The 56,030-nt window shown below is 69.1% G+C and carries 52 protein-coding genes (2 of these 52 only partly in view); 18 read left to right on the forward strand and 34 right to left on the reverse strand.

The genetic code is table 11. The features are described from left to right. Positions 1-385, forward strand: partial view of a transcriptional regulator GcvA gene (gene gcvA / locus K343_RS0106085; RefSeq protein ID WP_028007289.1) — the final stretch only. 545 nt of this gene lie to the left of the window's left edge; 385 of the gene's 930 nt are visible here — the last part of the coding sequence; its start codon lies off the left edge, out of view; it ends in the stop codon at positions 383-385. Positions 386-389: 4 nt separating this feature from the next. Here the strand turns inward: gcvA and K343_RS0106090 are convergent, their stop codons facing one another. The 3 genes from K343_RS0106090 to K343_RS0106100 form a co-directional block, all read right to left on the reverse strand. Further along, positions 390-2,321 carry a M61 family metallopeptidase gene (locus tag K343_RS0106090; protein WP_028007290.1) on the reverse strand — a complete coding sequence of 644 codons (1,932 nt, stop codon included), beginning with the start codon at positions 2,319-2,321 and terminating at the stop codon, positions 390-392. Between the two features lie 139 nt (positions 2,322-2,460). Beyond that, positions 2,461-3,183: a TerC family protein gene (locus tag K343_RS0106095; protein ID WP_028007291.1), complete on the reverse strand. Its 723-nt coding sequence runs from the start codon at positions 3,181-3,183 to the stop codon at positions 2,461-2,463. Positions 3,184-3,285: 102 nt separating this feature from the next. Next, entirely contained in the window at positions 3,286-4,035 is a 750-nt protein-coding gene (locus K343_RS0106100) for a Bax inhibitor-1/YccA family protein (protein WP_028007292.1), read from the reverse strand. Between the two features lie 193 nt (positions 4,036-4,228). Here K343_RS0106100 and K343_RS21190 point away from each other — a divergent pair, with 193 nt between their 5' ends. After that, positions 4,229-5,461 (forward strand): glycosyltransferase family protein, encoded by a 1,233-nt coding sequence (locus tag K343_RS21190; protein WP_084615723.1) that lies wholly within the window; start codon positions 4,229-4,231, stop codon positions 5,459-5,461. Here K343_RS21190 and K343_RS23895 read toward each other — a convergent pair. Next, on the reverse strand, positions 5,362-6,060 hold the full coding sequence (locus K343_RS23895) for a type 1 glutamine amidotransferase (RefSeq protein WP_084615724.1): 699 nt from the start codon (positions 6,058-6,060) through the stop codon (positions 5,362-5,364). The two genes, K343_RS21190 and K343_RS23895, sit on opposite strands and share 100 nt — an antisense overlap. Beyond that, positions 6,057-6,452: a peptide-methionine (R)-S-oxide reductase MsrB gene (gene msrB / locus K343_RS0106120; protein WP_028007294.1), complete on the reverse strand. Its 396-nt coding sequence runs from the start codon at positions 6,450-6,452 to the stop codon at positions 6,057-6,059. Before msrB ends, K343_RS23895 begins: the two co-directional genes overlap by 4 nt. Positions 6,453-6,655: 203 nt before the next feature. Between msrB and K343_RS21195 the strand changes: the two genes are divergently transcribed. The 4 genes from K343_RS21195 (at position 6,656) to K343_RS21200 (ending at position 11,334) form a co-directional block, all read left to right on the forward strand. Beyond that, the gene (locus tag K343_RS21195; protein ID WP_051278000.1) at positions 6,656-7,297 is read left to right on the forward strand and encodes a lysoplasmalogenase; all 642 of its coding nucleotides are present in this window, start codon (positions 6,656-6,658) and stop codon (positions 7,295-7,297) included. Positions 7,298-7,412: 115 nt separating this feature from the next. Then, positions 7,413-9,476: a M13 family metallopeptidase gene (locus K343_RS0106130; RefSeq protein ID WP_028007295.1), complete on the forward strand. Its 2,064-nt coding sequence runs from the start codon at positions 7,413-7,415 to the stop codon at positions 9,474-9,476. 151 nt (positions 9,477-9,627) lie between these two features. Further along, on the forward strand, positions 9,628-10,953 hold the full coding sequence (locus K343_RS0106135) for a hemolysin family protein (RefSeq protein ID WP_028007296.1): 1,326 nt from the start codon (positions 9,628-9,630) through the stop codon (positions 10,951-10,953). Positions 10,954-11,067: 114 nt separating this feature from the next. Further along, positions 11,068-11,334, forward strand: coding sequence for a hypothetical protein (locus K343_RS21200; protein WP_043112203.1), 267 nt, complete (start codon positions 11,068-11,070; stop codon positions 11,332-11,334). 4 nt (positions 11,335-11,338) lie between these two features. On the opposite strand, the gene K343_RS0106145 is transcribed toward K343_RS21200, so the two are convergent. The 5 genes from K343_RS0106145 to K343_RS0106165 all read right to left on the reverse strand — a co-directional run bounded on the left by K343_RS0106145 (position 11,339) and on the right by K343_RS0106165 (position 15,807). Beyond that, entirely contained in the window at positions 11,339-12,976 is a 1,638-nt protein-coding gene (locus tag K343_RS0106145) for an ATP-binding cassette domain-containing protein (RefSeq protein WP_028007297.1), read from the reverse strand. A gap of 348 nt (positions 12,977-13,324) precedes the next feature. After that, complete coding sequence (locus tag K343_RS0106150; protein WP_084615725.1) at positions 13,325-13,756, reverse strand: MGMT family protein; 432 nt, start codon at positions 13,754-13,756, stop codon at positions 13,325-13,327. Between the two features lie 113 nt (positions 13,757-13,869). Next, positions 13,870-14,232 (reverse strand): hypothetical protein, encoded by a 363-nt coding sequence (locus tag K343_RS0106155; RefSeq protein ID WP_028007299.1) that lies wholly within the window; start codon positions 14,230-14,232, stop codon positions 13,870-13,872. A 113-nt stretch (positions 14,233-14,345) separates the two neighbouring features. Beyond that, positions 14,346-15,239, reverse strand: coding sequence for a PhzF family phenazine biosynthesis protein (locus K343_RS0106160; protein ID WP_028007300.1), 894 nt, complete (start codon positions 15,237-15,239; stop codon positions 14,346-14,348). Between the two features lie 40 nt (positions 15,240-15,279). Beyond that, positions 15,280-15,807 (reverse strand): DNA-deoxyinosine glycosylase, encoded by a 528-nt coding sequence (locus tag K343_RS0106165; protein ID WP_028007301.1) that lies wholly within the window; start codon positions 15,805-15,807, stop codon positions 15,280-15,282. Positions 15,808-15,944: 137 nt separating this feature from the next. Between K343_RS0106165 and K343_RS0106170 the strand changes: the two genes are divergently transcribed. The 3 genes from K343_RS0106170 to K343_RS0106180 are packed head-to-tail and all read left to right on the forward strand — an operon-like array spanning position 15,945 to position 17,693. Then, on the forward strand, positions 15,945-16,499 hold the full coding sequence (locus tag K343_RS0106170) for a cytochrome b (RefSeq protein WP_028007302.1): 555 nt from the start codon (positions 15,945-15,947) through the stop codon (positions 16,497-16,499). Positions 16,500-16,517: 18 nt separating this feature from the next. Then, the gene (locus tag K343_RS0106175) at positions 16,518-17,087 is read left to right on the forward strand and encodes a YceI family protein (RefSeq protein ID WP_028007303.1); all 570 of its coding nucleotides are present in this window, start codon (positions 16,518-16,520) and stop codon (positions 17,085-17,087) included. Positions 17,088-17,129: 42 nt separating this feature from the next. Next, positions 17,130-17,693 carry a YceI family protein gene (locus K343_RS0106180; RefSeq protein WP_028007304.1) on the forward strand — a complete coding sequence of 188 codons (564 nt, stop codon included), beginning with the start codon at positions 17,130-17,132 and terminating at the stop codon, positions 17,691-17,693. Positions 17,694-17,759: 66 nt separating this feature from the next. Here the strand turns inward: K343_RS0106180 and K343_RS0106185 are convergent, their stop codons facing one another. Next, positions 17,760-18,050 (reverse strand): hypothetical protein, encoded by a 291-nt coding sequence (locus K343_RS0106185; protein WP_043112204.1) that lies wholly within the window; start codon positions 18,048-18,050, stop codon positions 17,760-17,762. 183 nt (positions 18,051-18,233) lie between these two features. Between K343_RS0106185 and K343_RS0106190 the strand changes: the two genes are divergently transcribed. Next, positions 18,234-20,051, forward strand: a complete 1,818-nt coding sequence (locus K343_RS0106190; RefSeq protein WP_245585131.1) for a M1 family metallopeptidase — start codon at positions 18,234-18,236, stop codon at positions 20,049-20,051. 74 nt (positions 20,052-20,125) lie between these two features. Here K343_RS0106190 and K343_RS21205 read toward each other — a convergent pair whose 3' ends face one another. From K343_RS21205 to aceE, 5 genes are all read right to left on the reverse strand, one after another. Beyond that, on the reverse strand, positions 20,126-21,010 hold the full coding sequence (locus K343_RS21205) for a DMT family transporter (protein WP_043112206.1): 885 nt from the start codon (positions 21,008-21,010) through the stop codon (positions 20,126-20,128). A 212-nt stretch (positions 21,011-21,222) separates the two neighbouring features. Then, a complete protein-coding gene (locus K343_RS0106200) occupies positions 21,223-21,819 on the reverse strand; it encodes a TIGR04211 family SH3 domain-containing protein (protein WP_028007307.1) in 597 nt (198 codons plus the stop codon). Between the two features lie 95 nt (positions 21,820-21,914). Further along, positions 21,915-22,358 carry an acyl-CoA thioesterase gene (locus tag K343_RS21210; RefSeq protein ID WP_043112207.1) on the reverse strand — a complete coding sequence of 148 codons (444 nt, stop codon included), beginning with the start codon at positions 22,356-22,358 and terminating at the stop codon, positions 21,915-21,917. A 145-nt stretch (positions 22,359-22,503) separates the two neighbouring features. Beyond that, the gene (gene aceF / locus K343_RS0106210; RefSeq protein WP_028007308.1) at positions 22,504-24,210 is read right to left on the reverse strand and encodes a dihydrolipoyllysine-residue acetyltransferase; all 1,707 of its coding nucleotides are present in this window, start codon (positions 24,208-24,210) and stop codon (positions 22,504-22,506) included. A gap of 13 nt (positions 24,211-24,223) precedes the next feature. Further along, complete coding sequence (aceE, locus tag K343_RS0106215) at positions 24,224-26,893, reverse strand: pyruvate dehydrogenase (acetyl-transferring), homodimeric type (RefSeq protein WP_028007309.1); 2,670 nt, start codon at positions 26,891-26,893, stop codon at positions 24,224-24,226. 111 nt (positions 26,894-27,004) lie between these two features. Here aceE and K343_RS0106220 point away from each other — a divergent pair, with 111 nt between their 5' ends. Both K343_RS0106220 and K343_RS0106225 read left to right on the forward strand, forming a co-directional pair. Further along, entirely contained in the window at positions 27,005-27,925 is a 921-nt protein-coding gene (locus K343_RS0106220; protein WP_028007310.1) for a LysR family transcriptional regulator, read from the forward strand. Between the two features lie 28 nt (positions 27,926-27,953). Then, positions 27,954-30,119 carry an acetyl-CoA hydrolase/transferase C-terminal domain-containing protein gene (locus K343_RS0106225; RefSeq protein WP_028007311.1) on the forward strand — a complete coding sequence of 722 codons (2,166 nt, stop codon included), beginning with the start codon at positions 27,954-27,956 and terminating at the stop codon, positions 30,117-30,119. Positions 30,120-30,156: 37 nt separating this feature from the next. Here K343_RS0106225 and K343_RS0106230 read toward each other — a convergent pair whose 3' ends face one another. From K343_RS0106230 to kdpF, 9 genes are all read right to left on the reverse strand, one after another. After that, entirely contained in the window at positions 30,157-30,549 is a 393-nt protein-coding gene (locus K343_RS0106230) for a YkvA family protein (protein ID WP_028007312.1), read from the reverse strand. A 94-nt stretch (positions 30,550-30,643) separates the two neighbouring features. Further along, positions 30,644-31,180, reverse strand: a complete 537-nt coding sequence (locus K343_RS0106235; protein ID WP_028007313.1) for an NUDIX domain-containing protein — start codon at positions 31,178-31,180, stop codon at positions 30,644-30,646. Then, a complete protein-coding gene (locus K343_RS0106240) occupies positions 31,177-31,635 on the reverse strand; it encodes a YiiD C-terminal domain-containing protein (protein WP_028007314.1) in 459 nt (152 codons plus the stop codon). Before K343_RS0106240 ends, K343_RS0106235 begins: the two co-directional genes overlap by 4 nt. Before the next feature lie 2 nt (positions 31,636-31,637). After that, entirely contained in the window at positions 31,638-32,348 is a 711-nt protein-coding gene (locus tag K343_RS0106245) for a response regulator (protein WP_028007315.1), read from the reverse strand. Continuing rightward, positions 32,345-35,059: an ATP-binding protein gene (locus tag K343_RS0106250; protein WP_028007316.1), complete on the reverse strand. Its 2,715-nt coding sequence runs from the start codon at positions 35,057-35,059 to the stop codon at positions 32,345-32,347. The genes K343_RS0106245 and K343_RS0106250 overlap by 4 nt, the downstream gene beginning before the upstream one ends. A gap of 119 nt (positions 35,060-35,178) precedes the next feature. Next, positions 35,179-35,763, reverse strand: a complete 585-nt coding sequence (kdpC, locus tag K343_RS0106255) for a potassium-transporting ATPase subunit KdpC (RefSeq protein WP_028007317.1) — start codon at positions 35,761-35,763, stop codon at positions 35,179-35,181. A gap of 12 nt (positions 35,764-35,775) precedes the next feature. Next, positions 35,776-37,824: a potassium-transporting ATPase subunit KdpB gene (gene kdpB / locus K343_RS0106260; protein WP_028007318.1), complete on the reverse strand. Its 2,049-nt coding sequence runs from the start codon at positions 37,822-37,824 to the stop codon at positions 35,776-35,778. A 32-nt stretch (positions 37,825-37,856) separates the two neighbouring features. After that, complete coding sequence (gene kdpA, locus K343_RS0106265) at positions 37,857-39,566, reverse strand: potassium-transporting ATPase subunit KdpA (protein ID WP_028007319.1); 1,710 nt, start codon at positions 39,564-39,566, stop codon at positions 37,857-37,859. Between the two features lie 21 nt (positions 39,567-39,587). Next, the gene (kdpF, locus tag K343_RS25270) at positions 39,588-39,674 is read right to left on the reverse strand and encodes a K(+)-transporting ATPase subunit F (protein WP_154654604.1); all 87 of its coding nucleotides are present in this window, start codon (positions 39,672-39,674) and stop codon (positions 39,588-39,590) included. Positions 39,675-40,008: 334 nt separating this feature from the next. On the opposite strand from kdpF, the gene K343_RS0106280 reads away from it, so the two are divergent. Further along, positions 40,009-40,503 carry a GNAT family N-acetyltransferase gene (locus K343_RS0106280; RefSeq protein WP_028007320.1) on the forward strand — a complete coding sequence of 165 codons (495 nt, stop codon included), beginning with the start codon at positions 40,009-40,011 and terminating at the stop codon, positions 40,501-40,503. 67 nt (positions 40,504-40,570) lie between these two features. Here K343_RS0106280 and K343_RS0106285 read toward each other — a convergent pair whose 3' ends face one another. Further along, positions 40,571-41,278 (reverse strand): TorF family putative porin, encoded by a 708-nt coding sequence (locus K343_RS0106285; protein WP_051278001.1) that lies wholly within the window; start codon positions 41,276-41,278, stop codon positions 40,571-40,573. A 381-nt stretch (positions 41,279-41,659) separates the two neighbouring features. Next, positions 41,660-42,592 carry a LysR family transcriptional regulator gene (locus K343_RS0106295; RefSeq protein ID WP_028007322.1) on the reverse strand — a complete coding sequence of 311 codons (933 nt, stop codon included), beginning with the start codon at positions 42,590-42,592 and terminating at the stop codon, positions 41,660-41,662. Between the two features lie 96 nt (positions 42,593-42,688). Here K343_RS0106295 and K343_RS0106300 point away from each other — a divergent pair, with 96 nt between their 5' ends. Then, positions 42,689-43,906 carry an MFS transporter gene (locus K343_RS0106300; RefSeq protein WP_043112208.1) on the forward strand — a complete coding sequence of 406 codons (1,218 nt, stop codon included), beginning with the start codon at positions 42,689-42,691 and terminating at the stop codon, positions 43,904-43,906. Positions 43,907-44,034: 128 nt separating this feature from the next. Here K343_RS0106300 and mnmE read toward each other — a convergent pair whose 3' ends face one another. The 5 genes from mnmE to rpmH form a co-directional block, all read right to left on the reverse strand. After that, entirely contained in the window at positions 44,035-45,381 is a 1,347-nt protein-coding gene (gene mnmE, locus K343_RS0106305; RefSeq protein ID WP_028007324.1) for a tRNA uridine-5-carboxymethylaminomethyl(34) synthesis GTPase MnmE, read from the reverse strand. 75 nt (positions 45,382-45,456) lie between these two features. Then, positions 45,457-47,118: a membrane protein insertase YidC gene (gene yidC, locus K343_RS0106310; RefSeq protein WP_028007325.1), complete on the reverse strand. Its 1,662-nt coding sequence runs from the start codon at positions 47,116-47,118 to the stop codon at positions 45,457-45,459. Between the two features lie 4 nt (positions 47,119-47,122). Further along, a complete protein-coding gene (gene yidD, locus K343_RS0106315) occupies positions 47,123-47,419 on the reverse strand; it encodes a membrane protein insertion efficiency factor YidD (protein WP_084615728.1) in 297 nt (98 codons plus the stop codon). Continuing rightward, positions 47,362-47,736 (reverse strand): ribonuclease P protein component, encoded by a 375-nt coding sequence (rnpA, locus tag K343_RS23905; protein ID WP_084615729.1) that lies wholly within the window; start codon positions 47,734-47,736, stop codon positions 47,362-47,364. The genes yidD and rnpA overlap by 58 nt, the downstream gene beginning before the upstream one ends. An 18-nt stretch (positions 47,737-47,754) precedes the next feature. Further along, positions 47,755-47,892, reverse strand: a complete 138-nt coding sequence (gene rpmH / locus K343_RS0106320; protein ID WP_020647841.1) for a 50S ribosomal protein L34 — start codon at positions 47,890-47,892, stop codon at positions 47,755-47,757. Positions 47,893-48,085: 193 nt separating this feature from the next. Between rpmH and dnaA the strand changes: the two genes are divergently transcribed. The 4 genes from dnaA (at position 48,086) to gyrB (ending at position 54,420) form a co-directional block, all read left to right on the forward strand. Next, entirely contained in the window at positions 48,086-49,423 is a 1,338-nt protein-coding gene (dnaA, locus tag K343_RS0106325) for a chromosomal replication initiator protein DnaA (protein ID WP_028007327.1), read from the forward strand. Positions 49,424-49,664: 241 nt separating this feature from the next. Further along, positions 49,665-50,765, forward strand: a complete 1,101-nt coding sequence (gene dnaN / locus K343_RS0106330; RefSeq protein WP_028007328.1) for a DNA polymerase III subunit beta — start codon at positions 49,665-49,667, stop codon at positions 50,763-50,765. Between the two features lie 30 nt (positions 50,766-50,795). Continuing rightward, positions 50,796-51,860, forward strand: coding sequence for a DNA replication/repair protein RecF (recF, locus tag K343_RS23910; RefSeq protein ID WP_084615730.1), 1,065 nt, complete (start codon positions 50,796-50,798; stop codon positions 51,858-51,860). A gap of 91 nt (positions 51,861-51,951) precedes the next feature. Further along, positions 51,952-54,420: a DNA topoisomerase (ATP-hydrolyzing) subunit B gene (gene gyrB / locus K343_RS0106340; protein ID WP_028007330.1), complete on the forward strand. Its 2,469-nt coding sequence runs from the start codon at positions 51,952-51,954 to the stop codon at positions 54,418-54,420. Between the two features lie 26 nt (positions 54,421-54,446). On the opposite strand, the gene K343_RS0106345 is transcribed toward gyrB, so the two are convergent. Beyond that, on the reverse strand, positions 54,447-55,043 hold the full coding sequence (locus K343_RS0106345) for a hypothetical protein (RefSeq protein WP_028007331.1): 597 nt from the start codon (positions 55,041-55,043) through the stop codon (positions 54,447-54,449). A gap of 7 nt (positions 55,044-55,050) precedes the next feature. Further along, positions 55,051-56,030: the 3' end of a penicillin-binding protein 1A gene (locus K343_RS0106350; RefSeq protein ID WP_028007332.1), read on the reverse strand. It continues 1,390 nt past the right edge of the window; 980 of the gene's 2,370 nt are visible here — the last part of the coding sequence; the start codon falls outside the window, past its right edge — the gene reads right to left on this strand; its stop codon occupies positions 55,051-55,053.

Genomic DNA, 56,030 nt, shown 5'->3' on the forward strand with positions numbered 1-56,030 from the left:
CCGGCGGCCGCTGCGTGCGCCGGCCGATCTGCGCCGGCACGTGCTGCTGCACTGCGACGCGACCTCGCCGTATCCGTGGCTGGCCTGGGATCTGTGGCTGGAGACGATGGGGCTGGCTGGCCTGCAGCCGGCCGGCGCACTGCGTTTCAGCCACTACGACCAGGCGATCCTGGCGGCGATCGACGGCCAGGGCATTGCGCTCGGCCGGCGGCCGCTGATCGATGCCCAGCTGGCGCGCGGCCAGCTGGTCGTGCCGTTCGCCCGACAGCTGCGCGCGGCGGTGGCACCGCGCGCGTACTACCTGCTGGTCGAGCCGGCGGCGCGGCAGCGGCCGGAAGTGCAGCGCTTCGTCGCCTGGCTGCGCGAGCAGGCGACGACTGCCTAGACGGCTACTTGCCGCGCGGCGCGAGGATCGCGTCGAGGCGCGCCGGCGTGCCCTTGAGGCGCTGCAGGTGCGGATAGCGCAGGCCGCCGTGGTAATCGAGCTTCACCGTCCGGTAGCGGTCGCCGTCGCGCACCAGCAGCTCGATCGGCGCCGCGCCCGGCGCGGCGGCGCGGCGCACCGCGTCCTTGAGCTCGTCGGCCTCGTAGGCAAAGCCGTTGACGGCGACGATCTGCACGCCGACCGCGAGCCCGGCCGCGTACGCCGGACCGCCCCAGACGACGTCGCCGAGCCGGGCTTCCTTGCCGACCGTGAAGCCGAGCGAATCGCTGAGATCGGTGACCTTGCGGCGCTTCTCGGCGGTCTTGAAGTAATCGCTCGGCGTGTCGGTGTAGACCAGTTCGTAACCGCCGCGGCGAAGGCCGTCGAGCGGGGCGCCGGCGGCGTGCTCGTCGAGGCGCTGGCGCAGCAGCGTCGCCCAGTCGTACGGCTGCACGGCGTCGAGCGCGGCAACCACGTCGTCGAAACGATAGGTCGCCGGCACCCAGCGGCCGTCGTCGATGCCGAAGAAGGCGCGGGCGAAATCGTCGAGCGACCTGCGGCCGCCGCTCTTCTCGCGAATCAGGGTGTCGACTTCGAGCCAGACGAGCTGGCCCTCGGAGTAATAGTCCTCGCTGCGCTGCCAGCTGCGCCACGGGATCGGCCGGCGGCCGGCGATGATCGGATCGTTGGTGGTGTCCTGCAGCGCGCGCCACTGGCGGCCGGCGAGGCGGTCGTAGTACGCGGCCGTCATCGCGATCGCGTCGAGCGTCTGCTCGCGGCTCAGCAAGCCCGAGCGGGCGGCGAGCACATAGCCCCAGTACTGCGTCTGGCCCTCGTAGACCCACAGCAGGCTGTCCTGCATCGGCACGTTGAAGCTCGGCGTCCACAGATCGGCGGGGCGGCGGAACTTGCCGTTCCAGGAGTGCGTGTACTCGTGCGCGAGCAGGTCGCGGCCGACGTAGGCCTTGTCCCAGTCGCTGAAGTATTTCGGCGCGACGCGGTTCTCGCTCGAACGGTGGTGTTCGAGGCCGATGCCGGACAGCTCCTCGCTCAGTGCGACGAGGAAATCGTAGTGGTCGTAATGGCGCGCGCCAAACAGGCGGTCGGCCTGCTGCACGAGGCGTTCGTGCGTTTCGATCTGCGCCGGCGTCGCATCGAGCAGTTCCGGACGGTCGGCGACCAGATTGAGGCGCACCGGATGCGCGGCGCCCGGCGGATCGAGCTGGATCTGCCTGAACCAGCGGCCGGCAAACATCGGCGAATCGACCAGCGTGTCGAACGGCACCGGCTTGAACGTCGTCGTGCCGTCGGCGCTGGCGGCGGCCTCGAGCGCGGTGCCGTAGCCCCAGCCCTCGGGCAGGCGCACGCTGGCCTCGACCGGGATGCGGCTCGTGTACCAGCCGGCCGGATACAGCGCGACCGCGTTCCACTGCAGGTTGAGCATCGCCGGCGTCATCACCACGCGGCCCTGCTTGTCCTCGGTCGGCGAGACGAACTGGAATTCGAGATCGAGCGCGGCGACGCCGTCCGGCACCTCGACGTGGAAGGCGTAGACGTCGGCCGTGTCGCGTGTCCATTCGAGGCGGCGGCCGGCGGCGCTGACCGTCAGGCCGGCGAGGCTGTCGATGCGCCCGCTCGGGCTGTGGTTGCCGGGCAGCCACTTCGGATACAGCAGCGTCAGCCGGCCCGGCGCAGCGACCGGCACCGTCTCGCGCACGCGGAACACATGGCGTTCGAGATCGGTCGCGTCGACCTGCAGGCGGATCGTGCCGGGATACGGCCGGTCCTGCGGCGCGGCGATCGCCGGCGGCAGCGGCGCTGGCACCGGCAGCGGGGCTTCGGCATGAACGGCGGCAACGCTGCACAGCAGCGCGCTCGCGAGGAGCGTCTTCTTCACGGTCAGGTTCGTGCGGTTGGGGGAGACGCCGACCGTACGCGCCACGCCGGCAACGTGTCCAGACGTCGCCCGATGCTTGGGGGTTTTCCGGCGCCGGCAACGCCGGGGCGTGCGGCCCCGGCGTGCGTAGCCGCGGCGCTCAGTGCTTCGCCAGCTTCGAGCGCATGCGGATGTTGACCATCTCGACCAGCGTCGAGAAGCCCATCGCGAAGTAGATGTAGCCCTTCGGCACGTGGAAGCCGAGCCCTTCGCCGACCAGCGCCATGCCGATCAGGATCAGGAACGACAGCGCCAGCACCTTGATCGTCGGATGGTTCTCGACGAAGTTCGAAACCGGGCCGGCGAAGAACATCATCACGCCGATGGCGATGATGATCGCGGCGATCATCACCGGCACGCGATCGGTCATGCCGACGGCGGTGATCACCGAATCGAGCGAGAAGACGATGTCGAGGATCATGATCTGCACGATCACCGCGGCGAAGCCGGTCGCCGCCTTGCCGACCACGTGCTCGGCGTCGTGCGCGCCGCCTTCGACCGACTCGTGGATTTCCAGCGCGCTCTTGCCGAGCAGGAACAGGCCGCCGCCGATCAGGATGATGTCGCGGCCGGAAATGCCCCATTCGCCGACGTGGAACAGCGGCGTCGTCAGCTTGGCCAGCCAGGCCAGCGACAGCAGCAGCAGGATGCGCGTGCCGCAGGCGCCGGCCAGGCCGATGATGCGGGCCCTGGCGCGCTGATGCTCGGGCAGCTTGTTGGCCATGATCGACAGGAAAATGATGTTGTCGATGCCGAGCACGATCTCCAGCGCGGCGAGCGTGAAGAGGGCGATCCAGAGTTCGGGTTCGAGCAGGGCGTGCATGTCAGTACGTCAGGGTGGAGAGAAGAAGGACGAAAAAATCGAAAGCGGCGGCACCGGCCAGCCGCGCGCGGCCGCCGGCCGGGCGCGGGGTGGCGGGGCCCTTCAGCGACGCGACTTGGCGAGCAGGCGCAGGATTTCGAGATACAGCCAGACCAGCGTCACCATCAGGCTGAACGCGCCGTACCACTCCATGACCTTCGGCGCGCCCTGGGCGACGCTGCGCTCGATCGCATCGAAGTCGAGCGTCAGGTTCAGCGCGGCGAGGCCGACGACCAGCAGGCTGAAGCCGATGCCGGCGACGCCGCCCTCGTGAATGAACGGCATGCTGATGCCGCCGAACAGGCGCAGGCCGATGTCGACGAGATAGAGCAGGGCGATCGCGCCGGTCGCGGCGACGATGCCGAAGCGGAATTTCTCGGTGACGCGAATCACCCGCGTGCGGTACAGGAACAGCATCATCACCAGCACGCCGAAAGTCAGGCCGACCGCCTGCACGACGATGCCCGGATGACGCAGCTCGAAGAACGCCGACAGGCCGCCGATCGCGAAGCCCTCGGCCATCGCATAGAGCGGCGCGGTGACGTGCGACCAGGCGCTCTTGAAGACGGTGACGAGCGCCAGCCCGAAGCCGATCAGCAGGCCGCCCCACAGGAACGGCGCGACGCTCGCCAGCGCCGCCTGCGGCCCGGCCTCGGCGAGCACGCCGTTGAAGCGCGTCCAGGTCCAGCCGGCGGCGATCAGCAGCAGCACGAACAGGATCGCGGTCTTGCCGACCGTCCCGTCCATCGTCATGCGCTCGCCGGCGACGACGCCGAAATCCTTGTTGCGCAGTACCGGATTGCCTGTCTGCATGTTCCTACTCCACGCGAGATCGCGGACGGACATCGTAGCGCAGCCACCGCCGCCGCGGCGCTCGGGCCGGCCCGGCGCTGGCCGCGGCGTCCGCGCACCGTCATTTTTCTGTTGCGAGGCTGTCATCCACCGATCACCGCCCGTCAATAAGCTGCAAAGCGCCGATACCGGCGTCGACAGATGGGACGGCTGCATGCGGATCACTTACGGCGTGATGGGCTACGGGCGTGGCCATGCCATGCGCACGATGTCCGTGCTGCCGGCGCTGCAGGCCGACCATGAGGTCACGGTGTTCGCCGGCGGCGACGCCTACGAGGTCCTCGCGCCACGCTTCCCGACGGTGCGCATCCCGACGATCGGCTACCAGTACAGCGCCGGCGGCACGCATTCGCTGCCGAAGACGGTCGCCCGCAACTTCGCGCCGATGCGTGATCTGCTGTTCGGCGGCGCCGGCGTCGCCCAGGTCGAGCGCGAGATGCAGACGCGCGGCATCGAGCTGGTGATCTCGGACTCCGAGGCCTGGACGCATCGCGTCGCGCAGAAGCTCGGCATCCCGCGCATCAGCTTCGATCACGTCGGCATCATCGCCTACTGCAAGCCGCACTTCCCGCCGGACCTGTGGACGCTCGGCATGCGCGACGCCTGGGGCTACCGCGCGCTGATGGGCGTGCCGGAGCGCATCCTGATCTCCAGCTTCTACCCGGCGATCCCGGCCTATCCGCAGGTCCGCATCGTCGGCCCGATGCTGCGCGACGAAGTCGTCGCCGAAACGCCCGAGGAAGGCGATTACCTGCTGGCCTACTTCAACAAGGGCGAGCATCAGTACCTGCCGCACGTCGATCGCGCACTGCGCGAGCTCGACTGCAAGGTGCGGGTCTACGGCACCGGCCTGCGCGGCGAGGACGAGAATCTCGAATTCCGCGCGCCGAGCGTGGCCGGCTTCGTGCGCGATCTGGCGCGCTGCCGCGCGGTGCTGTCGACCGCCGGCAACCAGCTGATCGGCGAGGCGATCCATTTCGGCAAGCCGGTGCTGGCGCTGCCCGAGCAGGCCTTCGAGCAGCGCCTCAACGCGCACATGATCGAGCGCATGGGCGTCGGCGCGCGCGGCGAGCTGATGCGGCTGACCCCCAGCGACGTCGACCGCTTCCTCGGCAACTACGCGTGGTACCGCTCGAACATGCGCGACCACGCCGGCGACGGCCGCGCGCTGGCGATCGAGCATCTGCAGCGCGACATCGAGGCGATGGCGCCGCGCCGCCTGCCGGACGACGCGGCCGGCGGCGCGCGTGCGCGTCAGCAAGCGCGCCGAGGCCTGAGCGGCGGACCTCAGTCCGCCAGCCAGTTGTCGAGCAGGCGCCGCATCAGGCGGTTGTTCTGCGCGAAGGCGTCGAGCTCGCCGAGCACGCGCGCCGGCGACTGCACGTAGCGCGCCGGCGCCGGCGTCTCGTGCTCGAACCAGACGCGGGCGTCGGCCGCCGTCACTTCGAGATGGAACTGGATCGCCGCGACTTTCGCCCCGCTCGCCGTACGCAGCGCAAAGGCCTGGTTGGCGCAGGCTTCGCTGTGCATCAGGCGGCGCGCGCCGGCCGGGATCGCGAAGGTATCGCCGTGCCAGTGGAACGCGCGGAAGCGCTCGGGAAAACCGGCGAAGGCCCAGCTCTGCGCCGCCTCCGGCGCCAGCGCCACGTCGAACCAGCCGATCTCGGCCTGCGCGTTGCGCGTGGTCGGCGCGCCGAGCACGTCGGCGACCAGCTGCGCGCCGAGACAGATGCCGAGCACCGGCCGGCCGGCGTCGATGGCGGCGCCGATCGCCGCCTTCTCGGCGCGCAGCCACGGATAGGCCACGTCCTCGTAAATATTCATCGGCCCGCCCATGACCAGCAGCGCGTCATAGGTCTCCGGCCCCGGCGGCGTCTCGCCGGCATAGAAGCGCGTGGCGCTCAGGCGGTGGCCGCGCCCGGCCAGCGCCGGGGCGATGCAGCCGAAATCCTCGAAGTCGACGTGACGGAAGCCGTGCACCCTCACGGCCGCGCCTTCAGCTCGAGCGCGGCCGAGTTGATGCAGTAACGCAGGCCGCTCGGCTTCGGGCCGTCCGGAAAGACGTGGCCGAGATGGGCGTCGCAGCGCGCGCACAGCACCTCGACGCGGCGCATGCCGTGGCTCAGGTCCTCGCGGCTGGCGACGGCCTCGTTGCTGGCCGGATCGAAGAAGCTCGGCCAGCCGGTGCCGGACTCGAACTTGGTGCGCGCGTCGAACAGCGGCAGGCCGCAGCAGACGCAGTGATAGACGCCGTCGTGGTGGTCGTTCCACAGCGCGCCGGTGAACGCGCATTCGGTGCCGCCCTGGCGCGTCACGCGATACTGCTCGGGCGTCAGCAGCGCCCGCCACTCGGCGTCGGTCTTGCGAATCTTGTCCATGTCATCCGTCCTTCATCTCGGCGGTTCATCGTGGCAGCGCCTGGGCTCGTGGCCCGGCTCTCAACCGTATTCCCATCGCGGGATCTTCCCCGACCCAGCTCCGGCTGGGTTTTTTCTGGGCGTCGCGGCGACTACTCTAGCGGCCGCCCGGATCGCGCCGCGAACGCGGGCGCCATTAGAACAAACCTCCGGGGAATCCTGCCGTGCTGCCTGTCCTGCTCGCCGCCATCGCGCTGTGCGCCGTCGCCGCCATCGTCTCCGACTGGAATGAGGCGCGCACGCCGTTGTTCAAGGTACTCAAGCCGCTGACCACGATCCTGATCGCGGCGCTGGCCTGGAGCGCGCCGGAGAGCGGCTACCGCGACGGCCTGCTGCTGGCGCTGGGCCTGTCGCTGCTCGGCGATATCGCGCTGATGTACGAATCGAACGGCGCGTTCCTGGCCGGCCTCGGCAGCTTTCTGCTCGCACACCTGGTCTTCATGCTCGCGTTCCTGCACGGCGTCGGGCACTACACGCCGCCGCTGTGGGCGGCCGCCTTCGTACTGTACGGCGTCGCGCTCGGCACCATCCTCGTGCGCCGCGCCGACGCGCCGCTGCGCGTGCCGGTCGTGATCTACGCGCTGGTGCTGACCGGCATGGCGCTCACCGCGCTGCTGCGCTGGCAGGCGCTCGGCGGCGTCACCGGCGGCTATGCGCTGCTCGGCGCCGCGCTGTTCGTGCTGTCCGATTCGGCGCTCGGCATCCGCCGTTTCGTCGGCCGCTACCGCGGCGCGCAGGGCCTGATCCTCAGCACCTACTGGGGCGGCATCGCCTGCATCGCCTGGTCGGCGCAGGGCGCCGGCTGACGGCGAACGCGGGGGCGCTGCCGCATCCGTCGGGCGTGACTGGGGGAATTTCCGGCTGCGGATGCGGTCAAGGGATCGTTACAGTCCCCACTTTCCCGATGATGGAGTTCCTGCGATGCGTGTATTCGTGCTCGGCGCCGTGAGTGCCGTCCTCGGCGCCAGCCTGCTCGGCGCCTGCGGCAAATCCTCGCAGGCGCCGGCGGCGCCGGCCAGCGTCGACCAGAAGGCCCTGGGCTCCGGTATCGAGACCGCCAACTTCGATCCGCAGGTGCGCGCCCAGGACGACTTCTACCGCCACATCAACGGCACCTGGCTGAAGAAGACCGAGATCCCGGCCGACAAGTCGAACTACGGCGCCTTCACCAAGCTCGCCGACGACGCCCAGCTGCACCTGCGCGAGATCATCGAAGCCGCCGCCGCCAACCCGGACAAGAAGCCGGGTTCGGACGAGCAGAAGACCGGCGACTTCTACGCCGCGTTCATGGACGAAGCCCGCGCCGACACGCTGGGCCTGCAGCCGCTCGAAGGCGAGCTGGCGACCATCGCCGCCCTCAAGGACCGGAAGGAGCTGCCGGCGCTGCTGGCGCACCTGGAGACGATCGGCGTGCCGACCTTCCCCGGCTACATCGAGCCGGACGCGAAGGACTCCAAGCAGTACATCGTCTACCTGAGCCAGGGCGGCACGCAGCTGCCGGACCGCGACTACTACCTCGAAAAGGGCGACAAGTTCGAGGCGATCCGCAAGGCGTACGTGGCGCACATCGAGAAGATGCTGACGCTCGCCAAGCTGCCGGACGCGGCGAAGAGCGCCAAGGCGATCATGGCGCTGGAGACCCGGCTCGCCGAGGCGCAGTGGACGCAAGTCGCCTCGCGCGACGCCGAGAACACCTACAACAAGGTCGCCTTCGCCGATCTCGCCAAGCTGACGCCGGGCTTCGACTGGACAGCCTTCATCGACGGCACCGGCATCGGCAAGTCGCCGGGCCTGATCATCAGCCAGCCGAGCTTCTTCAGCGCCTGGGACAAGATCATCGGCGCCACCGCGCTGCCGACGCTGAAGGTCTACCTGCAGTGGCAGCTGCTGACGAATTACGCGCCGTACCTGTCGCAGCCCTTCGTCGACGAGAACTTCGCGTTCTTCGCCGGCACGCTCAACGGCGTCAAGGAAAACCAGCCGCGCTGGAAGCGCGGCGTCGAGGCGACCGAAGGCGCGCTCGGCGAGGTGCTCGGCCGCCTCTACGTCGCCAAGTACTTCCCGCCCGAGGCCAAGGCGCGCATGGAAGCGCTGGTGCAGAACCTGCTGAAGGCCTACCAGCAGAGCATCCAGTCGCTCGACTGGATGACCGAGACGACCAAGCAGAAAGCGCTCGCCAAGCTCGCGACCTTCGATCCGAAGATCGGCTATCCGAAAAAGTGGAAGGACTACTCGGCGCTCGAAGTGAAAGCCGATGATCTGGTCGGCAACGTCATGCGCTCGCACCTCGTCGAGCATCATCGCGAGACGGCCAAGCTCGGCGGCCCGATCGATCGCGACGAGTGGGGCATGACGCCGCAGACGGTCAACGCCTACTACAACCCGCTGAAGAACGAGATCGTGTTCCCGGCCGCGATCCTGCAGCCGCCGTTCTTCGACATGAACGCCGACGACGCGGTGAACTACGGCGGCATCGGCGCGGTGATCGGCCACGAGATCGGCCACGGCTTCGACGATCAGGGCAGCAAGTTCGACGGCGACGGCAACCTCAAGAGCTGGTGGACCGACGAGGACCGCAAGAACTTCGAGGCGCGCACGAAGGCGCTGATCGCCCAGTACGACGCCTACGAGCCGCTGCCGGGCCAGCACCTGCAGGGCGCCTTCACGATCGGCGAGAACATCGGCGACCTCGGCGGCCTGTCGATCGCCTACCAGGCCTACCAGCTGTCGCTGAACGGCCGGCCGGCGCCGGTGCTCGACGGCTTCACCGGCGACCAGCGCTTCTTCATCGGCTGGGCCCAGGTCTGGCGCCGCAAGTACACCGACCAGAACCTGCTGAACCGCCTCAAGACCGATCCGCACTCGCCGTCCGAATTCCGCTGCAACGGTGTGGTCGTCAACGTGCCGGCGTTCTATCCGGCCTTCGACGTCAAACCCGGCGACAAGATGTATCTGGCCCCGGAAAAGCGCGTGAAGATCTGGTAACGGCGCGCAAAGCGTCATCCGAAGCCCGCGCTGCCGCCCGGCAGCGCGGGCTTTTTCATGGCGTCATTTGCGCTCGGGCGGGCCCGCTCCGGATAATCCGGGCGTCTCCATTGCCTCGCGGCCCGCCGTGCATGCGGCCGGCCGCTCCTGAATGAACGATTTCGCGCTGACGCTGCTCGCGGTCCTGCTGGTCTTCATCAACGGCTTTTTCGTCGCCGCCGAATTCGCCATCGTCAAGTTGCGGCTGACGCGCGCCGAGGAACTGTCCGAGGAACGCGGTTTCCTCGGCCGCACGCTGTACAAGGTCCGCCACCGGCTCGACGCCTATCTGTCGGCCTGCCAGCTCGGCATCACGCTCGCCTCGCTCGGCCTCGGCTGGCTCGGCGAGCCGGCGTTCTCGCGCCTCGTCGAGCCGCTGCTGAGCGCGCTCGGGATCGAATCCGAGCAGGTGCTGCACAGCGTGTCGTTCGCGATCGCGTTCGGCGTGATCTCGTTCCTGCACATCGTGCTCGGCGAGCTGGCGCCGAAGTCGATCGCGATCCGCCGCACCGAGGTGGTGTCGCTGTGGACGGCGCTGCCGCTGTTCCTGTTCTACTGGCTGATGTACCCGTTCATCGCCATCCTCAACGGCAGCGCCAACCTCGTGCTGCGCACGATGCGCATGCAGCTGACCGAGGAAGGCGAGGAGCCGCACTCGGCCGACGAGATCCGCAAGCTGCTGCTCGCCAGCCACCGTCACGGCGAACTGGAAAGCGCGCAGGCGCAGGCGCTGTCGCATACGCTGGACCTGCCGGAGCTGACCGCCGGCGACCTCATGCGGCCGGTGTTCGACCTCGTCGCGATCGACATCCGCGACGACATCCGCACCAAGCTCGCGCTGGTCGCCCAGCACCGCTACTCGCGCTACCCGGTCAAGGACAGCGAGCAGGACGACCGCTATCTCGGTCTGCTGCATGTGCGCGATCTGGTGCCGGCGCTGCTCGACAACCCGAACCTCAGCGACCTGCAGCCGCTGCTGCGCGAGGTACCGATGGTGACCCGCGACGAACCGGCGCAGAAGCTGTTCCGGCGCTTCCGGCGCGGCCTGCCGCATCTGGCGCTGGTCACCGACGAGCTCGGCACGGTGATCGGCTTCATCACGCTCGAACACATCCTCGAAGCGATCTTCGGCAGCATCCAGGACGAGTTCCACCGCCGCAAGGAAGACTGGGTCGAGACCGGTCCGCATACCTACGAGGGTCCGGGCTGGCTGCCGATCTACACGCTGGAGCGCATGATCGGCCGCGACATCGAGTCCGGCCACGCCGACACCATCGGCGGCCTGGTCATGCAGACGCTCGACCGCCTGCCGCAGCGCGGCGACGTGGTCGACGCCGACGGCCTGCAGATCGAAGTGCTGGAAGTCGCCGGTCCGCGCATCGAACGCCTGCGCGTGACCGCGCCGCCGCACGGCGACGATCTCGAACACGAAGGCTGAGCGCCGCACGGCGGAAACGCTCTGTAACCATTTGCAACGACGGCTTGCACCCGCACGCGAACACGTGCGAGGTAGCCGCTGTCACTGAGCCGCCGCCCCGCACCCGAGACCCGCATGAACGCCCGATACTGCGCCACCGCCCTGCTGCTGCTGACCGCAACCGTCCACGCCGAACCGGAAGGCAAGGCGCCGGAACCGCCCGCCGAGGCCTACGCGGCCTGCGCCGGCCGCAACGCCGGCGACCTGGTCAGCTTCACGACCAAGGAGCACACCATCGAAGGCGTCTGCGAGAAGCACGGCGGGCGCCTGGCGCTGCGGCCGTCGGCGCCGCCGCCGGACGGACGGCCGGCGCTGCCGGGTCACGCCGCACCGGAGCGCTGAGCGCTCAGCCCCGCGCGGCGTGCGGCCACGGCGTCATCGCCCAGCCGCCGGCCGAGCGCTGCAGCCGTGTGTCGAGCCCGAGGCCGTCGAGCAGCGCGGCGTCGTGCGAGACCACCAGCAGCGCGCCCGGATACTGACGCAGCATCGCGGCGAGCGCCTGGCGCGCCGCCAGATCGAGATGACGGTCCGGCTCGTCGAGCAGCAGCAGCTGCGGCGCCGGCTCGGCGTACAGCGCGAGCGCCAAGGCCGCCTTCACACGCTCGCCGCCGCTGAGCGCAGCCGCGGGCTGGACGACGCGCGCGGCGTCGAGCCCGAGCAGCGCCAGCCGCGTGCGCAGCTCGCCGTCGGCCAGTCGCGCGTTCGCGACCCGCAGCTGCTCGAACACCGAGCGCCCGGCGTCGAGACCCGACAGCGTCTGGTCGAGGTACGCGCCGGGCACGCGCAGCGCGCGCACGCCGGCCAGCGGCGCAAGGCGTCCGGCGAGAACCTGCAGCAGCGTCGACTTGCCGCTGCCGTTGGCGCCGATGAGGCCGATGCGCTGGCCGGCGCGGATGCACAGCTCGATGCGCCGGGCGGCGCCGGCCAGATACGGCAGCTCGACCGCGCGCAGCTCGGCGATGCGGCCGGCGCCGGCGCCGCCGGCGTCCGGCGCGAACAACAGCACCGGGGCCGCCGCCTCGACCTGCGCCGCCGCCTCGCGCACGCGCTGCGCGAGATCGGCCTGCCGGGCCTGCCGCTGCGCGCGGTGGCGGCCGGCGCTGGCCTCGCTGCGCTGACGGCGCAGGCCGAGCAGGATCGGCGCCTGATTCTCGGTCGCCGCCTGTCTGGCGCCGCGCGCCGCGCGGTGTTCGAGCCGTTCGCGTTGCGCGCTGATCTCCCGCTCGCCGCGCCGGCGCTCGTGCTGGCGGCGCGCCAGCTCGGCCTGCGCCAGCGCGTGCTCGTCGGCGCGGGTCTGCCGGTAGAACGCGTAGTCGCCGCCGTAGCGGTGCAGGCCCAGCGCGGACAGCTCGACGATGCCCTCCATCGCCTGCAACAGCGCGCCGTCGTGGCTGATCAGGATCAGGCCGCCGGACCAGCGCTGCAGCCAGGCGCCCAGACGCTGGCGACGCACGCCGTCGAGATCATTGCCGGGCTCGTCGAGGATCAGCAGCTCGGCACCCGACAGGCGCGCCCCGATCAGCGCGACGCTGGCGCGCTCGCCGCCGCTGAGCCGCGCCGCCGGCGTGTCGGCGTCGAGATGCGCGAGCCCGTCGTCGACGAGCGCCTGGCGCAGCTGCGCGCGCAGGTCCCAACGGTCGGCCAGCGCCTCGAAGTCCTCGCTGCGGCTACTGCCGGCCTCGATGCGGCGCAGCGCCTCGAACGCGCCGTGCAGACCGGCCAGCCCGGCGACGGTCTGCGCCGGCGGTACGTCGATCTGCTGGCTGAGATAGTGGATGCGGCCGCGGCGCTCGACACGGCCCTGCGTCGGCGCCAGCGCGCCGGCGAGCAGGCGCGCCAGCACCGATTTGCCGATGCCATTGCGGCCGACCAGGCCAGTGCGGCGCGCGTCGAAATGCTCGTGCAGCCCGTCGAACAGCGGCCGGCCGTCCGGCAGCCGGTACGAAACGCCGTGCAGCGTGATGGAAGCGTGCGAAGTGCCCATGCGATGTCCTCGAAACCCGTGCCGGCCACGCAGGCGCGTGGCGCGAATGCAGCCGTCATGGCGACGGCGGGGGCTTCAGAGGAGCATCGGACCAATCTCCGGCGGGGGCGCGAATGGGGCACGCGCAGTATGCCGCGCGCCGGCCGGCGCCGCGACGGGGGCAGCGCCCGCACGAGGCGCGCCGGCCAAGCCTTCGCGACGCGGCCGCGCGGTGCGTCGTCCGGGAAGGTCTGCATCGCTGCGTCGCACCTGGCCGCGCGGACGCCGTGGCGATCCCCAGACGCCCCTGGCGTCGGGCGTCGCCGGCGGCGCCTCGCCACGACGGGGCATGAACTTCTTCGGGGGCGCCTAGTCGAGCACCGGCGCGTCGCCGCGCGGACGCCAGCGGCAGCGCTCGAAATCGACGCGGCCGCGCGCGTCGAAGATCACGCCCTCGGCTTCGAGGCGGCGGCGCTGCTCGCGCTGGCCGGCCTCGCCGGGCAGTGACGAACGTCCGGACGCGCTGATGACGCGGTACCACGGCAGGTCCATGCCGTCCGGCACGTGGCGCAGCGCCTGCGCGGTGAGACGCGGCTGCCGCGCGAAGCCGGCGAGATCGGCGACCTGCCCGTAGGTCGCGACCCTGCCGCGCGGGATGCGGCGGATCGTCGCCCAGATCGCGGCGTGGCGTTCGGCGAGCGTCAGCGGCGGCGCGAGTGCGGCGCGCGACGCCGGCGCTGTCGCGGGCCGCAGCGGACCGGCCGCGCGCGGACCGGCTTTACGAGGGACGGTTTTCGACATGCGCGCAGCTTGCCGCAGCGCCCGGCGGGCGAAAAGGCCGCGGCCGGGCCTGCGCCCGGCGCCGCTCTGTTTCCCCCACGCTTCCCCAACCGCAATGCCGATGCGACCTTCGCTCAGGCCGCCGCTTCCGCCGGCAGCGCATCGCGGCGCTGGCTCCATTCGACCTGCCAGCCCTCGCGCTCCCAGCGCGCGATCCAAGCCTGCGCCAGCGCCTCCGCGTAGGTCTGGCCGAACTGCATGCGCAGGCGGCGCTGCTCGGTCCAGCGCATCCAGCGCTCGTCGGCCCCTTCGCAGACGCGCAGCCAGTGCTGGCCGGCGGCAGTGCGCGACACGATCACGGCGCGCGCGCCGTACGGCGCGGCGCCGTCGCGGGGCATCAGCAGGGCGTTGAACACGAGCGTCTCGACGCGCTCGATCTGGGCGCTGAACTCGTCGTGCGAACCGTAGGCCGGCAGGATGTGCGGGGTCGTCTCCATGATGAGGTTTGCGGCCGGCGCACGTTGGCTTTGAGACCGCCGTTGTCGACAGCCCCTGTAAGAAAAAGTCTGATCGGGTTGTCGGCCGGCTCGCGGCCGACTTGAGCCCGGCTTCAGACGGCGCCGAACGTGCCGTCGGCGATCAGCACGCTGTGGCCGCCGACGCGCACCGCGCTGACCTGACCGCCGACGCGGTCGGCGGCGATGTGCAGCACGCTCGGCCGGCCCATCTCGACGCCCTGGTGCAGGGTCCAGGCGTGCGTGCCGTCGCTGCCAGCCTCGCTGGCGAGCGCGCCGGCCAGCGCCGCCGCCGCCGAGCCGGTGGCCGGGTCCTCGGCGATGCCCATGTCGGTCGCGAACATGCGCGCGCGCAGCTCGCCCTCGTAGCCGCGCGCGTAGACGTAGAACGACGAGGCCCAGGCGCCGGCGAAACGCTGGCGGGCACCGGCCGCGTCGAAGTCGACGGCGGCGAGCAGTTCCGGCGCGCGCAGCGGCACCAGCACGAAGGGCACGCCGCAGGACACGGCGCGCGGCGCCTCGGCGCCGCTGCCGAGATCGCCGGCTTCGAGGCCGAGCACGGCCGCGACCGCGCCGACGTCCGGCGCCGGCCCGTACTCCGGCAGCTTGGCGACGCTCAGCTCGGCATACATCGGCTCGCCGGGCGTGCGGCGCACGCGCACCGGCACCGGGCCGACGCCTTCCTCGAGCACGAAGCTGACCTCCGCGCCCTTCGGCGCCAGGCCGAGCTCGGCGAGCAGGCAGGCGGCGCCGACGGTCGGGTGGCCGGCGAACGGCAGCTCGCGCGCGGGCGTGAAGATGCGCACGCGGTGCAGCGCCTGCGGCAGCGTCGGCGCCAGCACGAACACGGTTTCGGAAAGATTGAACTCGCGGGCGATGCGCTGCATCTGCACGGCCGTCAGGGCATCGCCGCCGAACACCACGGCGAGCGGATTGCCGCCGAACGGCTGGGTCGTGAAAACGTCGAGCGTGTGGAAGCGCAGCGTCATGGCAACACCTGGGGGCGGGGGAAACGGGCCGGCTATTGTCCTACGCCGCGCCTGAACCGCGCGAGTACGGCGCCAGCGCCTCGCGCCAGGCCTTGAGCTTGGCGTCACGCGGCTGGCCGGCATTGGCCGGGCTGGTCGACGGCAGCGTCTGCACGCGCAGGTCGGCGACCAGCGCCGGCGCCGCGCGCACGACGTGCCGCGCGAACGCTTCGGCCGCCTTGCCGCCGTTCAGGCAGACGCATTCCAGCCGGCGATGCCGGCGCCGGAACGCGGCGAAATCGTTGCCGACCTCGCTGTCGCGCGCGATGTGGCCGTCGAGACTGCCGGGCCGCACGCAGGCGGCGAGCACGTCCCAGACGGCGACGCCGTGTTCCTGCAGGCGCGCCAGGCGCGCCGCGTACGGCAGCGCCGGCCCGGCGCCGAACAGCTCGCCCATGAACGGCCAGAACAGATTGCGCGGATGCGCGTAGTACTGTTGCGCGCGCAGCGACGCCTGTCCCGGCATCGAGCCGAGGATCAGGACGCGCGCGTCGGCGCGCGCGGCGGGCGGAAAACTCTCGCAGTGCATGTGATGACCGGACTGTCAGTTGCGGCTTCGGAGTTTGGCTTATCGTTCAGGGTTCTTGAATGAGCCTGCCGAAAATCCTCGCTATCGGCGCGAGGCCGGCAGTTCTAGCATCGTCGCACTTCGAATCGGGAGGCGGCATGGCGACGGCACCGCGCACGCAGTACACGGCACCGGCCCAGCTCGGCCACTGGCTGGTCGTGCTGCTGATCGTCGCCGCCTACGCCGTGGCCTGGACCATGGTCGATCTGAAGCTGTCGCCGACCAAGCTCAGGCTTTTCAACTATCACAAGTGGATCGGCGTCACCGTGTTCGCGCTCGCCGCGCTGCGTCTGGCCTGGCGCCTCGGCCACCGCCCGCCGCCGCTGCCGGCGGGCATGGCGGCCTGGGAGCGGCAGGTCGCGGAGATCGCGCATCGTCTGCTCTACCTGCTGATGTTCGCGGTGCCGCTGTCCGGCTGGCTGATGAGCTCGGCCAAGGGTTTCCAGACCGTCTACCTCGGCGTGCTGCCGATTCCCGACGCGCTCGGCAAGAACGCCGCGCTCGGCCAGGCGCTGACCGAGGTGCACGAGGCGCTGACCTGGCTGCTGCTGGCGCTGGTCGCGCTGCACGCGGCGGCGGCGCTCAAGCACCATTTCGTCGATCGCGACGACGTGCTGCGGCGCATGCTGCCGCAGTGGCGCCGCCGGTCCTGATCCAGAGGAGAACCGTTCATGTCCCTGCACGTCCGTACCGCCGTCGCCGCCGGCCTGCTCGCCGTCTGTGGTCTCGCCCTGGCCACGCCGCGGCCGCTGGTCGCGGCCAAGAGCCGCATCGACTTCAGCGTCAAGGAAATGGGCGTCACCGTCTCCGGGCAGTTCCGCAAGTTCGAGGCGACGATCGATCTCGATCCGGCCCGGCCGGAAGCCTCGAAGGCCGAGGTCATCGTCGACATCGCCAGCCTGACGACCGGCGACGCCGATACCGACGCGATCGCCGTCGACAAGCCCTGGCTCGACAAGCTCGGCTTCCCGAAAGCGACGTTCAGGAGCACCGCGGTGAAAAGCCCGGCGCCGAACCGCTACGAAGTGAGCGGCGTGCTGACGATTCGCGGCAAGGCGCGCCCGATCGTCGTGCCGCTGACCACCGCCGCGCAGGCCGACGGCGGCCTGCTCGCGACCGGCGGCTTCTCGGTGCGCCGCTCCGATTTCGGCATCGGCGGCGGCGAATGGAACGAGGGCGACCTCGTCGCCGACGACGTCCCGGTCACGTTCAGCCTGACGCTCGGCCCGGCCGCGCGCTGACTCGCCATCTCATCCCCCCACGCGTTTCCCAGGAGTTCCCGCATGAAGAAGATGCTCGTCGCCGCGCTGCTCGCCAGCGCCTCGTTCGCCGCCGCCGCGGCCGACACCTACGATCTGGAGCCGAACCACACGTTCCCGCGCTTCGCCATCAACCACCTCGGCTTCTCGACCTTCCACGGCCAGTTCAACAAGACCAGCGGCACGGCGACGATCGACCTCGCCAAGAAGACCGGCAGCGTCGACGTGACGATCGACGTCGCCTCGATCTCGACCGGCGTCGCCAAGCTCGATGAGCACCTGCAGACGCCGGACTTCTTCGACGTGGCCAAGTACCCGACGATCACGTTCAAGTCGAGCCAGTTCAAGTTCGACGGCGGCAAGCTCGAGGAAGTCCGCGGCGAGCTGACCATGCACGGCGTCACCAGGCCGGTGACGCTGGAGGTCGAGAACTTCGTCTGCAAGGATCACCCGATGACCAAGAAGCCGGCCTGCGGCGCCGATCTCGAGGCCAAGATCAAGCGCTCCGACTGGGGTATCACGACCTACGTGCCGGCGGTCGGCGACGAGGTGACGCTGTCGATCGAGGTCGAGGCGGTGAAGAAGTAAGGCTGCGATCGGCGGCAGGCAAGGGGCGCGTCGCAGGACGCGCCCTTTTTGCTGCGCGGCGCGCGCCTACATGAACTTGCCGCCGACGATCTTGCCGTCGCCGCCGAGCTCGGCGAAGTAGCGGCTGTTGTTGGTGCGGAACTCGCGGGTCGCGATCTGGCCCGGCAGCACGAGCGTGACGTCCGGGTAGGCCTTGCGGAACTGCTCCGGCGTCGGATGGGTGCCGATGAAGCGGTGGAACGCGTCCAGATCGGTGACGTGGCCCGGCACGGGCTTGGGGTCGCTCATCGTCGTGTGCTGGCAGGCGGCGGCCAGCGTCGCGACACTGATGAAAGCGGCGCAGAGCAGGCGGCGCATGCGGATTCTCCAGGAACGTTCGGGACCGCGCCGAGTATGCGCGCAGCCTGCGGCCCGGGAAAACCCCGGCGCGGACACGGCACGGCTTCGCTAAGATCGGCCGCTTCCCCCGTCAGGCCTGATGCCATGTTCCGCCTTCTCAAGCCCGCGGCCCTGAGCGCCGCCCTGCTGTCCGGACCCGCCATGTCGACTATCGCGTTGCCCGAGGCTGCGCAGCGCAGCGATCCGCATTCGTACGCCAACACGCAGGACTTCCGCACCCGCGACCTGGCGCTCGATCTCGACGTCGACTTCGAGCACCGCGTGCTGCGCGGCACCGCCGAGCTGACGCTCGAGCGCGTCAACCCGAAGGCCGACACGCTGGTGCTCGACACCCGCGACCTCGATGTCGGCGCCGTCGAGGCCGGCCACGACGGCACGCTGGCGAAGACCGCGTTCAAGCTGGCGCCGCACGATCCGGTGCTCGGCAGCGCGCTCGTCATCCACATGCCGAAGGGCGCCGACCGGGTGCGCGTGCACTACGCGACGCAGCCGCAGGCATCCGGCCTGCAGTGGCTGACGCCGGCGCAGACCGCCGGCCAGAAGCATCCGCTGCTGTTCAGCCAGTCGCAGGCGATCCACGCGCGCAGCTGGATTCCGCTGCAGGACACGCCGCAGGTGCGGCAGACCTACAGCGCGCACATCACCACGCCGAAGAACCTGCGCGCGGTGATGAGCGCCGACAATGATCCGCAGGCGCCGCTGTCCGGCGCGTATCGCTTCAAGATGCCGCAGCGCATTCCCTCGTACCTGATCGCGCTCGCGGTCGGCGATCTGGCGTTCCGCGCGACCGGTCCGCGCACCGGCGTCTACGCCGATCCGGGCGTGGTCGACGCCGCGGCCCGCGAGTTCGAGGACACCGAGAAGATGCTGGAGCGCTGCGAGGCGCTGTACGGTCCGTACCGCTGGGGCCGCTACGACCTGCTGATCCTGCCGCCGAGCTTTCCGTACGGCGGCATGGAGAACCCGCGCCTGACTTTCGCCTCGCCGACCGTGATCGCCGGCGACAAGTCGCTGGTCTCGCTGGTCGCGCACGAAATGGCGCACTCCTGGTCCGGCAACCTCGTCACCAACGCGACCTGGGCCGACATCTGGCTCAACGAGGGCTTCACCGAGCACGCGACCTTCCGCATCGTCGAAGAGGTCTACGGCCGCGACGCCGCGCAGCAGGAGCGCGTGCTGTCGGCGCGCCGCCTGCAGGCGGAACTGGCCGAGACCGCGCGCGACGACGACAAGACGCTGACGCCGGATCTGGTCGGCCGCGATCCGGACGACGGCCTGTCCGGCGTGCCGTACGCGCGCGGCAGCCTGTTCCTCGATTACCTCGAAGCCAAGTTCTCGCGGCCGGTGATCGACGGCTTCCTCAACGGCTGGTTCAACAGCCACGCGTTCCAGAGCGTGCGCACCGCCGACTTCGTCGCTTACCTGCACGAGCAGCTGATGGCGCAGAAGCCGGGCCTGCTCAGCGAGGCCGAGCTCGACGCCTGGCTGCACCAGCCCACGATGCCGGCCGACACGGTCTGGCCGAAGTCGGACGCCTTCGACCGGGTCGACGTGCAGCGCCAGGCCTGGCTCGCCGGCCAGACGCCGGCCGCGGCGCTCGACACCAAGGGCTGGACCACGCATCAGTGGCAGTACTTCATCGACACGCTGCCGACGCTGTCGGCGGCGCAGCTCGACCAACTCGATGCGGCGTTCGGCTTCTCGAAGACGCGCAATCAGATCATCGCCAGCCACTGGTGGAAGCAGTGCCTCGCCAACCATTACGCGAAGGCCGACGCCGGCGTCGAGCAGTACCTCGGCGCGGTCGGCCGCATGCTGCTGATCATGCCGCTGTACCGCGAGATGGCGAAGACGCCGGACGGTCTGGTGCGCGCGAAAGCCATCTACGCGAAGTGGAAAGACCGCTATCACCCGATCGCGCAGGACGCGATCGAGAAGACGCTCGCCCGGGCCGGTTGAAACGGCCGCGGTAGCGGCTGCGGTACACGACGGCGCCGGCGGGCGCCGTCGTCGTTTCCGGCCTGCGCCGGACCTCAGTCGCGGCGGCGCGCGCGCTGCGCGAGCCAGGGATGCACGAGCACCGAGGCGAGCAGGATCGCCGCGCCGGCGTAGAACGAAGCGCCGAGCTCGCGCTGCTCGCCGAACAGCAGCGCGGCGAGGATGATCGCGTACAGCGGCTCGAGGTTGACGGCGAGCTGGGCCGCGAACGCCGTCAGCCGGCGCAGCGCGAACAGGTAGATCGTGAACGGGGTCAGCGTGCAGCAGACGACCAGGATCGCCAGCAGCAGCGCGTCGCGCGCACCCGGCACGTGCAGCAGGCTCGACAGCCCGCCGAACAGCGGTGCGAGCAGCGTCAGCGAGGCGCCGCCGACGCCGAGCTCGATCGCCGTCACCACGACCGGATCGGCGCGCTCGACGTAGCGCTTGTTGAACGAGCCGAAGACCGCCACCAGCAGCGCCGACAGCGCGCCGACCGCGAAGCCGGCGAGCATGCCCGGCGGCACGCCGCCGGCGACCAGCGCGACGCCGGGCACGGCGGCGAGACCGACGACCAGTTCGCGCAGGTCGGGGCGCCGCTGCGCGACCACCGGCTCGATCAGCGCGAGGAACACCGGCGCCAGCGCCAGGCAGGTCGCCGCCACCGAGGCGTTGGCGAGCTTGATCGCAGCGTAGAACGTGAACCAGTGCAGCGCGACGATCACGCCGATGCCGGCGTAGGTGGCGAGCAGGCGCCGCGGCAGCGCCAGCAGGCCGCGCCAGACGCGCGGCACCAGCAGCAGGATCGCCGCGACCATCAGCATGCGCCACCACACCAGCGCCAGCGCCGGCATCGAGATCGCCTTGCCGAGGATCGGCGTGAAGCCCCAGAGCAGGACGCAGAAATGGATTTGCAGCTGGGCTTTGAGGGAGGGCGACATGGCGGAGCCCGCGGACAGGGCGCGCAGCTTGCCGCGTCGGCCGGCGCTTGAAAAGGCCGGCGTCGCGACAGCGCGTACCGCTATCGGTCCCGGCCGGCCCGGGCGGGCGGCGCCGCGCTCAGTCAGGCGCGTCGGCGCCGGCGCGGGTGACGCCGCCTCAATCGGCGCCGCGAGGCGACGAACCCGGGGCGGCGCGCGCCGCCAGCGCGAACTCAGAAATCGCCGTAGCGGCGGCGACGGCGGCTCTGCATCAGCCACGGCAGCAAGAGGCCGAGCACGACGCCGCCGCTGAGCAGGCCGGCGCCGGTCAGCAGCGTGGCACGCCGCGCGCGCTCCTGGTCGAACTGCTGGCGCAGCGCCTGGCTCGCCTGCTCCTTGGCGGCGAGCTCCGCCTTCAGGCGCGTGTTGTCCTGCGCCAGCTCGAAGGCCGGGCGCGCCTTGTCGAGCTGCGCCTTGGCCGCGCCCAGCTCGGCCTGCAGCGACTTGATCTGATTCTGTGCGGTATCGAGATCGGCCTTCAGCTGCGCGACGCGATCCTTGGCGGCCGGCTGCGCCGACAGGTAGCGCGCCGTCATCCAGCCTTCGCGGCCGTCCGTGGTGCGGACGCGTGCGAAGCTGTCGGGGCCGAGCGTTTCGAGCACCGTGACTTTCTGGCCGCTGCGCAGGCTGCCGAGCGAACCGGCATCGTTGCGCGGCGCTTCGCGCAGCACCACGGCGATGTCATCGGAGATGAATTGCGTGGTGCCGGACTGGGCATGCACGAGCGGCGCCGCGATCAGCAGCGCGAGAGAGAGAAGCGAGCGATTCATGGCGGATCGAGTCTAGCAACGCGATCCCGCAGTGAACACCCGCACGCGCGCCTGCCGCTTCAGCCGCGATTCAGCTTCGCGGCGCGACCGCGCGTTCAGTTGCGCTGCGCGCGCCGCTGGCCGGCCGCTGCGAAGCGACGCTGTTCCTCGGGCGTCTGCGGCACGAGCGGCGGCACCGCTTGCGGCTCGCCCTGCTCGTTGACTGCGACCATCGTGAAGAAGCAGCTGTTGGCGTGGCGCACGACATCCTTGCGGATGTTTTCGGTGATGACCTTGATGCCGACCTCCATCGAGGTGCGGCCGGTGTAGTTCACCGAGGCGAGGAAGGTGACGAGCTCGCCGACGTGGATCGGCTGGCGGAACATGACGCGGTCGACGGAAAGCGTGACGACGTAGCTGCCGGCGTAGCGGCTGGCGCAGGCGTAGGCGACCTGATCGAGCAGCTTGAGGATGTGCCCGCCGTGCACGTTGCCGGAGAAGTTCACCATGTCCGGCGTCATCAGCACGGTCATCGTCAGTTGATGCTTGGGCAAGTCCATGGTTCGCATTCTTCGCTGTCTGCTGTTGGCCGATCGGCTGGCCGATCGCGGTGCAAGAAACGAACCACGGCTTCATGTCGGCCGCGGCGCAAGGCGCGCGCCGGCAGCCGGACCGTCCATCGAGCCGTGGTTCTCGCCGCGCGCTTTACAGCGCCAGACGCCGCAGATCGGACAACAGCTTGGTCAGCAGCACGATGAAGCGCGCCGCGTAGGCGCCGTCGATGACGCGATGGTCGTACGACAGCGACAGCGGGCACAGCAGACGCGGCTGGAAAGCCTTGCCGTCCCAGACCGGTTTGATCTGGCTCTTCGACACACCGAGGATGCCGACCTCCGGCGCGTTGACGATCGGCGTGAAGAAGCTGCCGCCGATGCCGCCAAGCGAGGAGATCGAGAAGCAGCCGCCTTTCATCTCTTCGGGCTTGAGCTTGCCGTCGCGCGCCTTCTTGGCCAGCTCGGCGGTTTCCTGCGCGAGCTGAACGATGCCCTTGCGGTCGGCGTCGCGCACCACCGGCACGACCAGACCGTTCGGCGTATCGGCGGCGAAGCCGATGTGCATGTACTGCTTGAGGATCAGGCTCTCGCCATCCGGCGACAGCGAGGCGTTGAACTCCGGATACTGCTTCAGTGCCGCCGTCACCGCCTTGATGATGAACGGCAGCAGCGTCAGCTTGACGCCGCCTTCCTCGCTCTGCGCCTTGCGGAAGGCTTCCAGCTCGGTGATGTCGGCTTCGTCGGTCTGGGTGACATGCGGGATGTTGAGCCAGGCGCGATGCAGGTGCGCGGCCGAGAGCTTGCGGATGCGCGCCAGCGGCCTGGTCTCGATCGCGCCGAACTGCGCGAAGTCGATGGCCGGGATCGGCGGAATGCCGGCACCGCCGGCAGCAGCCGGCGCCGCGGCGGGCGGCTGTGCGAGGCGCTGCTTGACGAAGCCCTGCACGTCCTCGATCAGGATGCGGCCGCGGGCGCCGCTGCCGTGCACCTGGAACAGATCGACGCCGAGTTCGCGCGCGAACTTGCGCGTCGCCGGACCGGCGTACGGCACCTCGCCGTCGCGGCGCGCGGCGGCTGCCGGCGGCGGGATCGGCGCGGTGTCGGCGATGATCGCGAGCGGATTGGCCGGCAGCGGCTCGGTCGGCGTCGCCGGATCGCGCGGCGGCGGCGATTCCGCTGCGGCGGCGGGCGGCGGCGCGGATGCGGTGCCGGCCGCGGCGAGCAGCGTGCAGACTGCATCGCCCTGCGAGACCTTGTCGCCGACCTTGAGCTTGAGCGCGCGCACCGTGCCGGATGCCGGCGCCGGCACTTCCAGCGTCGCCTTGTCGGATTCCAGTACCAGCAGCGGCGCGTCCTTCTCGATCGCGTCGCCGTCCTTCACCAGCAACTCGATCACCGGCACGTCGTGATAGTTGCCAATGTCGGGAATGCGCACATCGATCTCGGCGCCGGCCGCCGCCGGCACCGGCACCGGCACCGGCACCGGCACCGGTGCAGCGACCGGCGCGGCGGCAACGGGCGGCAGCGGCGCGGGCGCGACCGGGGCGCTGGCCGGCGGCGCTGCGACCGGTGCCGCCGTAGCGGCGGCCGGCGCCGGAGCCGGCGCGGACACCGCCGCTTCGGCGGTTTCGAGCTCGCAGATCTCGGCGCCCTGCGAAACCTTGTCGCCGACCTTGAGCTTGAGCGCGCGCACCGTGCCGGCCGCCGGCGCCGGCACTTCCAGCGTCGCCTTGTCCGATTCCAGTACCAGCAGCGGCGCGTCCTTCTCGATCGCGTCGCCGTCCTTGACCAGCAACTCGATCACCGGCACGTCGTGATAGTTGCCGATGTCGGGGACCGTGACTTTCTGATTCGCCATCGTCGGATTCTCCTCAGCTCAGCCAGGGCGCGCGGCGATCCGGCTTGATGCCGTAGATCTTGATCGCCTGCTCGACGCGCTCCGGCGGCAGCCGCTTCTGCTCGGCGAGCGCCATCAGGCTGCGGACCACGATCCAGCGGCGATCGATCTCGAAGAAGTCGCGCAGCGCCGGACGGTTGTCGGAACGACCGAAGCCGTCGGTGCCGAGCACATGGTAACGGCCGGGCACGTACGGGCGGATCTGCTCGGCGTAGGCGCGCACCCAGTCGCTCGACGCGATCACCGGGCCGGTCGTGCCTTCGAGGCATTCCTGCACGTAGCTCTTCTTCGCCGGCTGCGTCGGATGCAGCAGGTTCCAGCGCTCGGCTTCGCGGCCCTCGCGCGCCAGCTCGGTGAAGCTCGGCACGCTCCAGATGTCGCTGCTGACGCCCCATTCTTCCTTCAGCAGGTCGGCGGCGGCGATCACCTCGCGCAGGATGCAGCCGGAGCCGAGCAGCTGCACGTGCGCCTCGCCCGGCTGCTCGTCCGCGCGCAGCCGGTACATGCCTTTGATGATGCCGGCCTCGGCGCCGGCCGGCAGCGCCGGGTGCGGATAGTTCTCGTTGTAGACCGACAGGTAGTAGTAGACGTCGTGGTTGTCGACGTACATCTCCTGCATGCCGTGCTGGATGATGACGGCCAGCTCGTAGGCGAAGGCCGGATCGTAGGAGCGGCAGTTCGGCACCGTCGCGCTGTAGACGTGCGAATGGCCGTCCTCGTGCTGCAGGCCTTCGCCGTTGAGCGTCGTGCGGCCGGCGGTCGCACCGAGCAGGAAGCCGCGCGCACGCGCGTCGCCCGCCGCCCAGGCGAGATCGCCGATGCGCTGGAAGCCGAACATCGAATAGAAGATGTAGAACGGCAGCAGCGGCGTGCCGTGATTGGCGTAGCTCGTCGCCGCGGCGAGCCACGAGGACATCGAGCCGGCCTCGGTGATGCCTTCCTCGAGGATCTGGCCCTTGATGTCTTCCTTGTAGAACGCGAGCTGGTCGGCGTCCTCCGGCTTGTACTTCTGGCCGACGATCGAATAGATGCCGAGCGAGCGGAACATCGCCTCCATGCCGAAGGTGCGCGCCTCGTCCGGCACGATCGGCACGACCAGCTTGCCGATGTTCTTGTCGCGGCACAGCGTCTGCAGCATCTGCACGAAGGCCATCGTCGTGCTGATCTCGCGCTCGCCGGTGCCGGCGGTGATCTTGTCGAACGCCGCAAGCGGCGGAATCTCCAGCTGCACCCGCATCGGCCGCCGTGCCGGCAGCGAGCCGCCGAGTGCGGCGCGGCGCTGCTTCAGGTACTGGATCTCCGGCGAATCGTCGGCCGGCTTGTAGAACGGCGTCTCGGCGATCTTCTCGTCCGAGATCGGAATGCGGAAGCGGTCGCGGAACGCGCGCAGCGCGTCCTCGCCCATCTTCTTCTGCTGGTGCGTGATGTTCTGGCCCTCGCCGGCCTCGCCCATGCCGTAGCCCTTGACGGTATGCGCGAGGATCACCGTCGGCGAACCCTCGTGGCGGCTCGCCGCCGCGTAGGCGGCGTAGATCTTGTGCGGATCGTGGCCGCCGCGGTTGAGCCTTGCGATGTCCTCGTCGGACATGGTCTCGACCAGCCTGCGCAGCTCCGGGTATTTGCCGAAGAAGTTCTCGCGCGTGTACTTGCCGCCCTTGGCCTTGTAGCTCTGGTACTCGCCGTCGACTGTCTCGTTGAAGGCCTCGAGCAGCTTGCCCGAACGGTCCTGCGCGATCAGCGGGTCCCACAGCGAGCCCCACAGCAGCTTGATGACGTTCCAGCCGGCGCCGCGGAACGTACCTTCCAGCTCCTGCACGATCTTGCCGTTGCCGCGCACCGGACCGTCGAGGCGCTGCAGATTGCAGTTGACGACGAAGATCAGGTTGTCGAGCTTCTCGCGCGCGGCGATGTCGATCGCGCCCAGCGATTCCGGCTCGTCCATCTCGCCGTCGCCGCAGAAGCACCAGACCTTGCGCCCGGCGGCCCTGGCCAGACCGCGGTTCTCCAGATACTTCATCAGGCGCGCCTGATAGATCGCGGTGATCGGGCCGAGGCCCATGCTCACCGTCGGGAACTGCCAGAAGTCCGGCAGCAGCCACGGATGCGGATAGCTCGGCAGGCCCGGCTGCAAGGCTTCCATGCGGAAGCGCTTGAGCTGCGCCTCGCTGAGGCGGCCCTCGAGAAACGCGCGCGCGTAGATGCCCGGCGTGACGTGGCCCTGGATGTAGACGAGATCGGCGCCGTCCGGATGATCCGGACCCTTCCAGAAATGGTTGAAGCCGACGTCGTACAGCGTCGCGCTCGACGCGAAGCTGGCGATGTGGCCGCCGATGCCCGAATGCTCGCGGTTGGCGTTGACGACCATCGCCATCGCGTTCCAGCGCACGATCGAACGGATGCGCCATTCGATCTCGTGATCGCCCGGCGAGCGCGCCTCGAGATGCGGCGGAATCGTATTGAGGTAGGCGGTGTTCGCCGAGAACGGAATGAAGGCGCCGTTGCGACGCGCCTTCTCGACCAGCCGCTCCAGCAGGAAGTGGGCGCGCTCCGGACCCTCGCGATCGAGCACCGCGTCGAGCGCTTCGAGCCATTCGCGGCTTTCCTGCGGATCGATGTCCACGGACTTGTTGTTGTCGGTCTGCATCGTTGCTCCTCCACCGTCTCGATCAGGCAATACCGGATGACTGTAGACCGCGGCGTGGCGATACGTCCAATATATGAGAGATCGTCAATCCATATTTAATACGTATTGCATATGGAACTCCGCCACCTGCGCTACTTCGTCGCGATCGCCGACGAAGGACATTTCACCCGCGCCGCCAAGGCGCTCGGCATCGGCCAGCCGCCGCTGTCGCAGCAGATCCAGCAGCTCGAACGCGAGCTCGGCACGCCGCTGTTCAAGCGCCTGCCGCGCGGCGTCGCGCTGACCGACGCCGGCCAGGCCTTCGCCGATGACGCGCGCCGCATCCTGCGCGAGGTCGACAGCGCCTGCGAGCGGGCGCGTCGCGTCGCCAGCGGCGAACTCGGCCGCATTCGCGTCGGCATGATCAACTCGGCGCCGTTCCATCCTCTGATTCCGCAGGTGATCCGCGAGTTCCGCCGCCGCTACCCGAACGTCGCCTTTTCGCTCGAAGAGCGCACGACGCCCGGTCTGGTCGCCGCCGTGCGCAACGAGACGGTGGACGTCGCCTTCGTGCGCCCGATCCACGGCAGCAGCGAAGGGCTCGGCATGGAGACGGTGGTCGACGAGGACCTGATGGTGGCGCTGCCGTCCGGTCACGCGCTCGCGCAGCGGCGCCACATTCCGCTGCTGGCGCTGTCGATCGAACCGTTCGTGCTGTTTTCGCGCACGGTCGGCGCCGGTCTGCACGACGAGATCGTCTCCGCCTGCCGCAAGGCCGGCTTCTCGCCGCGCGTCGTGCAGGAAGCCTCGCAGGTAACCTCGATCGTCAATCTCGTCGCCTCCGGCCTCGGCGTGTCGATCGTGCCGGCGTCGATGCAGCACATGCATACCGAGGGCGTCGTGTTCCGGCCGATCCAGCGGCCGGTGCCGAAGGCGCGGCTGGCGCTGATCTATCGCCACGCCGACGGCGAGGCGCCGCACATCGCACGCCTGCGCGAGCTGGTGCGCGAGTTGGCGGCGCCGGCGCCGCGGCGCCGCGCGCGCCGGGCATAATCGGCGGACCCGCAGACGAGGACTGCCGATGCGCCGCGCCGCCGTGCCCCTGGACGATGTCGAAACCGCCGTCGACCACATCATCGAGCGCGTCGGCAAGCGCATCGTGTTCGGCATTCCGCTCGGGCTCGGCAAGCCGGTCGAGCTGACCAACGCGCTGTACCGGCGCGCGCAGCAGGATCCGACGCTGCAGCTGAAGATCTTCACCGCGCTGTCGCTGGCCAGGCCCGCCGCGGCGCCGGGCCTCGAGCGCGCCTTCATGCAGCCGTTCGTCGAGCGCGTGTTCGCCGGCGTGCCGGAACTCGACTACGTGCGCGACCAGCACGCGCGGCGCCTGCCGGCGAACGTCGAGATCTGCGAATTCTTCTTCCTGACCGGCGCGATGCTCGGCAACGCCGAAGCGCAGCGCGACTACATCAGCAGCAACTACACGCACGCGCCGCGCGACGTCTTCAACCAGGGCTGCAACGTCGTCGCGCAGATCGTCTGCCGGCGCGACACGGCAGACGGGCCACGCTACTCGATGTCCTGCAATCCGGACACCGGGCCCGAGGTGATCCGTCTGCTCGAACAGAGCGGACGCCCGCACCTGGTGATCGGCGTCGTCAACCAGTCGCTGCCGTACTTCGGCCACGACGCCGAGCTGCCGCCGGAACGCTTCGACTATCTCGTCGAGCATCCGCGCTACACGACGCCGCTGTTCTCGACGCCGAAGATGCCGGTTGCCAGCGCCGACTACGCGATCGGCCTGCAGGTCAGCACGCTGGTGCGCGACGGCGGCACGCTGCAGCTCGGCATCGGCAGCCTCGGCGACGCCATCGTCCACGCGCTGCAGCTGCGCCACGGCGACAACGCGCGCTACCGGCGCATCGTCGAGGACTTCGGCACGCTCGACCGCCACGGTGCGCTGGTGCACGAGACCGGCGGTCTGGAGCCGTTCGCACAAGGCGTCTACGGCGCCACCGAAATGTTCGTCGACGGCTTCTGGCATCTGCTGCGCGACGGCATCCTCAAGCGCCGCGTCTACGATTTCTGGGCGCTGCAGCAGCTGGTCGACGAGGGCCGCTGCGATCCGCAGAAACTCGAAGCCTCGGTGCTCGACGCCTTCGACGCGCTCGGCGTGCGCGTGATCCGCACGCAGGACTTCGAGATCCTGCAGCACCACGGTTTCTTCAACGACGCGACGCGCTACGAGCGCGGCTACCTGATCGCCCCGGACGGCACGCGCGTGGTCGCCAACATCGCCGACCCGCAGGCGCGCGCCGTGATCGGCGCGCAATGCCTCGGCACGCGGCTGCGCCACGGCGTCGTCCTGCACGGCGGCTTCTTCCTCGGTCCGCGCGATTTCTACCAGGGTCTGCGCGACTTCGACGAGGACACGCGCGCGTCGATCTGCATGACCGGCGTCGACAAGATCAACCAGCTCGACCGCAATCCGCGCCTCTACCAGCTGCAGCGGCGGCACGCGCGCTTCGTCAACACCGGCATGATGGTGACGCTGTCCGGCAACTTCGTCGCCGACGGCCTCGACGATGGCCGCGTCGTGTCCGGCGTCGGCGGCCAGTACAACTTCGTCGCGCAGGCCCATCAGCTCGACGGCGGACGCTCGATCCTGATGCTGCGCGCGGTGCGCGACAACGGTGGCACGCCGTGCAGCAACGTGCTGTTCAACTACGGCCACACGACGATTCCGCGCCACCTGCGCGACCTCGTCGTCACCGAGTACGGCATCGCCGACCTGCGCTCGCAGACCGACAACGCGGTGGCCAAGGCGCTGATCTGCATCGCCGACTCGCGCTTCCAGGACGGCCTGCTCGCGCAGGCGCAGAAAGTCGGCAAGATCGAAGCCGGCTGGCGGGTTCCCGAGGCCTTCCGCCACAACACGCCCGAGACGCTGGAGGCGCGTCTCGCCGCGCATCGCAGCGCGACGGTGTTCCCGCTGTTTCCGTTCGGCAGCGACTTCGACGCCACCGAGCGTGCGCTGCTGCCGGCGCTCGGTCGCGTGCGCAGCCGCGCGGCGACGACGCCGAAATGGAAACTGCTGATGCAGCTGCTGCGCTTCGACGCCGGCGCGATCACGCCGGCGCTGCAGCCCTACCTCGAACGCCTGCAGCTGACGGCGCCGAAGCGCCTCGAAGACCGCGTCGCGCGCATGCTGGTCGTCGACGCGCTGCGCGAGCGCGGCCTCGGCTGAGCAGCGCCGCGTAGCAGCCGGCGCTGCGCGCGGCCCGCTAACCGCCGCTGCAGCGCCGCCAGGCCCAGCGTGCGGCGAGGCCGACCAGCAGCAGCCACAGCGCGACGATCGCCAGCGCCGCGACCCGGCTGGCCGGCAGACGACCGGCCGCGGCGGCGCGACGGCGCGCCGCGTCGAGCACCGCCGGCGGCGTCAGGCGCAGCACCAGCGCCAGGCCCAGCGGCACGATCAGCAGATCGTCGAGCAGTCCGAGCACCGGGATGAAGTCCGGAATCAGGTCGATCGGACTCAGCGCGTAGGCGACCACGGCGAGCGCGAGCAGGCGCGCGGCCCATGGCAGGCGCGGATCGCGCGCCGCGAAATAGGCGACACGCAGCTGCGCACGCAAATCGAGCGCCCAGCCGCGCAGCCCCTTCAGGAAGGCTTTCATCGCGCCAGCATACGGCGCGCAGAAGCGCTCGCCGCCTGATCCGGCGCCGGATGGAGCGCCTGCTCCGGCGACAAGCGGCGAGGGCTGCGCGGTCTCAGCCGCGCTTCGGCAGCGGCATTTCCTGCGGCTCGTAGCCGCGCCCGCGCAGCCAGTCGCGCAGCGCCAGGCCGGTCGCCGCCGGCCAGTACGCGGCGCGCTCGAACGCCACGTGCTTCCATTCGGCCAGCTCCTCGTTGAGCCGCACCGTGCCGCGCGCCGGCACGTGGAAGGCGATGATGAGCTGGTTCATGCGTTCGAAGCCGTAGTGGCCGATGAAGCTGGCGCCGAGCGGGGTGAGACCCAGCTCTTCCTCGACCTCGCGCTGCACGGCCTCGGCCGGAATCTCGTTCTTTTCGAGAAAGCCGGTGACGAGCGCGAACATACCGGACGGCCAGGCGACGTTGCGCGCCAGCACGAGCTGCCCCTCGTGCTCGACGACGGCGGCGACGACCGGCGTCGGGTTGTCCCAGAAGATGAAGCCGCAGCCTTCGCTCCGGCAGACGCGGCGGTCGAAACCGCCGTGCGCCTCGGATTCGAGCGGCGCCGCGCAACGCGGGCAGTAGCGGTAGGTGGTCGCGTTCGGCGAAGTCATAGACGGGCGGCGTAGCGGGCCTGGGCGGTGAGAACGACGCGATCATCGCACGACAGTTGCACGGCGACGTCGCAGCGCGCGCGTCGGCGCGTGCGCAGCGTCTCGACGAAATGCGGCCAGTCGTCGGGCCGCCGCGCCTCGGCGACGAACTCGCGGTCGGCCGGCAGCAGGTAGTCGCAATCGTAGTGCTGGATCACCAGCGAGGCGGCGAGCTGTTCGGCGGCGAGCGCGCGGTACAGCAGCGTCCAGCCGGCGACGATCGCGAGCGTCGCCAGGCTGCCGCCGAACACGGTGCCGTGCGGATTGCGGTTCGGCGCCAGCGGCGCGGCGACGCGCAGCGCCTGCGCGTCGGCCTGCAGCACGCGCAGCGCCATCGCCGCGGTCAGCGGAATCTGTTCGTGCAGAAAGCGGGTCAGGGCGTCGGCGCCGGGCGGCGGCGCGAGAGGTTCGGACATCGTCAGGACGGGATCGGCGGATCGGATTCGCGCAAACGATACCCGACGCCGGCCTCGGTCTGGATCAGCGCGCCCTGCGCGGCGTCGCGTTCGAGCTTCTGGCGCAGCTGGCGCACGTAGATGCGCAGGTACTGGACGTCGGTATCGGCCGCCTCGCCCCACACCGCCTTCATCAGATGCCGGTGCGTGAGCACCTTGCCGGCGTGCAGCACCAGCTGTTCGAGCAGCGCGTATTCCTTCGGCGACAGCTTGACTTCGGCGTCGCCGACCCACACCAGGCGCCGCACCAGATCGACCTTGAGCGGGCCGCTGCGATACAGCGGCCGCGCGCCCTGGCGCTGCACGCGATGGCGCAGCGCGGCGCGCAGGCGCGCCATCAGCTCCTCGGTGCCGAACGGCTTGGCGACGTAGTCGTCGGCGCCCTCGTCGAGCGCCTGCACCTTGGCGGCCTCGAAGTCGCGGCTCGACAGGATCAGCACCGGCAGATCGGAGGCTGCACGAATCTCGCGCAGCAGGTCGAGGCCGTCGCGGTCGGGCAGGCCGAGGTCGAGGATCAGCAGATCCGGCGCCTGTTCGCGCAGCAGCTGCAGCGCGCTGCGCGCGTCGCCGGCTTCGAGCACCTCGTAGTCCTGGGCGGCGAGCGTGGTGCGCAGCAGCTTGCGGATCGGCTTCTCGTCGTCGACGACGAGGATGCGCGCGGCGTGCAGGCTCATGCCGGCACCGCCTTCACGGCGACGACCAGGCTGGCCGGGAACTCCACCTCGAACTCGGCGCCGCCGCCGTCGCGGCTGCGCACGCGGATGCTGCCGCCCATCGCCTGCACGAAGCCGCGGCAGATCGTCAGGCCGAGGCCGGTGCCGGCGCGCTGGCGGTCGGCCTGCCGCACGCGATAGAACACGTCGAAGATGCGATCCTGCTCGGCCGCCGGCACGCCGGCGCCGCGGTCGCCGACCGACAGCGTCAGCGCATAGCGGTGCTGGCGGGCGGCGATCGTGATCTCGCTGCCTTCCGGCGCGTACTTGGCGGCGTTGTCGAGCAGATTGACCAGCACCTGTTCGAGCAGCGCCGCATCGGCGAGCACGAACGGCAGATCGCGCGGCAGATCGACCACCAGCCGGTGCTGCGCGAGCAGCTTCTGCGTGCGCCGCACCGCGCCGGCGACGATGTCATGCAGATCGCAGGGCTCGCGCTTGGCCTGCAGCGCGCCGGCGTCGAGCTTGGTCATGTCAAGCAGGTTGGCGACGAAGCGGCTCATGCGCTCGGTCTCGTCCTGCGCCGTCGCCAGCAGCTCGTCGCGCGCCGCCTCGTCGTAGAGCGCGCCGTAGGAGCGCACGCTGGTGATCGCGCCGAGGATGCTGGCCAGCGGCGTACGCAGATCGTGCGACACCGAGGTCAGCAGCGCGGCGCGCATCTTCTCGGTCTCGGCCAGCATCTTCGCCTGGTCGACGTCCTTGGCCAGGCGGATGCGCTCGGTGCCGATCGCGACGAGATCGGCGAGCGCGTCGAGCAGGCGGCGCTGGCCGGCGCTGAGGCGCAGGCGCTCGTCGCCGCGCACACCGATCACGCCGACCGCCGCCTGCTCGGACAGCATCGGCACGAACAGCCATCTGCCGCCGGGCAGCGTGTCGGCGCCGCGCCCGGCCGGCTGCGCCTTGTCGCGGCACCAGTTGGCGGCGGCCAGATCGGCCTCGTCGAGCACCGCCTGCGGCGACGAGGCGCCGCGCAGACGCAGGCCGTCCGGATCGGACGACAGCAGCACGGCCTCGACGCCGAGCATTTGCGCGATGCGCTTGGCAGCGATGCCCATCAGCTCGTCGAGCCGGCGCAGGCCGGCGATCTGGCGGCTGAACTGCAGCAGCTCGCCGTTGAGCATCGCCTGATCGCTGGCCAGCCGCGCCTGATCGCGGGCCTGCGCCGACAGACGGCTGGTGAACGCCGCGGTCAGCAGGAACGCGATCAGGGCCACGACGTTGGCCGGGTCGCCGATCGTGAAGGTGTAGAGCGGCGGCAGGAACAGGAAGTTGTAAAGCGTGGCGCTGGCCAGCGCGCAGACCAGGCCCGGCACCAGGCCGGAGCGCGTGGCGGCAAGAATCACCGCCGGCAGGAACACCATCGACACATTCGGCACGCTGAGCCAGCGGTCGACGACCAGCGCCAGCGCCGCGGCCAGGCCGGCATACAGCAGCGCATGGGCGTGGTCGGCGCCGGCGCCCCAGGACCAGCGCCGCTCGATCCGGCCGGCATCGCGCTGGCGCTGACGCTGCCGCACGTTCGGGGCGGCGGCGAGGACCTGCACCGTGATGCCGTCGGCTTTGCGTACCAGCTCGCGGACCACCGAGCCATGCCGCCACTCGAAGAGCGCCGAGCGCTGCGATTTGCCGACGATCAGCTGCGTGACGTTGTGCTCGCGCACCAGGCGCAGCACGGTGTCGGCAATGCCCATGCCGCCGGGCAGCGTCTGGGTGTCGGCACCGAGCTGTTCGGCAAGCCGCAGCGTGGCGGCGATCTGCGCGCGCTCGGCGTCGCCGAGCTGCAGGCTGCGTGCGGTTTCGAGATGCAGCGCGGTCCACGGCGCGTCGAGACGGTCGGCGACGCGCTTGGCGTGCCGCACCAGCGCCTCGCCGGCCGGCGATTCGTCGATGCAGACCAGCACGCGGTCACCGGCCGCCCAGACCTGCTCGACGCCGCGCGCGCGGCGCTGCTGCTGCAACTGCTCGTCGACGCTGTCGGCGGTGCGGCGCAGTGCCAGCTCGCGCAGCGCGGTCAGATTGGACGGCGTGAAGTAGTGCTGCAGCGCGCGTTCGCCGGCCTCGCCGCGATAGACCTTGCCTTCGCGCAGACGCTGCATCAGATCGGTCGGCGTGATATCGACGACCTCGATGTCGTGCGCCGCTTCGAGCACCGAGTCCGGTACCGTCTCGCGGACGCGCACATGCGTGATGCTGGCGACGATGTCGTTGAGGCTTTCGAGATGCTGGATGTTCAGCGTCGAGTAGACGTCGATGCCGGCGTCGAGCAGTTCGACCACGTCCTGCCAGCGCTTCGGGTGCCGCGAGCCCGGCGCGTTGGTGTGCGCCAGTTCGTCGACCAGCGCCAGCTGCGGGTGGCGTGCGAGCAGCACGTCGAGATCCATCTCGTCGAGTTCGCGCTGCTGGTACGGCACGCGCCGCCGCGGCAGCACCTCCAGCCCTTCGAGCAGCGCCACCGTCTCGCTGCGGCCGTGCGTCTCGACGATGCCGGCGACTACGTCGACGCCCTCGGCGCGCTTGCGCCGGGCCGCCTGCAGCATCTCGTAGGTCTTGCCGACGCCGGGCGCGGCGCCGAGGAAGATCTTCAGCTTGCCGCGACCCTCCTGTTGCGCCTGCTGCAACAGCGCGTCGGGCGACGGCCGCGCGCCCTCAGACGCGGCCGGATCGGCGTTCACGGCAGGTTCCGTCGGCTAGAGGGCGGGTGCGGATCACGCGTGCAGTATGGCGCCGGCGGCGATGCGCCAAAAGGGCGGCCCGGCGCCGCCGGCCGCGGGGCCGGTCGCGGGCCGCAGGATCACTCCCCCGACTTCGGCGCAGCGGCGGCATCCAGCGCCAGGTTCAGTTCGAGTACGTTGACGCGCGGCTCGCCGAGCAATCCCAGGGTGCGCCCCTCGACGTGCGCCGCGACCAGCGCGCGCAGCTTCGCCTCGTCGAGACCGCGCGCCCGGGCGACGCGCGGTACCTGGAACAGCGCGCCGTCCGGCGAGATGTGCGGGTCCAGCCCGCTGCCCGAGGCGGTGACGAGATCGGCCGGCACCGGCACACCCGGGTTCTCGGCCTGCAGCCTGGCCACATCGCCGGCGATGCGATCCTGCAGGGCCTGGCTCGACGGTCCGAGATTGCTGCCGCTGGATGAGCTGGCGTCGTAACCGGCGCTGCCCGCCGCCGACGGGCGGCCGTGGAAATAACGCTCGGCGCTGAAGTTCTGGCCAAGCAGGGCCGAGCCGACGAGCTGGCCGTCGCGTTCGAGCAGCGAGCCGTTCGCCTGCTCGCGGAACAGCAGCTGACCGAGGCCGGTGACGGCAAGCGGATAAGCGACGCCGGTCAGCAGCGTGAACAGCAGCAGCATGACGAGCGCGGGACGCAGGACGGTTTTCATGGTCGTATTTCCTCAGACGAGGCCGATGGCATTGAGCGCGAGGTCGATCAGCTTGATGCCGATGAACGGCGCGACGAGGCCGCCGAGGCCGTAGATCGCCAGATTGCGCGCCAGCAGGCTGGCGGCCGGCGCCGGCCGGTACTTCACGCCGCGCAGCGCCAGCGGCACCAGCAGCAGGATGATGAGGGCGTTGAAGATCGTCGCCGACAGGATCGCCGACTGCGGCGAACCGAGCTTCATGATGTTGAGCACCGCCAGCGGCGGATAGATCGTCGCGAACATCGCCGGCAGGATCGCGAAGTACTTGGCGACGTCGTTCGACACCGAGAACGTGGTCAGCGCGCCGCGCGTGATCAGCAGCTGCTTGCCGATCGCGACGATCTCAATGAGCTTGGTCGGATCGGAATCGAGATCGACCATGTTGCCGGCCTCGCGCGCCGCCTGCGTGCCGGTCTGCATCGCCACGCCGACATCGGCCTGCGCCAGCGCCGGCGCGTCGTTGGTGCCGTCGCCGCACATCGCCACCAGCTTGCCCTGCGCCTGTTCGCTGCGGATCAGCGCCAGCTTGTCTTCCGGCTTGGCCTGCGCGAGGAAGTCGTCGACGCCGGCTTCGGCGGCGATCGCGGCGGCGGTCAGCGGATTGTCGCCGGTGATCATCACCGTCTTGATGCCCATGCGGCGCAGTTCGGCGAAGCGGCTCCTGATGCCGTTCTTGACGATGTCCTTCAGATGCACGATGCCGAGCACGCGGCCGTCGCGCGCCACGGCCAGCGGCGTACCGCCGGCCTTGGCGACACGCTCGACGTCTTCGAGCACCGCCCCCGGCACCGGCTCGCCGTGGCCATGCGCCTTGATGTACTCGACGATCGCGTCGACCGCGCCTTTGCGGATCTCGCCGCCGTCGAGATCGACGCCGGACATGCGCGTCTGCGCGCTGAACGGCACGAAGCGCGCGTGCAGATCGGCGACATCGCGCGCGCGGATGCCGAAGCGCTCCTTGGCCAATACGACGATCGAGCGCCCTTCCGGCGTCTCGTCGGCGAGGCTGGCGAGCTGTGCCGCCTCGGCGAGTTCGCGCGCCTCGATGCCCGGCGCCGGCAGGAAGTCGGCGGCCTGGCGATTGCCGAGCGTGATGGTGCCGGTCTTGTCGAGCAGCAGCGTGTCGACGTCGCCGGCGGCTTCGACGGCGCGGCCGGACATCGCCAGCACGTTGAAGCGCACCAGACGGTTCATGCCGGCGATGCCGATCGCCGACAGCAGCGCGCCGATCGTCGTCGGGATCAGTGTCACGAACAGCGCGATCAGCACGATCACCGACACCTGGCCGCCGGCGTATGCGGCGAAGCTCGGGATGCTCGCGCAGGCGAGGATGAAGATCAGCGTCATGCCGGCGAGCAGCACGTTCAGCGCCAGCTCGTTCGGCGTCTTCTGCCGCGCCGCGCCCTCGACCAGCGCGATCATGCGGTCGAGGAAGCTGGAACCGGCGGCGGCGGTGATGCGGATCTTGATCCAGTCGGACAGCACGCGCGTGCCGCCGGTGACGGCCGAGCGGTCGCCGCCGGATTCGCGCACCACCGGTGCCGATTCGCCGGTGATCGCCGACTCGTCGACGGTCGCCACGCCCTCGACGACTTCGCCGTCGCCGGGAATGAATTCGCCGGCCTCCACCCGCACCAGATCGTTGGCGCGCAGCTCGGTGGCCGAGACCCAGGTGAACGCGGCATCGCCGCCGTTGCGATTCAGGCGCCGCGCGCGGGTTTGCGTGCGCGTGTGCCGCAGCGCCGCCGCCTGCGCCTTGCCACGGCCTTCGGCGAGCGCCTCGGCGAAGTTGGCGAACAGCACCGTGAACCACAGCCAGACGATGATCTGTCCGGAGAACAGCAGCTGCGGCGCGCCGCCGACGGCATCGCGCACGAACAGCACGGTGGCGACGCAGGCGACGAGACCGGTCGTGAACATCACCGGGTTGCGGATCAGGCGGCGCGGATCGAGCTTGCGCGCGGCATCCACGAGCGCGCCGATCCACAAGCCGGAAGACGCGGAGGCTTGAACGGGTTTCATGAAGGAATTCCTGGTAGGCCGGGACACGGGCCTCAGTAGCGGCTGCCGGCGAGCATCGTCACGTGCTCGGCGATCGGGCCAAGGACCAGCGACGGCAGGAAGGTAAGACCGCCGAAGACGAGGACGACGGCGACGACGAGCGCGACGAACAGACCGCCGTCGGTCGGCAGCGTGCCGGCCGAGGCGGGCACCTGCTTCTTGGCGGCAAGGCTGCCGGCGATCGCCAGCATCGGCACGATGATCGCGAAGCGGCCGATCAGCATCGCCAGGCCGAGCGTCACGTTGTAGAAGACCGAATTTGCGGAGAGGCCGGCGAACGCGCTGCCGTTGTTGGCGGCGGCCGAGCTGTAGGCGTAGAGCATTTCGGAGAAGCCGTGCGGGCCGGCATTGGCGAGCCCCTTGAGGCCGGCCGGCAGCACGCAGGCGATCGCCGTGAAGCCGAGGATCGCCAGCGGTGTGGCGAGCACCGCGAGCGAGGCGAGCTTGATCTCGCGCGCCTCGATCTTCTTGCCGACGTACTCCGGCGTGCGGCCGACCATCAGGCCCGCCATGAAGATCGCGATCAGCGCGTACAGCATCATGCCGTAGAAGCCGGCGCCGACGCCGCCGATGATGACCTCGCCGAGCATCATGTTGAGCAGCGGCACGGCGCCGCCGAGCGCGGTGAAGCTGTCGTGCATGGCATTGACGGCGCCGCACGACGCGGCCGTGGTGATCACCGCGAACAGCGCCGAGCTGGCGATGCCGAAGCGCGTCTCCTTGCCTTCGAGATTGCCGGTGGCCTGCACGGCGTCGAAATGCGCCAGCGCATTCGGCGCCGCGCTCTCCGCCCAGTACGCCGCGGCGACGCCGGCGATGAACAGCACCATCATCGCGCCGAGGATCGCGTGGCCCTGCCAGCGGTTGCCGACGGCGCGGCCGAACACGTCGGTCAGCGCGGCGCCGATCAGGAAGATCGCCAGCATCTCGACCAGATTGCTCAGCGGCGTCGGGTTCTCGAACGGATGCGAGGAATTGGCATTGAGGAAGCCGCCGCCGTTGGTGCCGAGCATCTTGATCGCTTCCTGCGAGGCGATCGGGCCCTGCGCGATCAGCTGTTTGGCGCCCTCCAGCGTCGTCGCCTCGGTGTAGGCGGCGAAGTTCTGCGGCACGCCCTGCCAGATCAGCACCACGGCGAACACCAGGCAGACCGGCAGCAGCAGGTACAGCGTGGCGCGCGTCAGATCGACCCAGGCGTTGCCGATCGCCTGCGCCGACTTGCGCGCGAAGCCGCGGATCAAGGCCAGCGCCAGCGCGATGCCGGTCGCCGCCGACAGGAAGTTCTGCACGGCGAGTCCGACCATTTGCGAGAAATAGCTCATCGTCGCTTCGCCGCCGTACGCCTGCCAGTTGGTGTTGGTCGTGAAGCTCATCGCCGTATTGAATGCGAGATCGGCAGGCAGATTCGGCAGCTGCTGCGGATTCAGCGGCAGCCACTGCTGCGTGCGCAGCATCGCGTACAGCAGCACGAAGCCGAGCAGGTTGAAGACCAGCATGGCGATCGCGTAGGCGAGCCAGCCCTGCTCCTGCTTCGCATCGACGCCGGCCAGGCGATAGAAACCGCGCTCGACCGGGCCGAGCACCGGCGTGAGCAGCACCCGCTCGCCGGCGAACAGGCGATGCAGATAGCCGCCGAGCGGCCGCACGCTCAGCAGCAGCAGCGCGCAATAGAAAAGAATTTGCAGCCAACCGTTGACGGTCATCACAGGCTCCCGGGTCGGCGATCAGAACTTCTCGGGACGTGCGAGCACGTAGACGAGGTAGACGAAGAGGAATGCGGCGACGCAGCCGCCGAGGATGTCATCGAGCATGGCCGTGCGACTCAGAGGTTCTGGCAGATGCGCACGTAGACGAGCATCAGCGCGAAGCCGATCACGCCCAGTCCGAGGAAGATGAAGTCGACCATGGGTCCGACTCCTTGAGTGGTCACCGCCCTTTGCGGCAGGCGCCATTGGAGCGCTTGAGCGCGTAGTAATTCGAGACGCCGGCGCGTCGCCGGGCATATAGAACGCATATAAATCCGCCGCGCGGCGCCGGATTCCTATGCCGCGCCTATGCCGGCGCGCATCGTCCGATCTCGTTTTCCTACGTCCCGCAATCCTGTAATGCCGGGGCCGCGCTCGGCGGCGAGACCGGAGGTTTCGGGTGGACGCCCTGCAATACCGCTACGCCAGCTTCGACGACTGCAAGGCCCTGGCCTGGCTGAATCTGCAACTGATACGGGACGGTGCCGATACCGGGCCGACCGACCCGGTCGAGTTGCGCCGGCGCTTCCAGCGCTGGCTCGGCTCGGGACGCTATCGGGCGGTGCTGTTCAGTGCCGCCGGCCATCTGCGCGCGTATGCGCTGTTCCGCGAGCACGCCGCGGAGATCTACCTGCGTCAATTCATGGTCCTGCCGAACGCGCGGCGCCACGGTGTCGGCCGCTCCGCGGTCGAACTGCTGCGGCGGCGGATCTGGCCGGCCGGCAAGCGCCTGACCGTCGAAGCGCTGACGGCCAACCCCGGCGGGCTCGCCTTCTGGCGCTCCGTCGGCTATCGCGACTACGCGATCACGCTCGAGATCGACGTCGCGCAGCACCCGCCGGCGCACGACATTGCCCGTCACGGCGCCAGGGTCGTCCCGCTGCGCCCGGCGTGAACGCGGGAATCCGCAGCAAAAAGGGCCGCATCGCTGCGGCCCTTTTGCCTTACGCGGAACGAAGACGTCAGAGCTCGAACGTTTTCTTCAGGCCCACGACCACCTTTTCGTCGTCGTCGTGCAGATCAGTGCCGATCAATGCCAGCGAGAAGCTCAGGCCATCGTCCAGCGTCTTGGTCAGGGTCAGGCTGTAGTCGAGGTAATGGTCGGATGGCTCCGGATCGAAGGCCGCGACCACGAACGCGCGCGGGCCATCGCCGACGCTGTAGCCGACCTGCGGCGTCAGCGCCAGCGTATCGCCGAGCGGCAACGCATAGTTGGCCGTGACGTAGAAGCCGTCCTCGTCGGTGCCAAAGTAGTCGCCGGTGTAGTAGGCCTTGGCCCCGAAGCGGCCGGCGCTCAGGCCGAGGTAGTACTCGATGGTGTCGAGCGAGGTATCGTCGCGGTAGTAGTAGAAGTAGGCGCCGACGTCGATCGTCACCGCCCCGAACGAATGCGTGCAGCCACCGTAGACGTCGATCTCGTCCGACACCGTGCCCTGGCTGCCGGCGAAATCGGTGTTCGACGCCCAGGTGCCGATGTACAGGCCGCTGTCGTGCGCGTAGTCGATCCCGCCCTGGATCGCGGCGCCGTTCGATTGCTCGACACCGCGATACAGGTATTCGCTGAAGGCGCCGACATTGCCTGTGGCGGTGGATGCCGTGGCGGCGGCCGGCGCCGCCAGCGAGGCAGCCGCGATGAACGCCGCTGCCGGGAAGCTGGTAAGTAGATGCATGGAAAAACCTCGCGCGGATGGATGGCGCGATCGGAGACGGCGGTCTGGCCCGCCTTCAGGAGCGGGAGCGCCGGTACAACTGACGCTGGCGGCGGCTTTTGCTGCGGGCATAGAGCAACAGCAGCACCACACCGCTCACACCCAGGCCGAGAAAGAACAAGCTGCTCATGGCGAATCCGATACGCGGCCGCGGATGCGGCGTCGGTATTGGAATCGCGACGCCCGTAGGAATTCGAGGCTGGACGGCACGACGGCGCATAGGAAACCCGTATACGGCGTCGACCGGCCCAAAGACGGCGGAAGTCGTGCAGCACCGGGAGCGTTGTCCGCTCCGCGAAATGGAACGCCGGTGCCGCTCCGAACCGCGTCGGTTTATGCGGGTCAGGGCCGCATGCCGTCGATCATCGGCATGCGCTCGCGCATCAGCGCGAGGAAGCGGCGCAGGCGCGCCGGGTAGAAGCGGGCCTGCGGATAGACGAGGTAGACCGGCAGCGGCTGCGCCTCCCACTGCGGCGCGAGGCGGCGCAGCTCGCCGCGCGCGAGGTCGTCGGCGACCAGCCAGGCCGAGACGATCGCCGCGCCGAGGCCGGCGAGCGCCGCGGTGCGCAGCGCGTACAGGCTGTCGGTGGCCAGGCGCGGGCGGATCGCGAAGCGCTCGCGGGCGCCGTCCTGCGGGCGGATCAGCGACACCTCGTCGCGATAGAAGGTGCGCAGCGCGAGCCAGGGCAGTGCGGCGAGCGCTTGTGGCGCCTCGGGCAGCGGGTTTTCGCCGAGCAGCGACGGCGCTGCGACGACGATGCGCGGCACTTCGGCGAGCCGCTGCGCGACGACCGCCGGATCGTCGACGGCGCCGACGTGAATCGCACAGTCGACGCCATCGGCGATGAAATCCGGCTGACGATCATGCAGCAGCCACTCGACCGAGACGCGCGGATAGCGGCGCAGGTAGTCGGTCAGCGGCTCGATCAGCTGGCCCTGACCGAACGCGTGCGGCACGACCACGCGCAGCCGCCCGCCCGGCTCGTCCTGCGCGCCGCGCAGCTCGGTTTCGAGCGCTTCCCAGTCGTCGAGCAGGGCCTTGGCGCCGGCGTAGCAGCGCTCGCCGTCGGGCGTCATGCGCAGGCCGTGCGTCGAACGCTGCAGCAGACGCAGGCCGAGCGCGCGCTCCAGCGTCTGCAGGCGACGGCTGACCGTCGGCTGCGTGGTGCCGAGCTGCTCGGCGGCCGCCGACAGACTGCCGGCCTCGACGATGCGCACGAAGGTCTGCATCAGTTCGAGGCGGTCGGTTCCCGGCGTGTACGAAGCAACGGCCATGCGCGGAGCGTATAGCAGATCTGCAGAGGACGCGCCTACCAGGCCGCCAGCCGCCTAAGGACAATGCGCACGTCGCTTCCAGACTGGAGCCGCTCGATGTCTACCATTCAACCCATGCATGCAAACCTTTCTGCACCGACCGCGAACCTTGCGCCTTCGCTGATCCTGCTGCTGGCCACCGCGGCCGGGCTCAGCGTCGCCTCGCTGTACTACAGCCAGCCGATGCTCGGCGTGCTCGGCGCCGATCTGCACAGCGACAGCCGGCTCGTCGGCCTGGTGCCGACTCTCACGCAACTCGGCTACGCGCTCGGCATCCTGCTGCTCGCACCGCTCGGCGACCGCTACGACCGGCGCCGCATCATCGTCGCCAAGGCGGTGCTGCTGAGCTTCGCGCTGCTGCTCAGCGCAGCGGCGCCGGGCATCGGCTGGCTGCTGCCGGCGAGCCTCGCGGTCGGCCTGACGGCGACGCTCGCGCAGGACATCGTGCCGGCCGCCGCGACGCTGGCGCCCGACGCGCATCGCGGCAGGATCGTCGGCACGGTGATGACCGGCCTGCTGCTCGGCATCCTGCTGTCGCGCGTGATCAGCGGCCTGCTCGCCGAGCATCTCGGCTGGCGCGCGGTCTATGTCCTCGCCGCGTTCAGCATCGCGGCGATCGGCGTCGCCGCCTGGCGCGGCCTGCCGCACTTCCGGCCGACCACACAGCTGCACTACGGCGCGCTGCTGCATTCGCTGCTGCGGCTGTGGCGCCAGCATCCGGCGCTGCGCCGCGCGGCCTGGTCGCAAGGGCTGCTGTCGCTCGGTTTCAGCGCCTTCTGGTCGACGCTCGCGATCATGCTGCACGCCCGCTTCCAGCTCGGCAGCGCGGCGGCCGGCGCCTTCGGCCTGGCCGGCGCCGCCGGCGCCCTGGCGGCGCCGCTCGCCGGCCGCCTCGCCGACCGTTACGGGCCGGATCGCGTCGCGCGTCTCGGTGCCGGACTCGCGGCGCTGTCGTTCGCGGCGATGGCGGTCGGCCCGCTGCTGTCGATGCAGGCCCAGATCGGCCTGATCGCGACGAGCGCGATCGGTTTCGACTTCGGCATCCAGGCCGCGCTGGTCGCGCATCAGACCATCGTCTACGGCCTCGACGCCGGCGCGCGCAGCCGCCTCAACGCGCTGCTGTTCACCGGCATGTTCGTCGGCATGGCCAGCGGCGCCGCGCTCGGCAGTCTGGCGCTCGCGCAATGGGGCTGGCCGGGCGTCGTCGCGGTCGCCACGAGCGGCGCGCTGGCAGCGCTCGCGGCACGTTCGATCGGCCGTCGCGAAGGCGACTGAGCCGCGTCACGCGGATTCACGGCGGCCGCTCCGGCAACGAAGCGGCCGCCGTCGCTTGTCCGACATTCAGGCAGAGCTGGCGAAGATCAGTCGGCGCGCGCCGCTGGCGCAGCGCGACACGGAGCGCCTCACTTGCCGATGCAGAAGCTCGCGAAGATACGCCCGAGCAGATCCTCGCTCGTGAAGCGCCCAGTGATCTCGCCGAGCGCTTCGTGCGCCAGGCGCAGGTCCTCGGCGGCGAGTTCGGGCATCGAGCGCTCGGACAGGCGCTGCGCAGCCTGCCGCAGATGCGCGGCGGCGCGGCGCAGCGCCTCGACGTGGCGCGTGCGCGCCGAGAACGCGCCTTCGCCGCCGGCGTGCAGGCCGGCGTGGCGGTGGATCGCGTCGATGAGGCTTTCGATGCCTTCACCGGTCGCCGCCGACAGATGCAGTTCGTCCGCGCTCTCCGCACGCGTACCCAGCGTCGGGACCAGATCGCACTTGTTGTGCACGATCAGCCGCGGCAGCGACGGCGGCAGCGCTTCGAGCAGGCGCCGGTCCTCGGCACTGAGGCCGCTGCGCGCATCGACGATGAACAGCGCCAGCTCGGCCTGCTCCAGCGCGAGACGCGCACGGCGGATGCCTTCGCGTTCGACCGGATCGTCGGACTCGCGCAGGCCTGCGGTGTCGACCAGCGTCACCGGCAGACCGCGCAGATCGAGGTTCTCGCGCAGCACGTCGCGCGTGGTGCCGGCGATCTCGGTGACGATCGCGATGTCGGCGCCGGCCAGGCGATTGAGCAGCGTCGACTTGCCGACGTTCGGCCGGCCGGTCAGCGCCACGGTGTAGCCGTCGCGCAGGCGCCGGCCCTGCGCGGCCCGCGCCAGCAGCTCGTCGAGCGCGGCGCGCGCGGCTTCGAGCCTGGTGCCGAGCGCACCGTCGGCCAGCCAGTCGACGTCCTCATCGGAGAAGTCGAGCGCACCTTCGACGTACATGCGGATCTCGACGAGCTGCGCGGCGATCGCCTCGACGCGGCGCGAGAACTCGCCTTCGAGCGAGCGCTGCGCGGCGCGCGCCGCTTCGGCCGTCGCGGCATCGATCAGATCGGCGATCGCTTCGGCCTGGGCGAGATCGATGCGCTGATTCAGGAAGGCGCGTTCGGAGAACTCGCCCGGCCGCGCCAGGCGCGCACCGGCCGCGCAGGCGGCCTGCACGATCAGTTGCAGCGCGACCGGACTGCCGTGCGCCTGCAGCTCGACGACGTCCTCGCCGGTGAACGAGTGCGGTGCGGGGAAATGCAGCAGCAGGCCGCTGTCGAGCACGCTGCCGTCGGCGGCGCGGATGTGCCGCAACGCCGCCGTGCGCGGCGGCGGCAGCGGCGCGGCGAGCTGCGCGGCGATCGCGGCGGCCCGCGGACCGGACAGGCGCACGATGCCGACGCCGCCACGACCGGGAGCGGTGGCGACGGCAACGATGGTGTCGTTCGGAATCGGCATACCGGCGAGTCTAGCGAGCCGGAGCGCCGCGGCATCGACCGCGCGCCGGTGCCGGCCGGCGCGCGGTCGGGCAGGCTAGCGCTTGAGGCCTTCGCCGGCGAGGCGCCGCGTGATGACCCACTGCTGGGCGATGCTGATCAGGCCGTTGACGACCCAGTACAGCACGAGGCCGGACTGGAAGAACGCGAAGAACGCGGTCAGGCCGATCGGCATGATCTGCATGACGCGCTGCTGCGTCGGGTCCATCGCCGTGTTGCCCGACATCTTCTGCTGGATGAACATCGTGATGCCGTAGAGCACCGGCAGCACGTAGAACGGATCGGGCGCGGACAGGTCCTGCAGCCACAGCATGAACGGCGCCTGGCGCAGCTCGACCGATTCGAGCAGCACCCAGTACAGGGAGATGAAGATCGGGAACTGCACGAGGATCGGCCAGCAGCCCGCGAGCGGGTTGAAGCCCTCCTTCTTGTACAGATCCATCATCGCCTTCTGCAGGCGTTCGCGGTCGTCGGCATAGCGCTCGCGGATGTCCTGGATCTTCGGGCCGAAGACCTTCATCTTCGCCATCGAGCGGTACTGCGCCTCGGACAGCTTGTACAGCGCGAGCTTGACGACGATCGTCAGCAGGACGATCGCGACGCCCCAGTTGCCGGTCCAGGTGTGGAACAGCTTGAGCACCCAGAACATCGGCCGGGCGATCGCCTTGAGGATGCCGTAGTCCAGCGTCAGCTCGAAGCCCGGCGCCACATCGTCGACGCGGTCCTGCAGCTTCGGGCCGACATAGAGCTTGGTATCGAACCGGTGCTCGGCGCCGGCCGGCACGGCGACGCTGGCGCCGACCACCTGCGCACGGTAACCGCCGGCCTCGCGCGGACGCGCGCTGTAGCGCAGCGTCTCGCCCGCCGGCGGCACGATGGCGGCGACGAAGTAGTGCTGCAGGATGGTGATCCAGCCGCCGGTCTGCTGCGTGTCGAAGCCGTCGGATGCCAGCTTGTCGAGCGCGGTCTTCTTGAACTTGTAGCTGTCGCTGCCCGGCTCCGACTGCTGATAGAAGCCGACACCGGTGAAGGTGTGCGCGAACTTGGGTTCGCCGTCGGGCTTGAACTCGTTGCGCACCAATCGCGCATACGGGCTGACCGTGAGCTCGGCGCCACTGCCGTTGCGGATCGTCTGGCTCAGCTCGATCTGGTAGCTGTCGCGGTGGAAGCGATAGGTCTTCTGCGCCTGCAGGCCGTCGGCGCCCTGATAGCTCAGGGTCACGTCGAGCGTGTCCTGGCCTTCGGCGAGCTGGTACTGGGCCTGCGCGCTGCTGAACGGCGTCTTGTCGGTGACCAGCGCCTTGTCGGAGCCGGCGAGGCCGCTTTGCAGCACGAACAGGCGGCCGTTGCGATCGTCGAGCAGCGACATCGGTTCGGGCTTGTTCTTGGCCGCCGGGTACTGGCGCAGTTCGAGACGACGCAGCTCGCCGCCGAGCGTAGAGATCTCGGCGATGTAGACGTCGGTTTCGACGCGGATGCGCTGCACGGGCGCCGCCGTCGACGCCGGCGCCGGCTCGTCGCCGGCCTCGGTCGCGGCCACCGTCGCCGCGCTGGGCGCCGCGGCATCAGCCGGCGCCGGTGCGGATTCATCCGCGACGGGCGACGGCTGGTGGTTGCCGTAGTCCTTCTGCCAGGCCTGGTAGAGGAAGAAAAGAACGACGCCGAGCAGCGCGATCAGGATAAAGCGACGGTTTTCCATCGTTTCAGGCTTCGTGGTGAGCGGAACCGCAGGCGCAGGCACGGCGCCCCGGCGGTGGGGGCGGGACAGGATCGTATCCGCCGGCGTTGAGAGGATGACAGCGGCCGATGCGGCGCAAGGCGAGCCAGCCGCCGCGCAAGGGACCGTGCAGGCCGATCGCGTCGACCGCGTAGTGCGAGCAGCTCGGATAGAAGCGGCAGCGGGGGCCCAGCAACGGGCTCAACAGCAGCTGATAGCCGCGGATCAGGACGATGGCGCAGCGGCCGACGAGACGACCGATGAAGCTGAGATACGGGTCCACAATCGCTCCAGGCTCTGGCGCAGCGGAGACTGGAGTATCCGGCTGCCGGGCTTGACGAGAATGACCAGATCGACACTCGGCAGTCGCGCCTGATGGAGGCGGAAGCTCTCGCGGACCTGACGCTTGACCCGGTTGCGATCGGTTGCCAGCGCAAGCGCTTTCTTCGAGACCGCCAGACCGAGTCGGGCGTGGCCGACCTTATTGACGGCGGCCACTGCCGTCAAACCCCGTTCGTGTACTCGGAACCCGCGCTCGAAGACAGCCTTGAATTCGGCGGGTTTCAGCAAGCGGGCGCGCCGCGGAAAGCGCGCCGTCATTCGCGAAAACTCCGAGCCTTACGGAACGAGGCGCTTGCGACCCTTGGCGCGGCGGCGCGACAGCACCAGACGACCGCCCTTGGTCGCCATGCGGGCACGGAACCCGTGCGTGCGCTTGCGACGCAGCTTCTTCGGCTGATAAGTGCGCTTCGACATGAATCACCTAAACGGTTGGCAAACACAAAAAGGGCGCGGAGTGTACCGGCTGGCGGAAATGTGTTCAAGGCCACCGCTTGCGCAAAGCTGTGGATAAGTTGTGACCGAAACTATAAACTTCCGGTCCGGCGCCCGCGCGCGCTCCCACCGTTGCACGGTCGTGCCCACGACCGCGTCTCACACCCAAAAATCAATGCAAGAAGAGGATCTCTGGGCGCAGTGCGTGCGCTGGCTGGAAGGTGAATTGCCGGACCGCGACATCCATACCTGGATTCGCCCGCTGCAACCCGTTTTCGTACGCGATCGCCTCACGCTGCTGGCGCCGAACCGCATGGTGCTCGAACGTGTCCGCCAGGACTTTCTCGAGCTGATCCGTCGCGGAATCAAGGTCAGCGGCGGCCGCGACATCAGCGAGGTCGAGATTGCTGTCGGCGCAGTCGATGCGCGCGCTGCGGCGAGCAGCGGTCCGGCCGGCGTCGAACCGGCACCCGCGGTCGAGGAACCGGCACCGCTGCCGTCCGGAAAGCTGAACCCGGACTACACCTTCAAGAACTTCATCGAAGGCAAGTCGAACTCGCACGCGCGAGCGGCAGCCCAGCATGTCGTCGAGGAGCCGGGCGGCACCTACAACCCGCTGCTGATCTACGGCAGCTCCGGCCTCGGCAAGACGCACTTGATGCACGCGGTCGGCAACGCGCTGCAGGCTGACCGCCGTGCTCGCGTCGTCTATGTCGGCGCCGAGCAGTGGATGAACCAGTTCACGGCCGCCATCCGCCACGGCCGCATGGACGAGTTCAAGAACCTGTATCGCTCGATCGACGCGCTGCTGATCGACGACATCCATTTCTTCGCGCACAAGGAACGGACCCAGGAAGAGTTCTTCCACACGTTCAACGCGCTGATCGACGGCCGCAAGCAGATCGTGCTGACGTCCGACCGCTATCCGAAGGACGTCGACGGCATCGACGACCGACTGAAATCGCGTTTCACGTGGGGGTTGTCGGTCGCGGTCGAGCCGCCGGATCTGGAGACGCGCGTCGCGATCCTGCTGGCCAAGGCCGACCAGAACAAGGTCGCGTTGCCCAAGGAAGTGGCACTGTTCGTCGCCCAGCGCGTGCGCTCGAACGTGCGCGAACTGGAGGGTGCGCTGCTGCGCCTGTCGGCCAGTTCCCGCCTGCGCGGCGAACCGCTGACCGTCGAATTCGCGCGCGCCACGCTCAAGGACATGCTGGCGGCCTACGAGCGCATGGTGACGATCGACAACATCAAACGCACGGTGGCGGCGTACTACAACATCCGCGTCGCCGACCTGAACTCGCCACGCCGTACGCGCTCGCTGGCGCGGCCGCGTCAGGTGGCGATGGCGCTGGCCAAGGAACTGACGCAGCACTCGCTGCCCGAGATCGGCGAAGCCTTCGGCAAGGATCACACGACCGTGCTGCATGCCTGCCGCAAGATCGCCGAGCTGCGCGAAGAAGATGTGAAGTACCGGGAAGACTACGAAAACCTGCAACGGCAGCTCGGTTTTTGACAAGCTGTGGGCCGGAACAGGGACGACTATGGGGGCACGGCTTGGTACAAGCTGTGGATAAAATCAGTCCAGATTTTATGCACAGGATCCAAGGGGGCTTCTTGGAGTATGAACAGGTTCTGTAGTTCTGCTGTAAGTATTTAATTTTTATACATATAAATTAGATATCCACAGCACTGTCGCGAGTCTATTGTTGTTAGATTTGAATTTGTTCGAAAGACAAGGGTGATGGGATAAGGCTATGAAACTGCAAGTGGGGCGAAATGAATTGCTGTCGGCGCTGTCGGCGGTCATTGGCGTCGTCGAGCGCAGGCAGACCTTGCCGGTCCTGTCGAACTTCCTTCTGGAACTCAAAGATGACGAGCTGATCGTCACCGGCACCGATCTGGAGATCGAGCTGGAGGCCCGGGCTCGCGTGCAGAATCTGGCGCCGGGCCGGGCGACCGTCCCGGCCCGCAAGCTCTTCGATATCTGCCGTGGTCTGCCTGAAGGGGCCGAAATCAGCCTGGATGTCGGCAGCGACAAAGCCTTGCTCAAGTCCGGGCGCAGTCGTTACTCGCTGTCCTGCCTGAAGGCGGAAGAGTTTCCGGCGCTCGGCCGCGTCAGCGAAGGCAAGACGCTGAGCCTGCCGCGCCAGCAGCTGCGGGGCCTGATCGAGCGCACGCAGTTCGCGATGGCGCAACAGGATGTCCGTTACTACCTCAACGGCACCTTGCTTGAAGTCGACGCCAAGCGCGTCCGCGCGGTTGCCACCGACGGGCATCGTCTGGCGCTGAGCGAGATTGAAGTCGAGACCGGCGTGGGCGAGAAACTGCAGGTGATCGTGCCGCGCAAGGCGGTGCTGGAACTGCAGCGTCTGCTCGACGCAACCGAGGAGCCGGCGACGGTGAAGATCGGAGCGTCGCAGATCGAAGTCGATCTGGACGTGGTGCGCCTGACGACGAAGCTGATCGATGGCCGCTTCCCGGACTACGAGCGGGTGGTGCCGGAATCGGGTGACAAGAAGCTGCAGGCCGACCGCGAAACCGTGAAGCGGGCGCTGGCCCGCACGGCGATCCTTTCGAACGAGAAGTTCCGCGGCGTGCGTCTGACGATCGAGGGCAGCAAGCTCAGCCTGCAGACGCACAATCCCGAGCACGAGGAGGCGGAGGAGGATCTCGAGGTCAGCTATGAAGGCGGCCCGATCGAGATCGGCTTCAACGTCAACTATCTGCTCGATGCGCTCGGCGCACTGAACAGCGAGCAGTTCGTGATGGAGCTGAAGAACGCGGATTCGAGCGGATTGATACATGCCGCCGACAGTCTTGCGAGCAAGTACGTCGTCATGCCGATGCGACTCTGAGCCGCGGCACGGCGATCGACGTGGAGACCCATGCGGCTCGCGCAGCTCAAGGCTGACAACTTCCGTTCGCTGCAAAGCCTGAGCCTGCTGATTCCCGGCAGGCTCAATTTGTTTGTGGGCGAGAATGCGGCCGGCAAGACGACGCTGCTGGAGTCGATCTACGTTCTCAATCGCGGACGTTCGTTTCGTGGCAGCAGTTCTCAGGAGTTGGCCGGGCGGGAGAGCCGGCAGTGGACGCTGTTCGGACGTTATGCGTCTGCGTCGTCCCTGGGGCACTCACTCGGCATGCGCTGGGACGGTCAGGGCCTCGAGACACGACTCGACGGGGCAGCGGCGACGACGCTGGACTTGTTGCGGCTATGTCCGACGCAGATCCTCGAGCCGGGCATGCATCGCATCGTCCAGGATGGACCGACGTATCGGCGCAGCTTTATCGATTGGGGAGTGTTCCACGTGGAACACTCGTTTCTGGACGTCTGGCGCCGCTACCGCCGGGCGCTGCGGCAGCGAAACCAGCTGCTGCGTCAGCAGCGTGGAGAACGCGAGCTCGCGGCCTGGGAGCCGGAGCTGGCGGAGGCCGGCGAGCAGCTCGACGCGCTGCGCCGGCGGCACCTGGAACAGATCGCACCGCGTGCCACCGAGCGGATCGACGCGCTCATGCGTGAAGGCGAGTGGCACTTCGAGCTGCTGCGCGGCTGGCCGGCAGGCATAAGCTTGCGGGAAGCGCTGACCCAGCAGCGCAAGCGCGATCTGCAGTTCGGCACGACCCTGAACGGTCCCCATCGTGCCGAGCTGCGCATCCGCGCCGATGATCGCGGGATCCGGCATCGCATCAGCCGCGGCCAGCAAAAGCTGTTGCTGGCGGCCTTGCTGCTCGCGCAGTGCGAGGAAGTTCACCGGCAGACCGGCATTGCGCCGATTCTATTAGTCGATGATGTTGCCGCCGAACTCGCGGAACCGTATCTGGACAATCTGCTGGGGGCGCTGGCGGCCTATGCCGGGCAGGTGTTCATGACGGCGTTCGAGCTGAATGCAGCGCTGAAGCGTCTCGATCCCGCCGTGTTCCACGTGGAACATGGAACGGTGCGTTTCTGACCCCATATTACAAGCCTATCCCCAAGCTTATGCACACAGGCGATGAGTGCCGGGGTGGTAAAATGCCTTCTTCACGTTTGAGCCGACCCCGATGACTGCGCAGCCGAATCCCGCTTACGACGAATCCAGCATCCAGCAGCTCGAAGGCCTTGAGGCGGTTCGCAAGCGTCCCGGCATGTACATCGGCGATACGTCCGACGGCACCGGTCTGCATCACATGGTGTTCGAAGTCGTCGACAATGCGATCGACGAGGCGCTGGCGGGATATTGCGACGACATCGTCGTCACGATCCACACGGACAATTCGATTTCGGTCACCGACAACGGGCGTGGTATTCCGGTCGGCATTAAGTTCGACGACAAGCACGAGCCGAAGCGCACCGCCGCCGAGATCGTGATGTGCGTGCTGCACGCCGGCGGCAAATTCAATCAGAACAGTTACAAGGTTTCCGGCGGCCTGCACGGCGTCGGCGTCTCGTGCGTCAACGCGCTCAGCAAGTGGCTGAAGCTGACGATTCGCCGCGACGGCAAGAAGCATTTCATGGAGTTTCATCGCGGCGCGGCCGCCGATCGACTCGTCGAAGTGCAGAATGGTGTCGAGGTGTCGCCGCTGAAGGTGCTTGGCGAAACCGACAAACGCGGTACCGAGGTGCACTTTCTCGCCGACGAGGATATCTTCGGCAAGGTCGAGTTCCACTACGAAGTGCTCGCCAAGCGCCTGCGCGAACTGTCGTTCCTCAACAACGGCGTGCGCATTCGTCTGCTCGACGAACGCACGGGCAAGGAAGAGGACTTCGCGTTCTCCGGTGGCGTGAAGGGCTTCGTCGACTACATCAATCGCGCCAAGACCGTGCTGCATCCGACGGTGTTCTATTCAAGCGGCGTCGCCACCGTGCCGGTCGGCTCCGGCCCCACGGTGGAGGTGGCCGTCGAAGTGGCGATGCAGTGGAACGACAGCTACCAGGAACAGGTGCTGTGCTTTACCAACAATATTCCGCAGTCCGACGGCGGTACGCATCTGACCGGCCTGCGCGCGGCGATGACGCGCGTCATCAACAAATTCATCGAAGAGAACGAATACGCCAAGAAGGCCAAGGTCGACGTCAGCGGCGACGACATGCGCGAGGGCTTGGCTTGTGTGCTGTCGGTGAAGATGCCGGACCCGAAGTTCGCTTCGCAGACCAAGATGAAGCTGGTGTCCAGCGAAGCGCGCCCGGCGGTGGAGGAGGTCGTTGCCGAGAAGCTCGCCGAGTTCCTCCTGGAACGTCCGGCCGAGGCCAAGATCATTTGCGGCAAGATCGTCGAGGCGGCGACGGCGCGCGAAGCGGCGCGCAAGGCGCGCGAGATGACACGCCGCAAAGGCGTGCTCGACGGCATCGGCCTGCCCGGCAAGCTGGCGGACTGCCAGGAAAAGGACCCGACGAAGTCCGAACTGTTTCTGGTCGAGGGCGATTCGGCCGGCGGCTCGGCGAAACAGGGCCGTGATCGCCAGTTCCAGGCGATCCTGCCGCTGAAGGGCAAGATCCTCAACGTCGAGCGCGCCCGCCTTGAGAAAATGCTTTCTTCTCAGGAAGTTGCGACGCTGATTACGGCGCTCGGCTGCGGCATCGGCAAGGACGACTTCAAGCCCGAAAAGCTGCGCTACCACCGCATCATCATCATGACCGACGCCGACGTCGACGGCGCGCATATCCGCACGCTGTTGCTGACGTTCTTCTACCGCCACATGTACACGCTGGTCGAGCGCGGTCACATCTACATCGCCCAGCCGCCGCTCTACAAGCTCAAGAGCGGCAAGACTGAAACCTACGTCAAGGACGATCACGAGCTGAACAACTGGCTGATCGGCACGGCGCTCGACGGTGCCGCATTGAGCGCGAGCGCGCCGGTCGCGCACGAAACGCTGGCGGCGCTGGTCCGCGAGTACGCGGCCGTCAACGAACTGATCGAACGCCTCGGCCGCCGCTACGACCATCACATTCTCACCGAGCTGGCGCGCCTGGCGCCGGTTCCGGAGACGGCGGCGGAGCTCGCCGCCTGGGAGTCGCGCTTCACGTCGGCACTGAACGGCGAAGGCCTGCGCGGCGCCTTCCGCGTCAGCGCGCGCATCGCCGGCGAGGGGCCGCTGATCGAGGTGACGCGCAGGATGCACGGCAACGAGCAAACCATCGCCTTCAACAGCGACTTCTTCCAGGGCACGGACTATCAGCGCCTCGCGGCCCTGCGCCAGCACATCGCCGAGCTGGGCAGCGGCAGCCTGCAGATTTCACGCGGCGAGCGCCGCCAGACGCTGGCCGATTTCGACGCCGTCTATACCTGGCTGCTCGGCGAGGCGCGCCGTGGCCTGCACATCCAGCGCTACAAGGGACTCGGCGAGATGAACCCGGAACAGCTCAGCGAGACCACGCTGGAGCCGAAGAACCGCCGCCTCGTCAAAGTCGACGTCGAAGACGTGGTCGCTGCCGACCAGATCTTCACGACGCTGATGGGCGAACAGGTCGAACCGCGCCGCGATTTCATCGAAAAGAACGCGCTGCTGGTCGGCAACCTCGATCTCTGAGCGAGCCTTTTGCCGGCGACGGTTTCTCAGTCGTCGCCGGCTTCGGCCAGGCGCTCGGCTTCGTTGAGATCGAGCCGCCGATAAGGCTTCCCGTCGTTCGGAGACAGGGGCGGCCGATTACGTTCGTCCGGCGAGAAAACGGCAATATCGATGCCGATGCCGTCCAGTTCGAGCCGTAACAGCGGCACCGGCACTTCACGCCCGTTCGCGTAACGATAGCGGCGCTCACCGTCGTCGAAGTCGATGCCGGTTTCCATGAGAAAGACATCGAGCATTTCGGCCTGATCGGCGAAGGCGTGCAGCTGCAAGCGATGCGCGGCGGTCAGCGCACCGCTGACCACGGCACCGGTCAAACGCGGTTCGAAGCGCGCCAGCCGCCGCATCAGGCGCGGTGCCAGTGCGCGCATGCGGCGCAGGCGCTGGCGGTACGCTTCGCCGCCGAACAGGCGCAGATAATCGATAACCGCCGCCTCGACGCGGGCATTGTCCGGCAGTGGCGTGCGCGGTGGCAGCCCCAGCCGCTGCAGGGCCTTGAGCTTGGCGCCGTGATAGTCGGTCAGCGCTTCCTCGCACATGATGCGGGCCGCTTCCTCGGCGATCCCGCTGCGGTCCGGCCCGTTCATGGTTTGCTCAGTAGAGGTCCTCGAGCCCGGCCTTGTTCGGATCGCGCTCGTCGCTGCTGTCCGCTTCGGGAATATGGTCCTGCTGCACGGTTTCGAAGATCGCATCGCTGGCGCCGGCCCGGGCGAGCCTGCCGCTGCGCGGGTCGATACGCACCTCGACGAGCCCGGCGGGGCATGGCATGCGCTCCTCGGGTACGCCCTTGAGCGCGCTGCGCATGTAATCGATCCAGATCGGCAACGCGGCGCGGGCGCCGACTTCGCCGCGGCCGAGCGGCGTCGGCTGATCGAAGCCGACCCAGGCGATGCCGACCTGCGTCTTCTGGAAGCCATTGAACCAGGCGTCGGTCTCATCGTTGGTCGTGCCGGTCTTGCCGGCCAGATCGTTGCGGCCGAGCTCTCGCGTTTTCGCCGCGGTCCCGCGCACGGCGACGTCGTGCATCATGTCCGAGATCAGCCAGATGATCTGCGGCTCGATCGCGCGCGGCGCCAGATCGTCGGCCGCAGGCCCGGTATCGGCGCCGGCCTGTGCGGCGCTGTCGGCATCGGCCGCTTCGGCGAGACGCTGGTCGATGCAGGACGGACAGGCGCGCTTCGGGTGCGCCGCGAACAGCACCTGACCGTGCGCGTCGCGCACCTCGGCGATGAAGTAGGGATCGATCACGAAACCGCCGTTGGCGATCGTCGCGTAGCCGCGCGCCATTTCCAGCGGCGTGAACACGGCGCTGCCGAGCGCCATCGTCAGGTCATTCGGCAGTCGATCGGCGGGAATGCCGAAACGCGGCACGTACTGTCGGGCGTAATCGATGCCGATCGCCTGCAGCAGGCGGATCGAGACCAGGTTGCGCGACTGCACCAGCGCTTCACGCAGACGCATCGGGCCCTGCAGATCGCCCTCGAAATTCTCCGGACGCCAGCCGGCGCCTTCGGTGGCGCCGTCGAACACCACCGGCGCGTCGAGGAAGATCGACGCGGGCGTGAAACCGTAGG

The sequence above is a fragment of the Solimonas flava DSM 18980 genome, from assembly GCF_000426685.1.
Lineage (GTDB): Bacteria > Pseudomonadota > Gammaproteobacteria > Nevskiales > Nevskiaceae > Solimonas > Solimonas flava.

Excerpts from the sequence above, each read along its gene's own strand:
- K343_RS0106095 (WP_028007291.1), bottom strand. The coding sequence starts at position 3,183 with ATGCACGCCCTGCTCGAACCCGAACTCTGGATCGCCCTCTTCACGCTC.
- K343_RS0106100 (WP_028007292.1), bottom strand. The coding sequence starts at position 4,035 with ATGCAGACAGGCAATCCGGTACTGCGCAACAAGGATTTCGGCGTCGTC.
- K343_RS21190 (WP_084615723.1), top strand. The coding sequence starts at position 4,229 with ATGCGGATCACTTACGGCGTGATGGGCTACGGGCGTGGCCATGCCATG.
- msrB (WP_028007294.1), bottom strand. The coding sequence starts at position 6,452 with ATGGACAAGATTCGCAAGACCGACGCCGAGTGGCGGGCGCTGCTGACG.
- K343_RS0106130 (WP_028007295.1), top strand. The coding sequence starts at position 7,413 with ATGCGTGTATTCGTGCTCGGCGCCGTGAGTGCCGTCCTCGGCGCCAGC.
- K343_RS0106135 (WP_028007296.1), top strand. The coding sequence starts at position 9,628 with ATGAACGATTTCGCGCTGACGCTGCTCGCGGTCCTGCTGGTCTTCATC.
- K343_RS21200 (WP_043112203.1), top strand. The coding sequence starts at position 11,068 with ATGAACGCCCGATACTGCGCCACCGCCCTGCTGCTGCTGACCGCAACC.
- K343_RS0106145 (WP_028007297.1), bottom strand. The coding sequence starts at position 12,976 with ATGGGCACTTCGCACGCTTCCATCACGCTGCACGGCGTTTCGTACCGG.
- K343_RS0106150 (WP_084615725.1), bottom strand. The coding sequence starts at position 13,756 with ATGTCGAAAACCGTCCCTCGTAAAGCCGGTCCGCGCGCGGCCGGTCCG.
- K343_RS0106155 (WP_028007299.1), bottom strand. The coding sequence starts at position 14,232 with ATGGAGACGACCCCGCACATCCTGCCGGCCTACGGTTCGCACGACGAG.
- K343_RS0106160 (WP_028007300.1), bottom strand. The coding sequence starts at position 15,239 with ATGACGCTGCGCTTCCACACGCTCGACGTTTTCACGACCCAGCCGTTC.
- K343_RS0106165 (WP_028007301.1), bottom strand. The coding sequence starts at position 15,807 with ATGCACTGCGAGAGTTTTCCGCCCGCCGCGCGCGCCGACGCGCGCGTC.
- K343_RS0106170 (WP_028007302.1), top strand. The coding sequence starts at position 15,945 with ATGGCGACGGCACCGCGCACGCAGTACACGGCACCGGCCCAGCTCGGC.
- K343_RS0106175 (WP_028007303.1), top strand. The coding sequence starts at position 16,518 with ATGTCCCTGCACGTCCGTACCGCCGTCGCCGCCGGCCTGCTCGCCGTC.
- K343_RS0106180 (WP_028007304.1), top strand. The coding sequence starts at position 17,130 with ATGAAGAAGATGCTCGTCGCCGCGCTGCTCGCCAGCGCCTCGTTCGCC.
- K343_RS0106185 (WP_043112204.1), bottom strand. The coding sequence starts at position 18,050 with ATGCGCCGCCTGCTCTGCGCCGCTTTCATCAGTGTCGCGACGCTGGCC.
- K343_RS0106190 (WP_245585131.1), top strand. The coding sequence starts at position 18,234 with ATGTCGACTATCGCGTTGCCCGAGGCTGCGCAGCGCAGCGATCCGCAT.
- K343_RS21205 (WP_043112206.1), bottom strand. The coding sequence starts at position 21,010 with ATGTCGCCCTCCCTCAAAGCCCAGCTGCAAATCCATTTCTGCGTCCTG.
- K343_RS0106200 (WP_028007307.1), bottom strand. The coding sequence starts at position 21,819 with ATGAATCGCTCGCTTCTCTCTCTCGCGCTGCTGATCGCGGCGCCGCTC.
- K343_RS21210 (WP_043112207.1), bottom strand. The coding sequence starts at position 22,358 with ATGGACTTGCCCAAGCATCAACTGACGATGACCGTGCTGATGACGCCG.
- aceF (WP_028007308.1), bottom strand. The coding sequence starts at position 24,210 with ATGGCGAATCAGAAAGTCACGGTCCCCGACATCGGCAACTATCACGAC.
- aceE (WP_028007309.1), bottom strand. The coding sequence starts at position 26,893 with ATGCAGACCGACAACAACAAGTCCGTGGACATCGATCCGCAGGAAAGC.
- K343_RS0106220 (WP_028007310.1), top strand. The coding sequence starts at position 27,005 with ATGGAACTCCGCCACCTGCGCTACTTCGTCGCGATCGCCGACGAAGGA.
- K343_RS0106225 (WP_028007311.1), top strand. The coding sequence starts at position 27,954 with ATGCGCCGCGCCGCCGTGCCCCTGGACGATGTCGAAACCGCCGTCGAC.
- K343_RS0106230 (WP_028007312.1), bottom strand. The coding sequence starts at position 30,549 with ATGAAAGCCTTCCTGAAGGGGCTGCGCGGCTGGGCGCTCGATTTGCGT.
- K343_RS0106235 (WP_028007313.1), bottom strand. The coding sequence starts at position 31,180 with ATGACTTCGCCGAACGCGACCACCTACCGCTACTGCCCGCGTTGCGCG.
- K343_RS0106240 (WP_028007314.1), bottom strand. The coding sequence starts at position 31,635 with ATGTCCGAACCTCTCGCGCCGCCGCCCGGCGCCGACGCCCTGACCCGC.
- K343_RS0106245 (WP_028007315.1), bottom strand. The coding sequence starts at position 32,348 with ATGAGCCTGCACGCCGCGCGCATCCTCGTCGTCGACGACGAGAAGCCG.
- kdpC (WP_028007317.1), bottom strand. The coding sequence starts at position 35,763 with ATGAAAACCGTCCTGCGTCCCGCGCTCGTCATGCTGCTGCTGTTCACG.
- kdpB (WP_028007318.1), bottom strand. The coding sequence starts at position 37,824 with ATGAAACCCGTTCAAGCCTCCGCGTCTTCCGGCTTGTGGATCGGCGCG.
- kdpA (WP_028007319.1), bottom strand. The coding sequence starts at position 39,566 with ATGACCGTCAACGGTTGGCTGCAAATTCTTTTCTATTGCGCGCTGCTG.
- kdpF (WP_154654604.1), bottom strand. The coding sequence starts at position 39,674 with ATGCTCGATGACATCCTCGGCGGCTGCGTCGCCGCATTCCTCTTCGTC.
- K343_RS0106285 (WP_051278001.1), bottom strand. The coding sequence starts at position 41,278 with ATGCATCTACTTACCAGCTTCCCGGCAGCGGCGTTCATCGCGGCTGCC.
- K343_RS0106295 (WP_028007322.1), bottom strand. The coding sequence starts at position 42,592 with ATGGCCGTTGCTTCGTACACGCCGGGAACCGACCGCCTCGAACTGATG.
- K343_RS0106300 (WP_043112208.1), top strand. The coding sequence starts at position 42,689 with ATGTCTACCATTCAACCCATGCATGCAAACCTTTCTGCACCGACCGCG.
- mnmE (WP_028007324.1), bottom strand. The coding sequence starts at position 45,381 with ATGCCGATTCCGAACGACACCATCGTTGCCGTCGCCACCGCTCCCGGT.
- yidC (WP_028007325.1), bottom strand. The coding sequence starts at position 47,118 with ATGGAAAACCGTCGCTTTATCCTGATCGCGCTGCTCGGCGTCGTTCTT.
- rnpA (WP_084615729.1), bottom strand. The coding sequence starts at position 47,736 with ATGACGGCGCGCTTTCCGCGGCGCGCCCGCTTGCTGAAACCCGCCGAA.
- rpmH (WP_020647841.1), bottom strand. The coding sequence starts at position 47,892 with ATGTCGAAGCGCACTTATCAGCCGAAGAAGCTGCGTCGCAAGCGCACG.
- dnaA (WP_028007327.1), top strand. The coding sequence starts at position 48,086 with ATGCAAGAAGAGGATCTCTGGGCGCAGTGCGTGCGCTGGCTGGAAGGT.
- dnaN (WP_028007328.1), top strand. The coding sequence starts at position 49,665 with ATGAAACTGCAAGTGGGGCGAAATGAATTGCTGTCGGCGCTGTCGGCG.
- recF (WP_084615730.1), top strand. The coding sequence starts at position 50,796 with ATGCGGCTCGCGCAGCTCAAGGCTGACAACTTCCGTTCGCTGCAAAGC.
- gyrB (WP_028007330.1), top strand. The coding sequence starts at position 51,952 with ATGACTGCGCAGCCGAATCCCGCTTACGACGAATCCAGCATCCAGCAG.
- K343_RS0106345 (WP_028007331.1), bottom strand. The coding sequence starts at position 55,043 with ATGAACGGGCCGGACCGCAGCGGGATCGCCGAGGAAGCGGCCCGCATC.